This is a genomic window from Microbulbifer hainanensis, assembly GCF_014904735.1.
Lineage (GTDB): Bacteria > Pseudomonadota > Gammaproteobacteria > Pseudomonadales > Cellvibrionaceae > Microbulbifer > Microbulbifer hainanensis.
Genome location: NZ_JACZCR010000003.1, coordinates 172,127 through 229,797, shown reverse-complemented (window position 1 = coordinate 229,797; position 57,671 = coordinate 172,127). Strand labels below are relative to the sequence as shown.

At 60.5% G+C, this 57,671-nt stretch carries 47 protein-coding genes, 3 tRNA genes and 1 other RNA gene (2 of these 51 running past the window's edge); 33 read left to right on the top strand and 18 right to left on the bottom strand.

Annotation, left to right across the window (positions count from 1 at the left end; all coding sequences use genetic code 11):
- From gap to IG168_RS01435, 7 genes are all read left to right on the top strand, one after another.
- A protein-coding gene (gap, locus tag IG168_RS01465) for a type I glyceraldehyde-3-phosphate dehydrogenase (RefSeq protein ID WP_193161358.1) crosses the window boundary here: on the top strand, positions 1 to 227 show its end. 808 nt of this gene lie to the left of the window's left edge; 227 of the gene's 1,035 nt are visible here — the last part of the coding sequence; the start codon falls outside the window, past its left edge; the stop codon is at positions 225 to 227.
- A 93-nt stretch (positions 228 to 320) separates the two neighbouring features.
- Positions 321 to 1,757: a pyruvate kinase gene (pyk, locus tag IG168_RS01460; RefSeq protein ID WP_193161357.1), complete on the top strand. Its 1,437-nt coding sequence runs from the start codon at positions 321 to 323 to the stop codon at positions 1,755 to 1,757.
- A 433-nt stretch (positions 1,758 to 2,190) separates the two neighbouring features.
- Positions 2,191 to 4,917 (top strand): TonB-dependent receptor, encoded by a 2,727-nt coding sequence (locus IG168_RS01455; protein WP_193161356.1) that lies wholly within the window; start codon positions 2,191 to 2,193, stop codon positions 4,915 to 4,917.
- Between the two features lie 118 nt (positions 4,918 to 5,035).
- On the top strand, positions 5,036 to 5,758 hold the full coding sequence (locus tag IG168_RS01450) for a SapC family protein (RefSeq protein WP_193161355.1): 723 nt from the start codon (positions 5,036 to 5,038) through the stop codon (positions 5,756 to 5,758).
- Between the two features lie 20 nt (positions 5,759 to 5,778).
- Positions 5,779 to 7,344, top strand: a complete 1,566-nt coding sequence (locus IG168_RS01445) for a tryptophan halogenase family protein (RefSeq protein ID WP_193161354.1) — start codon at positions 5,779 to 5,781, stop codon at positions 7,342 to 7,344.
- Positions 7,345 to 7,351: 7 nt separating this feature from the next.
- Entirely contained in the window at positions 7,352 to 8,881 is a 1,530-nt protein-coding gene (locus tag IG168_RS01440; protein WP_193161353.1) for a tryptophan halogenase family protein, read from the top strand.
- A 130-nt stretch (positions 8,882 to 9,011) separates the two neighbouring features.
- Positions 9,012 to 9,926, top strand: a complete 915-nt coding sequence (locus IG168_RS01435) for a sulfite exporter TauE/SafE family protein (RefSeq protein ID WP_226876400.1) — start codon at positions 9,012 to 9,014, stop codon at positions 9,924 to 9,926.
- Between the two features lie 134 nt (positions 9,927 to 10,060).
- On the opposite strand, the gene IG168_RS01430 is transcribed toward IG168_RS01435, so the two are convergent.
- The 11 genes from IG168_RS01430 to IG168_RS01380 form a co-directional block, all read right to left on the bottom strand.
- Positions 10,061 to 10,135: transfer RNA gene (locus tag IG168_RS01430), tRNA-Gln, on the bottom strand.
- Between the two features lie 38 nt (positions 10,136 to 10,173).
- Positions 10,174 to 10,250 (bottom strand) — tRNA-Met (locus IG168_RS01425).
- A gap of 204 nt (positions 10,251 to 10,454) precedes the next feature.
- Positions 10,455 to 11,369 carry a DMT family transporter gene (locus IG168_RS01420; RefSeq protein ID WP_193161351.1) on the bottom strand — a complete coding sequence of 305 codons (915 nt, stop codon included), beginning with the start codon at positions 11,367 to 11,369 and terminating at the stop codon, positions 10,455 to 10,457.
- Positions 11,370 to 11,453: 84 nt separating this feature from the next.
- A complete protein-coding gene (ychF, locus tag IG168_RS01415) occupies positions 11,454 to 12,545 on the bottom strand; it encodes a redox-regulated ATPase YchF (protein WP_193161350.1) in 1,092 nt (363 codons plus the stop codon).
- A gap of 72 nt (positions 12,546 to 12,617) precedes the next feature.
- Complete coding sequence (gene pth / locus IG168_RS01410; RefSeq protein WP_193161349.1) at positions 12,618 to 13,217, bottom strand: aminoacyl-tRNA hydrolase; 600 nt, start codon at positions 13,215 to 13,217, stop codon at positions 12,618 to 12,620.
- Between the two features lie 5 nt (positions 13,218 to 13,222).
- A complete protein-coding gene (locus IG168_RS01405) occupies positions 13,223 to 13,861 on the bottom strand; it encodes a 50S ribosomal protein L25/general stress protein Ctc (protein ID WP_193161348.1) in 639 nt (212 codons plus the stop codon).
- 315 nt (positions 13,862 to 14,176) lie between these two features.
- Positions 14,177 to 15,106 (bottom strand): ribose-phosphate pyrophosphokinase, encoded by a 930-nt coding sequence (locus IG168_RS01400; RefSeq protein ID WP_226876431.1) that lies wholly within the window; start codon positions 15,104 to 15,106, stop codon positions 14,177 to 14,179.
- 447 nt (positions 15,107 to 15,553) lie between these two features.
- Positions 15,554 to 15,628, bottom strand: a tRNA-Gln gene (locus tag IG168_RS01395).
- A 21-nt stretch (positions 15,629 to 15,649) separates the two neighbouring features.
- Complete coding sequence (gene ispE / locus IG168_RS01390; protein WP_193161346.1) at positions 15,650 to 16,528, bottom strand: 4-(cytidine 5'-diphospho)-2-C-methyl-D-erythritol kinase; 879 nt, start codon at positions 16,526 to 16,528, stop codon at positions 15,650 to 15,652.
- Positions 16,529 to 16,608: 80 nt separating this feature from the next.
- The gene (gene lolB / locus IG168_RS01385; protein ID WP_193161345.1) at positions 16,609 to 17,232 is read right to left on the bottom strand and encodes a lipoprotein insertase outer membrane protein LolB; all 624 of its coding nucleotides are present in this window, start codon (positions 17,230 to 17,232) and stop codon (positions 16,609 to 16,611) included.
- A complete protein-coding gene (locus IG168_RS01380) occupies positions 17,216 to 19,033 on the bottom strand; it encodes a tetratricopeptide repeat protein (RefSeq protein ID WP_193161344.1) in 1,818 nt (605 codons plus the stop codon). Before IG168_RS01380 ends, lolB begins: the two co-directional genes overlap by 17 nt.
- 362 nt (positions 19,034 to 19,395) lie before the next feature.
- On the opposite strand from IG168_RS01380, the gene hemA reads away from it, so the two are divergent.
- From hemA to IG168_RS01360, 4 genes are read left to right on the top strand one after another with little or no spacing between them, the layout of a single operon-like run.
- Positions 19,396 to 20,673, top strand: coding sequence for a glutamyl-tRNA reductase (gene hemA, locus IG168_RS01375; RefSeq protein ID WP_193161343.1), 1,278 nt, complete (start codon positions 19,396 to 19,398; stop codon positions 20,671 to 20,673).
- Positions 20,670 to 21,752, top strand: coding sequence for a peptide chain release factor 1 (prfA, locus tag IG168_RS01370; RefSeq protein WP_193161342.1), 1,083 nt, complete (start codon positions 20,670 to 20,672; stop codon positions 21,750 to 21,752). Before hemA ends, prfA begins: the two co-directional genes overlap by 4 nt.
- 31 nt (positions 21,753 to 21,783) lie before the next feature.
- Complete coding sequence (gene prmC, locus IG168_RS01365) at positions 21,784 to 22,617, top strand: peptide chain release factor N(5)-glutamine methyltransferase (RefSeq protein WP_193161341.1); 834 nt, start codon at positions 21,784 to 21,786, stop codon at positions 22,615 to 22,617.
- A 48-nt stretch (positions 22,618 to 22,665) separates the two neighbouring features.
- Positions 22,666 to 23,574, top strand: coding sequence for a cation diffusion facilitator family transporter (locus tag IG168_RS01360; RefSeq protein WP_193161340.1), 909 nt, complete (start codon positions 22,666 to 22,668; stop codon positions 23,572 to 23,574).
- A gap of 6 nt (positions 23,575 to 23,580) precedes the next feature.
- On the opposite strand, the gene IG168_RS01355 is transcribed toward IG168_RS01360, so the two are convergent.
- A complete protein-coding gene (locus tag IG168_RS01355; protein ID WP_193161339.1) occupies positions 23,581 to 25,119 on the bottom strand; it encodes a succinylglutamate desuccinylase/aspartoacylase family protein in 1,539 nt (512 codons plus the stop codon).
- A 123-nt stretch (positions 25,120 to 25,242) separates the two neighbouring features.
- Complete coding sequence (locus IG168_RS01350) at positions 25,243 to 26,604, bottom strand: MATE family efflux transporter (protein WP_193161338.1); 1,362 nt, start codon at positions 26,602 to 26,604, stop codon at positions 25,243 to 25,245.
- A 298-nt stretch (positions 26,605 to 26,902) separates the two neighbouring features.
- Here IG168_RS01350 and rhlB point away from each other — a divergent pair, with 298 nt between their 5' ends.
- From rhlB to IG168_RS01335, 3 genes are all read left to right on the top strand, one after another.
- Positions 26,903 to 28,417: an ATP-dependent RNA helicase RhlB gene (rhlB, locus tag IG168_RS01345; protein ID WP_193161337.1), complete on the top strand. Its 1,515-nt coding sequence runs from the start codon at positions 26,903 to 26,905 to the stop codon at positions 28,415 to 28,417.
- Between the two features lie 210 nt (positions 28,418 to 28,627).
- Positions 28,628 to 29,782 (top strand): hypothetical protein, encoded by a 1,155-nt coding sequence (locus IG168_RS01340; protein ID WP_193161336.1) that lies wholly within the window; start codon positions 28,628 to 28,630, stop codon positions 29,780 to 29,782.
- 23 nt (positions 29,783 to 29,805) lie between these two features.
- Positions 29,806 to 31,812 (top strand): acyltransferase family protein, encoded by a 2,007-nt coding sequence (locus IG168_RS01335; protein WP_193161335.1) that lies wholly within the window; start codon positions 29,806 to 29,808, stop codon positions 31,810 to 31,812.
- A 52-nt stretch (positions 31,813 to 31,864) separates the two neighbouring features.
- Here the strand turns inward: IG168_RS01335 and IG168_RS01330 are convergent, their stop codons facing one another.
- The 4 genes from IG168_RS01330 to IG168_RS01315 all read right to left on the bottom strand — a co-directional run bounded on the left by IG168_RS01330 (position 31,865) and on the right by IG168_RS01315 (position 35,402).
- Positions 31,865 to 32,455: a BON domain-containing protein gene (locus tag IG168_RS01330; RefSeq protein WP_193161334.1), complete on the bottom strand. Its 591-nt coding sequence runs from the start codon at positions 32,453 to 32,455 to the stop codon at positions 31,865 to 31,867.
- Positions 32,456 to 32,460: 5 nt separating this feature from the next.
- The gene (locus IG168_RS01325) at positions 32,461 to 33,051 is read right to left on the bottom strand and encodes an SIS domain-containing protein (RefSeq protein WP_193161333.1); all 591 of its coding nucleotides are present in this window, start codon (positions 33,049 to 33,051) and stop codon (positions 32,461 to 32,463) included.
- A gap of 64 nt (positions 33,052 to 33,115) precedes the next feature.
- On the bottom strand, positions 33,116 to 33,484 hold the full coding sequence (locus tag IG168_RS01320) for a YraN family protein (protein ID WP_193161332.1): 369 nt from the start codon (positions 33,482 to 33,484) through the stop codon (positions 33,116 to 33,118).
- On the bottom strand, positions 33,471 to 35,402 hold the full coding sequence (locus IG168_RS01315) for a penicillin-binding protein activator (RefSeq protein WP_193161331.1): 1,932 nt from the start codon (positions 35,400 to 35,402) through the stop codon (positions 33,471 to 33,473). Before IG168_RS01315 ends, IG168_RS01320 begins: the two co-directional genes overlap by 14 nt.
- A 37-nt stretch (positions 35,403 to 35,439) precedes the next feature.
- Between IG168_RS01315 and rsmI the strand changes: the two genes are divergently transcribed.
- A complete protein-coding gene (gene rsmI / locus IG168_RS01310; RefSeq protein WP_193161330.1) occupies positions 35,440 to 36,282 on the top strand; it encodes a 16S rRNA (cytidine(1402)-2'-O)-methyltransferase in 843 nt (280 codons plus the stop codon).
- A gap of 29 nt (positions 36,283 to 36,311) precedes the next feature.
- Here rsmI and IG168_RS01305 read toward each other — a convergent pair whose 3' ends face one another.
- Positions 36,312 to 37,250, bottom strand: coding sequence for a DMT family transporter (locus IG168_RS01305; protein WP_226876399.1), 939 nt, complete (start codon positions 37,248 to 37,250; stop codon positions 36,312 to 36,314).
- Between the two features lie 108 nt (positions 37,251 to 37,358).
- Between IG168_RS01305 and IG168_RS01300 the strand changes: the two genes are divergently transcribed.
- From IG168_RS01300 to IG168_RS01215, 18 genes are all read left to right on the top strand, one after another.
- The gene (locus tag IG168_RS01300; protein WP_193161329.1) at positions 37,359 to 38,249 is read left to right on the top strand and encodes a LysR family transcriptional regulator; all 891 of its coding nucleotides are present in this window, start codon (positions 37,359 to 37,361) and stop codon (positions 38,247 to 38,249) included.
- A 63-nt stretch (positions 38,250 to 38,312) separates the two neighbouring features.
- An RNA gene (gene rnpB / locus IG168_RS01295) (RNase P RNA component class A) lies at positions 38,313 to 38,669 on the top strand.
- 568 nt (positions 38,670 to 39,237) lie between these two features.
- On the top strand, positions 39,238 to 39,681 hold the full coding sequence (gene mraZ / locus IG168_RS01290) for a division/cell wall cluster transcriptional repressor MraZ (RefSeq protein WP_193161328.1): 444 nt from the start codon (positions 39,238 to 39,240) through the stop codon (positions 39,679 to 39,681).
- Positions 39,682 to 39,698: 17 nt separating this feature from the next.
- On the top strand, positions 39,699 to 40,637 hold the full coding sequence (gene rsmH / locus IG168_RS01285) for a 16S rRNA (cytosine(1402)-N(4))-methyltransferase RsmH (protein ID WP_193161327.1): 939 nt from the start codon (positions 39,699 to 39,701) through the stop codon (positions 40,635 to 40,637).
- Between the two features lie 14 nt (positions 40,638 to 40,651).
- A complete protein-coding gene (gene ftsL / locus IG168_RS01280) occupies positions 40,652 to 40,909 on the top strand; it encodes a cell division protein FtsL (protein ID WP_193161326.1) in 258 nt (85 codons plus the stop codon).
- Between the two features lie 172 nt (positions 40,910 to 41,081).
- On the top strand, positions 41,082 to 42,839 hold the full coding sequence (locus IG168_RS01275) for a peptidoglycan D,D-transpeptidase FtsI family protein (RefSeq protein WP_193161325.1): 1,758 nt from the start codon (positions 41,082 to 41,084) through the stop codon (positions 42,837 to 42,839).
- Positions 42,836 to 44,362: a UDP-N-acetylmuramoyl-L-alanyl-D-glutamate--2,6-diaminopimelate ligase gene (locus tag IG168_RS01270; protein ID WP_193161324.1), complete on the top strand. Its 1,527-nt coding sequence runs from the start codon at positions 42,836 to 42,838 to the stop codon at positions 44,360 to 44,362. Before IG168_RS01275 ends, IG168_RS01270 begins: the two co-directional genes overlap by 4 nt.
- Positions 44,359 to 45,762, top strand: coding sequence for a UDP-N-acetylmuramoyl-tripeptide--D-alanyl-D-alanine ligase (locus IG168_RS01265; RefSeq protein WP_193161323.1), 1,404 nt, complete (start codon positions 44,359 to 44,361; stop codon positions 45,760 to 45,762). The genes IG168_RS01270 and IG168_RS01265 overlap by 4 nt, the downstream gene beginning before the upstream one ends.
- 12 nt (positions 45,763 to 45,774) lie before the next feature.
- A complete protein-coding gene (gene mraY / locus IG168_RS01260; RefSeq protein ID WP_193161322.1) occupies positions 45,775 to 46,860 on the top strand; it encodes a phospho-N-acetylmuramoyl-pentapeptide-transferase in 1,086 nt (361 codons plus the stop codon).
- 20 nt (positions 46,861 to 46,880) lie between these two features.
- Positions 46,881 to 48,269 carry a UDP-N-acetylmuramoyl-L-alanine--D-glutamate ligase gene (gene murD / locus IG168_RS01255; protein ID WP_193161321.1) on the top strand — a complete coding sequence of 463 codons (1,389 nt, stop codon included), beginning with the start codon at positions 46,881 to 46,883 and terminating at the stop codon, positions 48,267 to 48,269.
- Entirely contained in the window at positions 48,266 to 49,495 is a 1,230-nt protein-coding gene (ftsW, locus tag IG168_RS01250) for a putative lipid II flippase FtsW (RefSeq protein WP_226876397.1), read from the top strand. The genes murD and ftsW overlap by 4 nt, the downstream gene beginning before the upstream one ends.
- Positions 49,495 to 50,601, top strand: a complete 1,107-nt coding sequence (gene murG, locus IG168_RS01245) for an undecaprenyldiphospho-muramoylpentapeptide beta-N-acetylglucosaminyltransferase (RefSeq protein ID WP_193161320.1) — start codon at positions 49,495 to 49,497, stop codon at positions 50,599 to 50,601. The genes ftsW and murG overlap by 1 nt, the downstream gene beginning before the upstream one ends.
- Positions 50,602 to 50,614: 13 nt before the next feature.
- Positions 50,615 to 52,081: a UDP-N-acetylmuramate--L-alanine ligase gene (gene murC / locus IG168_RS01240; protein ID WP_193161437.1), complete on the top strand. Its 1,467-nt coding sequence runs from the start codon at positions 50,615 to 50,617 to the stop codon at positions 52,079 to 52,081.
- Between the two features lie 49 nt (positions 52,082 to 52,130).
- Positions 52,131 to 52,898, top strand: a complete 768-nt coding sequence (locus IG168_RS01235) for a cell division protein FtsQ/DivIB (protein ID WP_319024636.1) — start codon at positions 52,131 to 52,133, stop codon at positions 52,896 to 52,898.
- Positions 52,899 to 53,015: 117 nt separating this feature from the next.
- Positions 53,016 to 54,254, top strand: coding sequence for a cell division protein FtsA (ftsA, locus tag IG168_RS01230; RefSeq protein ID WP_193161319.1), 1,239 nt, complete (start codon positions 53,016 to 53,018; stop codon positions 54,252 to 54,254).
- A gap of 119 nt (positions 54,255 to 54,373) precedes the next feature.
- Positions 54,374 to 55,579: a cell division protein FtsZ gene (gene ftsZ, locus IG168_RS01225; protein WP_193161318.1), complete on the top strand. Its 1,206-nt coding sequence runs from the start codon at positions 54,374 to 54,376 to the stop codon at positions 55,577 to 55,579.
- 456 nt (positions 55,580 to 56,035) lie between these two features.
- On the top strand, positions 56,036 to 56,947 hold the full coding sequence (gene lpxC, locus IG168_RS01220) for a UDP-3-O-acyl-N-acetylglucosamine deacetylase (RefSeq protein ID WP_193161317.1): 912 nt from the start codon (positions 56,036 to 56,038) through the stop codon (positions 56,945 to 56,947).
- A gap of 299 nt (positions 56,948 to 57,246) precedes the next feature.
- Positions 57,247 to 57,671 carry the 5' portion of a M23 family metallopeptidase gene (locus IG168_RS01215; RefSeq protein ID WP_193161316.1) on the top strand. It continues 511 nt past the right edge of the window, so the window shows 425 of its 936 coding nt (coding positions 1-425); it begins with the start codon at positions 57,247 to 57,249; the stop codon falls past the right edge of the window.

Below are 57,671 nucleotides of genomic sequence, written 5' to 3'. Positions count from 1 at the left end.
GCGAAGGTGTTCTCACTTATTGTGACCAGCCGCTGGTTTCCTCGGACTTCAACCACACTACGGCATCCAGCCATTTTGATTCCAGCCACACGCGCGTAAACGGTAACCTGGTGAAAGTGATGGCCTGGTACGACAACGAGTGGGGCTTCTCGCACCGCATGCTGGATACCAGCCTGGCAATGGCGGAGGCTCTGAACGTAAAAAAGCCGCAAGCTGAATTCGCCTGACCGGTAACACGGATTTATGCCGCTTCTGCAGGAAGTGGTTCACGGGAGAGGTTTCCTCTCCCTTTTCGTTAAAATAAATTTCAACTGGATCCCATGATTCGCCACACCAAAATCGTCGCCACCTTAGGTCCCGGTACAGACAAGCCCCGCGTCATTGAAGAAATGGTGCGTGCGGGCGTCAATATCGTGCGCCTCAACTTCTCTCACGGCAGTGCCGAAGATCACCGTCGCCGCGTCGACGAAGTTCGCCGCGCCGCTACAGCCCAGGGCAAAACCGTCGCTGTGCTCGGCGACCTGCAGGGGCCGAAAATCCGCATTGCCCGCTTCGCCAAGGGCAGTGTGTGGCTCGAGAACAACAGCGAGTTTGCCCTGGATCTGGATTGTCCGGCCGATGGCGGCGACAGCCATCGGGTCAGTGTCGATTACCCGAGCCTGATCAGTGACTGCAAGACCGGCAATATCCTGTTGTTGGACGATGGCAAAATCCGCCTGGAGGTAACGGGCACCACGGCACAGAAACTCTTCTGTCGGGTGTTGCAGGGTGGCAAGCTCTCCAACAACAAGGGCATCAACCTGCTGGGTGGCGGATTGTCTGCGCCGGCGCTGACAGAGAAGGATTACCGCGATATCAAGCTCGCGGCAGAGCTGGAAGTGGATTTCCTCGCGGTGAGCTTTCCGCGCTGTGCCGAGGATCTTGAAACTGCCCGTAAGGCCATGCTGGAAGCGGGTAGTCAGGCGGCCATCGTTGCCAAGGTCGAGCGTGCGGAAGCCGTTGCGGACGATGAGCAGATGGACAACCTTATCCTGGCCGCCGATGCGGTAATGGTGGCGCGCGGCGATCTTGGCGTGGAGATCGGTGATCCGGCGCTGATCGGCGTGCAGAAAAAGCTGATCAATCGTGCGAATGCGTTGAATCGCGGTGTTATTACCGCGACTCAGATGATGGAATCGATGATCACCAGCCCCACGCCCACGCGTGCGGAGGTAATGGATGTGGCGAACGCCGTGCTCGACGGCACCGATGCGGTGATGCTGTCGGCGGAAACTGCGGCGGGCGATTTTCCGGTGGCTGCAGTCGAGTCGATGAGCGAGGTCATCGTCGGCGCCGAACAGTACCTGGGTAGTGTTCAGCGCCCGGCTGCAAACCAGAGTGCCTCCAATCGTATTGATACCGTAATTGCCCAGGCGGCCATCGATGTGGCAGCCCGGGTAGAGAATTTGTGTGCGATCGCGGCGCTGACCGAGTCCGGCCGCACGCCCCGTATCATGTCCCGCGCTACCACCCAGCTGCCGATCTACGCGCTCACCCGCCACCCGCGGGTCGCCCGCCAGCTGGTACTGCTGCGCGGCGTGGAGCCGGTGGACTTCGATCCCGCTTCGGTGCCCCTGGGTCATCTGACCGAGTCGATTATTGAAGTGCTGCGCGCCCACCTGGATCTGCACAAAGGGCAGCGCGTATTGATCACCCAGGGCGAACGCCTGAACGCGGGTGGCCACACCAACTCGATGCGTATTAAGGAAATCGAGTAACCCCTCCCCAACGATTTGTTCTGCTGCCGCATTGGTGGCAGCAGAACAAATGTTCTAATTGCTTATCTTCAATCTCTTAGCACAAAAGTGTTTAATCATTGTTCGCTTTTGCGGGGCGCCTTTTCTCAATCCTGCCATATGTGACTTTTTGATTCGCTTTTTGCGAATGGTGACAAGTTAATTTAAGTTATTGTTTATTAAACGTTTTTTATGTTGCTAATAGTTGCCATATAAACGAAGTGCGTTAAAACGCCCGGTACTCCGGGTAAATGGCCGGCAAAGCAGTAGCTTTTTATTTTTTTTCTGTGTATTGTCAATCGTGAGAATGACAGCGCTATCATAATAAGGAATGACAGCGCTATCATTTGGCGGTACAAGGTGAAAAAAATTTCTAACCAAACCTTTATATCAATAAAAAAGGAAGGGGAAATCGATGCTTAAGCGCAACAAACTCGCACTCTCCATCAGTGCGGCGGTACTCAGTGGCGGCCTCATGGCTCCGCTCGCAGTTGCCCAAACCTCCGGTGAGGCTCTTGAAGAGGTTACCGTTACCGGTATTCGTGGTTCTCTGCAGGATGCCCTCAGCACCAAACGTGATTCCTACTCGATCGTAGATGCAATCTCTTCTGAAGATATCGGCAAGTTCCCGGATAAAAACGTCGCGGAATCCCTGCAGCGCGTTCCCGGTGTAACCATTCAGCGCCAGTTTGGTGAAGGTGCCGCCGTTTCTATCCGTGGCGCAGGTAACGACCTGACACTGACAACGCTGAACGGTCAGAATGTAGCTTCTACCGGCTGGTTTGTTCTGGAGCCGGCCAAGCGCAGCTTCAACTACGAGCTGCTGCCGTCTGAGCTGGTCGGTAATATCAAGGTCTATAAGAGTTCTCAGGCCGACCTGGCTGAGGGCGGTATCGGCGGTACTGTCGAGATCGAAACCCGTAAGCCGCTCGACCTCGATTCCATGACCCTGCAGGGCTCTGTCGAAGCATCGCGCCAGTCTGATTCCGGCGAAACTGATCCGCAGTTTTCCGGTCTTGGCAGCTGGAAAAATGATTCCGAGACCTTCGGTGTACTGGTCTCCGCCGTTTCCCAGGAGCGTCACCTGCAGCGTCAGGGCAACGAGGCTTTCTGGGAGTGGGGCGCAGGTCCTGTTGCCTTTGAGCAGCAGCGCGAGCGCTCAGCAGTTTCCGCTACTTTCCAGTACCAGCCGACTGAAAACCTGGACATCGTGTTCAACGCGATGAACATGGAGATGGCAGCGGACAATACCAACTACGCTCTCTGGCTGACCCAGGGCAACTGCGGCTGGTGTGGTGTCGACGTAGATCCGTCTGACCAGATCAACGGCACGACTGCCCGCGGCCCGCTGAATGTCGCTTACTGGCAGGCTCGCCCGCGTGAAGCCACCATGAATTCCGACGTGTACGATCTGAAGACCGAGTACACCGGTGAAGGCTATGAACTCAGCTTCCAGGTGGGCAAGACCACCTCTACCGGCGGTACCGACTTCGAGATGGTCGTTGAAGACGGCACTGGCGGCACCCCGATCCCGGGTGGCAGCTACGATTTCTTTGGTGGCGGCCAGAACTGGGACCTGAACGGTTTCGATATGGCTGGTTACGTGCCCAGCACCGTTCGCATGGGATCAGGTGCTACATTCAATGAAACGCCGAAGACCGACGACGAAACCTACTTCCAAGCAGACGCAAAGTTTGACGTGGAGTTTGGAGCGATCAATGCCATCAAGACCGGTATTAAGCGCACTGAGCACAATACGACTAGCCGTCAATTCTTCTTCAATAACAAGTACAACGACGCATATGACCCCGCGGCAGCGGCGGCAAATGCCATCGTTTCAGCCGATCTGGCCGATGCTGTTTCGGCTGCAGAGGCTTCTGGGACGCCGATGAGCGCGGATGACCAGGCTGCCTTTGTTACTAGCCATCCGGAAACGATCGCGCTTGCTGCATATGAGCAGGAGTTGGCAAACCAATACTTGATCCTCGATACTGCATCTTATGCGGATGGAACTATCGATGCCGGTGCTGGCGGTTACAAGATCCTCAAGCTGGATGCGGACAAGCTGAAAAATTGGGCAAGAAGCATCACGACGGGTAAAACCGAAGACCTTGGCTCCTACAGCGAGATTGATGAAACCAATACAGCGCTGTATGCCATGGCGACCTTCGATGCCGATCGCGTACGCGGTAACTTCGGTATCCGTTACGTCACTACCGATGCGACTTCCACCTATTATCTCGACGGCCAGAAAACCAAGACCAGCGCGGATTACGCTGAAATCTTGCCAAGCTTTAACCTGGCTTACGATCTCGCTGAAGACCTGATTCTGCGGACTTCCGTTGCCAAAGTGATGGCACGCCCGCAGTACGTCGACATGTATGTAAACCCGAGCCCCATCGGTGCCAACGATGAGCAGGACAATAACCAGTACTGGGTTGCCGGTAACGTTGGCCTGAAGCCTTTTACCGCGAACCAGGCTGATCTGGGTATCGAATGGTACTTCGATGAAGGTTCACTGCTGTCCGCCGGTGTCTTCTATAAAGACGTAGCGAACTTCGTAACCATCAGCGAGTACCAGGCCAGTGCCGGCGAGATCCCGTTTGCTCTGCCTGATCGCGAGGCTGCGTTCGGCTGGACCGTTCAGGAGAAAGACAACGGCGAAAGTGCCAAGATCAAAGGCATTGAGCTGGGTTACCAGCAGGACTTCGGTAACGGCTTTGGTAGCATCGTCAATTACACATGGACTGACACCGGAACTGGCAAAGATACCTTTACCGACGGTAATCCGTTCCTGAGCGACAGTTCCAAAAATGTCTACAACCTGACTGGTTACTACGAGAACGAGATGGTCTCTGTTCGCCTCGCCTACAACTGGCGCAGCGAGTACATGATCCGTGAGTCTGGCTCTTACGGTAACCGCCTGAACGAAGACTTCGGCAGCCTCGATATGAGCGCGGTCTGGCACGCAACTGACAACGTAGATGTCAAGCTGGATGCCAATAACCTGCTGGCTGAAGATGCTGTTCAAATCGGTAACAACTCAGAGAACGCTCCGGGTACCGGCTTTACTCCTGGTTTCCCGCTGTACGAGTACGAAACTGCTCGTCGCGTGAACCTGGGTGTTTCCGCCAAGTTCTGATCCAGAGCTAGTGATATAGAAGTACCGAAAAAAGGGAAGTTTTGCTTCCCTTTTTTCGTATGAAAAATATACTGGGCTGGCTAAGTAAAATAACCAACCTAATTTTTGATGGTGTTGTATGACGAGTAATCAGTCTCCTAAAGTTGTCCCCCTCCGCAGTGATGTGCACGGCAAGCTGAAAGTCCGCGAGCTGGGCAGCTTCGAGCATGTAAAGTCGAGCCACATGGTTCCGGTCACTGCGCACGAGTTCAGCCGTCTGGGTGCCGAATACCCGATTGTTTTTGTCAAGAATTCCGAGACGGGCCAGTTTCAGTCCGTAGCCTTGTTTGGCCTTAAAGTTGGCGAAAACCTGTTCGTCGACGGTGACAAGTGGAAGGGCGTATTCGTACCCGGCAGCATCCGCAATCATCCGTTTATGCTGGCGCCGGCAGGGGAGAATCAGGAACAGCTGATGGTGGCCCTGGTCGAAAATAGCCCGCTGGTTGGCGAGGAAGAGGGCAATGCGCTCTTTACCGACGAGGGTGAAGAAACCGATTACCTGAAGGCCAAGAAGGAAAACCTGGTCAACTTCCTGGAAAGTGACCGCCTGACCAAGGCGTTTGTCGAAGTACTGGTCGAGAAAGAGTTGCTGACTGAGCAGTCCGTTACAGTCAATGCTGGCGAAGAGCGTATCAACCTCAATGGCCTGTACATTGTGGATGAGAAGAAGCTGAACGAACTGAGCGAAGAAGACTTTGCAGACTTCCGCAAGCGTGGCTTCCTCCCGCCGCTGTTCGCACAGCTCGGTTCTCTGCACCAGTTCTCCAAGCTGGCTCAGATGCAGGCCGCAGCAGCGTCCTGATCTCAACCTGAAGCGGATCAATGACCAGAGACGCAACGGGTGCGATCAAACATATATTGATCGTAGGGGGTGGCACGGCCGGCTGGTTGACGGCCTGTCATCTCGCGCGAAAGCTTTCAGCCAATGCGCCAAACGGTATCCGCGTCACCCTCGTTGAATCCGCAGATATTCCCACTATCGGTGTCGGCGAGGGTACGGTGCCGGCAATCCGGCAGAGCCTGCATTCACTGGGAATCAGTGAAGCGGAATTTATCCGCGAGTGCGACGTCAGCTTCAAGCAGAGCATCAAGTTCGTCGACTGGGTGAATACGCCCGAGACCCCCGGTGAAAGTTACTACCACCATGTATTCGATTACCCCGAAAACTCTCTCGGGGATCTGACCCCTTATTGGCTTGAGTCGCAACACGGACGAGTGCCCTATGCCGATGCGGTATCGGTTCAGGCGCATATCTGTGATCGGGGGCTGGGCCCGAAAACGATTTCCCAGTCCGAATACCAGGGGCACACCAGCTACGCTTATCACCTGGACGCGGGCAAGTTTGCCGGGCTGCTTGCCCGACACGCGGTTGACAACCTCGGCGTGCGGCACCTTTTGGCGAATGTTGTGGATGTTCGTCTGGCTGCAAGCGGGGATATAGCTGCGATAGTCACCGACCAGTACGGTGAACTGGAAGCTGATCTCTTTGTCGATTGCACCGGCTTCCGCTCGTTGCTGCTCGGCGAAGCGCTGGGTGTGGAGTTCATCGATCGCAAAGATATTCTCTTTGCCGATTATGCGCTGGCGGCGCAGGTGCCTTATGGTGAACCGGATGCGCCGATTCCGAGCTACACGATTGCGACAGCGCAAGAGAATGGCTGGATCTGGGATATCGGGCTGCCGGGGCGGCGTGGATCCGGCTATGTCTACTCCAGTGCCCATACGGATCATGAGCGCGCCGAATCTGTATTTCGACAATATCTCGGTGCCCAGGGAGAGTCTGCACAGGTGCGCCGAATCCCGATGAAGGTGGGGTATCGGGAGCGCTTCTGGCGCCGCAACTGTGTGGCGATCGGCTTGTCCCAGGGATTTGTCGAGCCACTCGAGGCCACGGGCATCCTGGTTTACGATGCAACCGCGCAGATGCTTGCCGATACCATACCCACGGAAAAAAGCGTGATGGATATAGCGGCGCGCGCCTTCAATCGATCAGTGCGCTACTCTTGGGATCGCGTGATTGAATTTATCAAGTTGCACTACTGCATATCCCGGCGCAGCGACACGGATTTCTGGCTGGATAATCGGAGTGCAGAAAGCATTCCCGAGGCATTGAGGGAAAAGCTCGCCTTGTGGCGATATCAACCGCCGACGCAATACGATTTCCCCAGTCGATTTGAGATTTTCAATCTCCCCAATTACCAGTATGTGCTCTACGGCATGGGTTTCGAGACGGCGCTGGGGGAAACAGCTGCTCGTTATCCGAATCGTCAGATGGCGCACCAGCAGTTCGAACGTATAAAAGCGTATTCACGTAGCCTGTCGCAGGAGTTACCGGGACATCGCGCATTGATCGAAAAGATCAAGCAGTACGGTTTGCAAAAAATATAACGAAAAGATGAGCGGACAAGCACTGAAAACAATCAATATTGTCGGCGGCGGCAGCTCTGGCTGGATGACCGCTATCTACCTGAACCGCTATTTTAATCAGCGCGAGAAGAACTTCGCTATCAATGTTATCGAGAGCCCCGATGTGGGCATCATTGGCGTTGGTGAGGCGACGGTACACAGTATCCGCTTCTTTTTCGCCGCGATGGGGCTCGACGAGCGGGAGCTGATGGCGGAGACAAATGCCACCATCAAAACGGGTATTCTGTTTCGAAACTGGAAGAAGCCCGTTGACGGTAAAACCCACGAATACTTTCATCCATTCGACCAGCAGCAGCCTGGCGGTTCCGTAGACATTTCCAGCGCCTGGTTTGCCCGTAGTCGCGACAAGCATGAGCGCTATGACCAGGCGGTAAGCCTGAATACGCGCCTGATGCGCGAGGGCAAATGCCCCAAGACGTCCATGTCCATGCCATACCAGGCAATCACGCCCTACGGTTACCACCTGGATGCGACCCTGCTGGCCCGCTTTCTGCGTCGCAAGGCGGTCGAGGCCGGTGTGCGGCATATCGAGGCGACGGTGACAGATGTCTCTGTGGTCGATGATCGAATTACCAGCGTTACTACCGAAAACGGTCAGTTCCCGGGCGATTTTTTTATCGATTGCAGCGGTTTTCGTGGGCTGCTGATCTCACGGTTGCAGGAGGGTAACTGGCAGTCGTTTGCCGATGTCCTGCCCTGTAACAAGGCCGTGGCTATCCAGCGGGAACTGCGGGAAGGGGAGGTGCCCAAGCCCTATACGGTGGCGACTGCGCTGAGCAATGGCTGGGCCTGGCAGATTGACTTGGTGAATCGCCAGGGTAGCGGTTACGTGTACGACGCGAATCGAATCGACCCGGAGGTAGCCGAACAGGAGCTGCGCGAATTCCTCGGTGAGGATTCACAGGTCCTGAAGTGTAAACACCTGGATATGCAGGTCGGCTGCCGCAAGGAGTTCTGGCTGGGCAATTGTGTCGCTGTGGGGCTGGCGGGTGGCTTTATCGAGCCGCTGGAATCCACCGGGCTTCATATGATTCATCTGGGTGTCAGCCTGCTCGCCACGCATTTGGCGGGCGGCATGGACAATGAGGCGTTGCGCGATTCTTACAATGAGAAGATGCGTGGTTTCTACGAGGACCTGAAGCAGTTCATCGTGCTGCATTACTGTCTGACAAACCGCGACGATACGGAATTCTGGCGCGCAGCGCCTGCTACAGGGAAAGCCTGCTCCTGGTTGGATGTCCGTCTGCACCAGTGGAGGCACAAGATCTGTGAATACCAGGATTTTGCCGGCAGTTATTCGAGTATCTTTACCGATACCAACTATCGCTACGTGCTCTATGGCATGGGCCACAATCCGGATCTGACGTTTGTGCTGGCAGAAGAGGATGCAGCGCAGATATTTTCGCGTTTCTCCGCGCTGGTGCAGAGGGCGCTGCGCGGCTCTCTTCAGCACGAAGAATTCTTACAGAGTCTGAGTGGGCCGGTCAGGGCAGGGTAACCGGATGCGTGCTGTTTCATTCCTGCATCGCTACTGGCCCTGGCTGGCGAGTCTCGTATTGTTTTACTTGTGCTGGCTCCTCCTGGTTACAGCTTTGGGCTGGTGGGAGGAGGCTAGTGCGCACTGGCCCATGGCAATCGCCATGGCCCTGGGGAGCTATGCCGCCGGATCTACGCCAATGGGCGGGGGAACAGTGGGCTTCCCGGTATTGGTCCTCCTTTTCGATACACCGGCCAGTCTCGGCCGGGATTTCAGTTTTGCGGTCCAGTCTATCGGCATGGTCAGTGCCAGTATTTTCATTTTCGCGCGGCGGCAACGGCTGGCGATGTCGATGCTGCGCGGTGCCATGTGCGGGTCGCTGGTGGGTACGCCGCTGGGTATTCTCTTTGTTGCGCCGCTGATCCCGGAACTCTGGGTCAAGATTTCGTTCGCCGTGATCTGGGGCAGCTTCGGTCTGCTGCACCTTTACCGGTTGAAAGAGATCACCGCACACAGCGAGGGGTGCGGTGGCAACCCCGCCCGGGATTTCCGTATTGGCCTGATTCTGGGGCTGGTGGCGGGAACATTCGCCGTGGCAATCACCGGGGTTGGTATCGATATGGTGCTTTACGCCGCCCTGGTGTTGTTGTGCCGTGTGGACCTGAAGGTGGCGATACCGACCTCCGTCGTGATCATGGCGTTTAACTCGGTAGTGGGAGTCGCGGTCAAGAGCATGGCCGGCGACTGGCATCCGGAGGTTTTCGGCAACTGGCTCGCCGCGGCACCGGTAGTGGCTCTGGGAGCCCCGCTGGGCGTCTTTGTTGTGGGCATGGTAGGTAGGCGTCCAACCCTGCTTGTCGTGGCCGTGTTGTGCGTGGTGCAGTTTGTCTGGACCTGTGTGGCCGAATGGGCTGAGCTGGGTGCAGGCGGCCTGGGGCTCTCGCTCGTGGCCGTTGCCGCCTGTCTGGGGGGCTTTGAGTATCTGCGTGCGCTGGGGCTGCGCCTGGTGCGACACAGGGATCGACGGCGGCAACTGGATATGCCTGTAGAAGCTGTACCGGGCTGAATTCCGGGTTGATCCGCACGGTCATCCGTAAACACGGTTTGCCCGCTTGGCGGCGTATCGAGGAGAGGTTGTTGGGGGTATGCGATTCGCCTGCGTCTCGACTGGCGGAATTGCTATTTGGGAAAAAGAGAAAATGGCTGGGGCGGTAGGATTCGAACCTACGCATGACGGGATCAAAACCCGCTGCCTTACCGCTTGGCTACGCCCCAGTAAGAGAACTCCGAATCGACGATTCGCGAGTTGAAAATGGTAGCAAGGGGGAGACTTGAACTCCCGACCTCAGCATTATGAGTGCTGCGCTCTAACCAGCTGAGCTACCTTGCCACTGAATGTCTCGGCTATCCGAGGGCGCGCATTATCGGGCGCGGGCGGGGGGCAGTCAACCCCTTTTTTCGTTTTCTTTTCAGTGAGTTAGCGTTTTTCTATGAAGCACGCTGGCGCCGCAATCCACCTTCCCCGTGCACCCTGCGTTTTGCCTGGATAGCTGCCTACAGGCGTCGTATTTAATTGGCGGCGGAGTTGGACGGGCTAGCGGCCTTTGCCAATTGCTGCGAACAGTGACCCGCAGACAACTGCGGCCGCCCCCAGCCAGCTGATCCAGTTCAGTGGCTCCACCTCAATATAGTCCGGCCAGAAGATGCCGATCAACGCGCTGATCGCCAGGGTCAGCAGGGGGACCAGTGCCAGTGTCGCGCTGACACGGGAGGCCTCCCAGGCTGCCAGCGCCTTGGTAAAGGCGCCGTAGGCAATCAGGGTGTTGGCCGTCAGGAACAGCAGCAGAGCCCAGCCGAGCCAGTCCAGCCCCGCCACGCTAAGCGGCTCCGCCATGGGCAGGAAGCACAGGGTGCCAACCAGGTAGATCAGCACCAGCAGATCCTGTGGCGTGGCACGGCTCAATATCTTCTTCTGGAAAAAGCCGTAGACGGCCCAACCAATGGCGGCGATGACAATATAGCCGAGCCCGAGCAGGTATTCGCCGTCGGCGCCGCTAATCAGATCCGGCAGTCTCTGATTGAAGAACAGCGGCAGCCCGGTGGCGACCATCACGACCCCGAGCCACTGGCGCGGCGAGAAGTGCTCGCCCAGCCACAGTACGCTGGAGATCAGCAGCATCAGTGGCGCCAGCTGGATCACTATCTGGGCGGCGCCGGCGGTGATGTGGTGCAGGCCGGTGGCATAGGTGAGGTAGTTGGTCAGCAATCCCGCGACCGCGCACAGCGTAAATGGCAGCAGGGCGCGTTCAAACAGCTGGCGCAGGTTGAGGCGTCGGGACCAGCCGTAGTAACCGCCCGCCAGCACCGCAGCACCGACGAAGCGATACCAGGTGGCGGTGGTGGCGGTTATGGTGTCCAGTAGTCCTTTCAGTGCGATCGGCAGCAGGGCCCACATAAAGGCGGTGATCAGGGCCAGGGGCAGGCCGACTTTCCAGTTGGATTGATTCATGGCTCAGTGCAGCAAGGTGGGGGCCTGGAGAGGCGAGGGCCTCTCCAGCTGTGCTTTTCCTCTTGGGGAAAAGGGCGAAGGGGATCAGACGTTGAAGCGGAAATGGATAACGTCGCCGTCCGCAACGACATAGTCCTTGCCTTCCAGGCGCCACTTACCGGCGTCCTTCGCACCGGCCTCGCCGTTGTTTGCGACAAAGTCCGCGTAACTGACCACTTCCGCGCGAATAAAGCCCTTCTCGAAGTCGGTATGAATCTTGCCGGCCGCCTGGGGTGCAGTGGCGCCAAGGGGGATGGTCCAGGCGCGGACTTCCTTGACGCCTGCAGTGAAGTAGGTGTGCAGGCCCAGCAGCTGATAGCCGGCGCGGATCACGCGGTTCAGGCCCGGCTCTTCCATGCCCAGTTCTTCCAGGAACTCCTGCTTTTCCTCGTCGTCCAGCTCGGCGATTTCCGCTTCCAGCTTGTTGCAGATGGGTACCAGCACCGCATTTTCCTCGGCGGCAATGGCGGCTACGGCATCCAGGTGCGGGTTGTTCTCGAAACCATCTTCGTCGACGTTGGCGATATACATGGTCGGCTTGACGGTCAGCAGGCTGAGTTCGCGCAGGGCGGCCAGTTCTTCCTCGGGCAGTCCGAATGAGCGCAGCGGCTTGGCTTCGTCCAGGTGTGGCAGGATCTTCTCCAGCAGCGCCTTCATCTTGATGGCGTGCTTGTCCTGGCCTTTCGCGGCACGGGTATAGCGCTGCAGTGCCTTCTCTACGGTATCCAGGTCGGCCAGCGCCAGTTCGGTATTGATCACTTCGATATCGGCTACCGGGTGCACCTTGTTGGCCACGTGGATAACGTTGTCGTCCTCGAAGCAGCGCACCACGTGGGCGATGGCGTCGGTCTCACGGATATTGGCCAGGAACTTGTTGCCCAGGCCCTCGCCCTTGGAGGCCCCGGCCACCAGGCCGGCGATATCGGTGAATTCCATGGTGGTGGGGATCGCCTTCTGTGGCTTGACGATCTCCGCCAGCTTGTCCATGCGCGGATCCGGCACCGGTACTACGCCGGCGTTCGGCTCGATGGTACAGAAGGGAAAGTTTTCAGCGTCGATACCCGCCTTGGTCAGTGCGTTGAACAGGGTGGATTTGCCCACGTTGGGCAGGCCGACGATACCGCAAGTAAAACCCATGGTCTGGTTCCTGTTAGCTCGTTCAGTGGTGGGCGGGCAGGGTCGCGCCCAGTCAGTGTGTTTATGTCCGGCTTAGCGGCCGTTGGTGTGCAGATCTTTCATTGCTGCACCCCAATTCCCCGACGCGGCGGCGGGCAGTGCGTCGACAGCGCGGTCAATAGCGTCTGCGAGCTGCTCCTGTTCGCTTCGCGGCGCGCGCTGCAGTACGTAATTCACCACCTCGCGGGCGCTGCCGGGATGGCCGATACCCAGGCGCAGGCGCATGAAATCGCGATTGTTACCCAGGGAGGAGATGATATCCCGCAGGCCGTTGTGGCCACCGTGGCCGCCGCCCGCTTTCAGGCGTGCAGTCCCCGGGGGGAGATCCAACTCGTCGTGTGCGACGAGAATCGCTTCGACGGGAATCTTGAAGAAATTCGCCAGCGGGGCGACGGCCTGTCCGCTGCGATTCATAAAGGTGGTAGGGATCAGCAGGCGGATATCCCGCCCGCCGATCTGTACCCGGCCGGTAAGGCCGTGGTACTTGCTGTCTGACGCGAGCTGGGTGCCGCAATGGCGAGCCAGCTCGGTGACAAAGTCGGCACCGGCATTGTGGCGCGTCCGGTCGTACTCGGGGCCGGGATTACCGAGTCCCACGATCAACTGGATGGGCGTGTCCGGTGCCTTCGACAAAGTGCTTACTCTGCGCCTTCGCCGGTTTCGCCTTCCGCTTCGCCTTCGGCAGAAGCTTCAACGGCTGCGCGCGGCTTGTGCACGGAAGCGACAACCAGGTCGTGGTCGGCACCGTGGCTCAGGTCCACAGATTCAACGCCAGCCGGCAGCTTGATGTCGGAGATGTGCAGTACGCCGTCCATGTCCAGGTCTGCCAGGTCTACTTCGATGTACTCGGGCAGCTTGGAGGCCGGGGCGCTGATTTCCAGTTCGGTCAGGGTGTGGGACACGATGCCGCCAGCCTTGACGCCTTTGCAGGTCTCTTCGTTCAGGAAGTGCAGCGGGGCTTTCAGGTGAACCTTGGTGTTTGCGGAAACACGCTGGAAGTCCACGTGCAGCAGGATCGGCTTGGCCGGGTGGCGCTGCAGGTCGCGCAGGATCACGTTCTCAGCTTTGCCGTCGACGTCTACGGTCACTACGGAAGAGAAGAAGGCTTCGTTTTCCAGGGCTTTGAACAGTTCTTTCTGCAGTACAGAAATGGACTGCGGCTCAGCCTTGCCACCGTAGATAATGCCGGGGACACGGCCTTCCAGGCGACGCAGGCGGCGGCTCGCACCTTTCCCTTCGTCGCTACGGACGTTGGCGTTCAGTTTGATATCAGACATGGGTTAAACCTCGGGTTGTCTGCCCAGGGCGACCTGCGACCGGACCGCTCTGGCATTGCTGTAAATCGGGCCGGAAATGCTCCGTGCCCAATAGTAAACGCCCGGTCGGTGCCGGGCGGGCGCGTATTCTAAGGGAATTGTGGCTGTGGCGCTAGATGGGAGGCTGTGCTTTTCAGTTCGACCACGACCGCACAGAAGAGCGCACAGGGACCGTGCACCGCGGCCGAAGGCCGGCGCGAGCTGCTAAATCGCAAGTAAAGCCACGCCTTTGCGCAGCGATTTAGCAGCGACGTTTAGATAAGGCCAGGGATGGCCTTATCTAAACATGGCAGAAAGTGATTCCTCATTGCTGATGCGGCGCACCGACTCAGCCAGCATCGCAGCCAGGGACAGCTGGCGGATTTTCGGTGCCCGCTCCATCTTGTCGCCCAGCGGAATTGAGTCAGTGACCACCAGTTCATCGAGAACCGAGTTGTTGAGGTTCTCGATCGCCTTGCCGGACAGAACCGGGTGGGTGCAGTAGGCGATAACCTTCTTGGCGCCGTGTTCCTTCAGTGCGTTGGCGGCGTTACACAGGGTGCCGGCGGTGTCGACCATATCGTCCACCAGCAGGCAGGTGCGGCCGTCGATTTCACCGATAATATTCATGACTTCAGCCACGTTGGCGGCCGGACGGCGCTTGTCGATGATCGCCAGGTCGCAATCGAGGCTCTTGGCCACTGCACGGGCGCGGACCACGCCGCCGATATCCGGGGAGACCACTACCAGGTTTTCGTAGTTCTGGCGCTCGATATCGTCGAGCAGGGTCGAGGAGCCGTAGACGTTGTCTACCGGCACATCGAAGAAGCCCTGAATCTGCTCCGCGTGCAGGTCCACCGTCAGTACCCGGTCGATACCGACGCTGACCATCATATCCGCGACTACCTTGGCGGAAATCGGTACGCGCTGGGAGCGAACGCGGCGGTCCTGGCGGGCATAGCCGAAATAGGGGACAACGGCAGTGATGCGACCGGCAGAAGCGCGGCGCAGGGCGTCGACCAGCAGAATCAACTCCATCAGGTTGCGGTTGGTGGGCTGGCAGGTGGACTGCACCACAAATACGTCGCGGCCGCGCACGTTATCGGTGATTTCTACTGCAATCTCGCCGTCGGAGAAGCGTTTGACCACCGCTTCGCCCAGGGGGATCGCCATATGGTCGACAATTTTCTGTGCCAGTTCCGGGTTTGCGTTACCGGTAAAGACCATTAAGTCAGCCACTGCGAGTACCTTTAGTTCTGTTGAGTCTGAGGGGAATGAAAAGTGTAGATGCCCGTGTTTGTGAAAGCTGTCTAGCGCGCAGTAGCGTCACCTTTTGCTGTATGCGACACAGGCGGCCGCGAAGGAGTTGCAATAACGCCGGTTCCGGCGTGCCCGCGGCATCGGAATGGAATGTGCCGCTGGCGACTCAACGCGTCGAGTCTCGGAGTTTCGATCCGCTTTCCGCGAATCGGAAAAATATGGCTGGGGCGGTAGGATTAGCTTCGCCTGCGGCTCGCTGGTCTACGGCGGCCCCGCCGGTGGACTCGCACTTCGTGCTCGGGGCTGCGCCCCGCCGTCCGTATCCTCCGGCGCCCAAACTTGGCCCCCAAGTTTGTCGGCTCGAACCTGTCCGAGCTCCGGAGTTTCGATCCGCAATTTGCGGGTCGGAAAATATGGCTGGGGCGGTAGGATTCGAACCTACGCATGACGGGATCAAAACCCGCTGCCTTACCGCTTGGCTACGCCCCAGCAGAATTGCGCCGTTGCCAATCAGGCATCGGCCGCAATATTCGCGAGCTGGACATGGGTGGGGGAGTGATTCACTCCGGTGGCAACAAAGCCATCCCATTGGTCCGGCACTCTGGCAAGCACATCACTGGCTGCCCGTGCCGAGTCGAACGCTGCAAAAACGCAGGCTCCCGTTCCGGTCAGTTGCGCCTGGGCGAACTGCTGCAACCACTCTCGGGCCGCACGGATTTCCGGGTAGAGACGCTCAACCAGCGCCTGGCAGTCGTTGACTGAATGTCGTTCCAGCCAGTCTCTGTCCAGTCGCCCCTCGCGAAGGTGCGCTAATGTAATTGCGGCGGAATCTCTTGTCAAACCGGGATGGCCAAACACCGCGGCAGTGCTTACGGAACAATCGGGTACGAGCACCAGGTAGTGGCGCGGCTCGATCGCTACCGGCGTCAGTTTTTCGCCGACACCCTCCGCCCAGGCGGATCGGCCGCGTACGAATACCGGCACATCCGCGCCCAGCTGGCGCCCCAGTTCGGCCAGTTTGTCCAGGGAAAAATGACACTGCCAGAGCTGGTTCAGTCCCAGCAGCGTTGTCGCGGCATCGGAACTGCCGCCGCCGATACCGCCGCCGTGAGGCAGTTTTTTTTGCAGTGTGATATGCGCGCCTTTTGTGCAGCCGCTTTCCTGTTGCAGCAGTCGGGCTGCGCGGTAGACCAGGTTGTCTTCGAGGGGGATATCCAGACTGCCCGCGTCAACGCTGATACTGCTGTTGTCACACAGCTCGAAATCCAGCAGGTCGCCGAAATCCAGCAGTTGAAACAGGGTCTGCAGCTCGTGATAGCCGTCTTCGCGGCGGCCGAGAATGCGCAGAATCAGATTGAGTTTGGCGGGAGCCGGCAATTGCAGGGACATGGGGGAGTCGCGTGATTAAAAGGTCGCATGATAGCGACCTTCACGGGATTCATCATTACTGCCCGATCATCTGTCCAGGTTCAAATATTCCACTCTTTGATCACCAGGGTGACCTGAACAGGTCCGGTGGCCTGATTGGTGGCCGCCTTTATCTTGGTCGGCAGTACATAGGGGCCGTGGTTTTCATAGCCGCTGAAATTCAGCGTCCAGCCAGCCTGCTGCAGACTCTGCAGGAGGCCCTGCGCGTTGCGCCGTTCACTGGACGGTGCGGAGCTGGGGGCGGAAAGTCCGCGCACCCAGTAAAACATTTCGTTCACGGGCATCGGCCAGCCCATGGTCTGCATGGTCAGGTCTGCGGGATTGCTCGCGCGCAGGGGCGGTTGGCTGCCCTGTTGCAGCGAGACACCGGCGGGTGTGCCTTTGATCACCGTGGCGCCGGCACCCAGTGGGCCACTCAGGTGGATGCGGTAATTTGGCGCGGTGCGCTGTTCCCAGGTCAGGTTGGCGCTGCCGTTATCGCGGGGCGAGCGCACGCCGAGTTTGCCCTTGATGGTCCAGTACTGCAGCTGTGCGACCGACAGTTCCGCCGCTGTTGGGGGCTTGGGTTTCTGCCCGGCGCAGGCGCCGAGCAGCAGGGTCAGAAAACACAGGGATAGCAGTGCGATCCGTTTACCGGTTTGGGGATGTTCAGCTGTCAGAGGCATGTTGTTCCAGTGATTCGTTGCTTTGCAGGCGCTTCATCGCGGCCGGAATGATCTTGCTCTGCGGGTTCAGCTTGAGCCCGCGCTGCCACACCTGCATGGCGCGCTCGCGGTTGCCCTGCATCCACAATACTTCGCCGAGATGCGCGGCAATTTCATGGTCCGGCAATTCTTCCAGGGCTTTTTGCAAATACTTCACTGCTTCGCCGTGGTTGCCGAGACGGTACTGCACCCAGCCCATGCTGTCGATAATCGCCGGATCATCGGGGCGCAGTTGCAGGGCTTTGCCGATAAGTTGCTGGGCCTCTTCGAGGCGGGAGTTGTCCTCGATCAGCTTGTAGCCGAGCGCGTTGAGAATGGTGGCGTTGTCCGGGTCGCGATCGAGGAGCTTGCGCATTCCGCTTTCGAAGGCGGCGGTGTTGCCCATCTGGTCGTTCAGCAATGCCTGGGTGTAGACCAGGCGGCCGCTATCGCCGAGGCTGGCAATCGCCTGGTCGAGCAGCGTCAGTGCCTCTTGGTTCTGGCCGTGTTTGCGCAGCAGGTTGGTTTCCATAAGGTAGAAATTTTCCGCCTGGTCCGGATGCCGCTTGCGCAGATCGGCAAACCAGCTCCGGTTTTCTTCCGTGCTGCCATTTTCAGCGAGCAATTCCGTACCGCGAGTAATGGCCGGGACATAGTCAGACCCCGGCTCCACTTTCCGATAGTGTGCCACGGCGGCGTTAACGTCCTGTTCTATTTCGGCGATTTCGCCAAGGTAGAAATGTGCAGCAGACTCGTGTTCGCCGAGTACCAGCAGGCGCTCGAACAGTGGTTTGGCCTCGTCGATCTGTTTCGTTTCAAAGCGGATCATGGCCAGCGAAAGAATCATGTTGCCGTCGCGGGGGCGTTGCTTGACCAGTTCAGCAAACTGTTGCTGCGCCAGTTTCAGGTCGTCGCGAATCAGCAGGCGGGCGTACTGGAGGCGCAACCGGCTTTCTTGCGGGTAGACGCTGACCAGCTTTTCCAGCAGGGCGATTGCTTCCTTACGCCTGTCCAGGTCTACCAGGATGTGGGATTCCAGCAGGGGAGCATCGAGCATGCCCGGATGCTGTTCCTGTACGCGCCGGGTGATTGCCAGTGCCTCGGGATACTGCTCGTTGGCCCGCAGCATCATGGCGTAGGCGAGGGATACTTCCGGGTTCTCCGGGTATTTTTGCGTCAGGCGCTCGAAGTCCGGCAGGAAGTGTTGGGTCAATTCGGGTTCGGAGACTGCCGTGGCGGCGAGGGACTGCAGTGGGGCATCGCCGCCGAGGTCCAGGGCTTTTTCCGCGTGCACCAGGGCGGATTCCAGGTCGCCGGACAGGGTCAGTTCAGCGGTGGCTGACAGCTGGGCCTCCGGGTTCTCCGGCTCGAGTTCTGCCCATAGTTTGGAGGCGCGCAGGGCCGCGCGGCGGGCATTGAGAAAGCGCGCTATGCGGGTGGCGCGGGCGGCGACGCCCGCATCCCGGGTGCGCTCTGCCTGGTAGAAGTAATTGGCCAGGGCTACGTCATACTGTTCGCGGTTGCCCGCAACTTCCGCCACCAGCAGGGTATAAAAGGCGTCGATGGGGAAGGGGCGGGTCTGGGTTTTCTCCGTCGCGGGCTGTTTTTCCGTCTTGGCCAGTGGTTTTTCCTGGACATCCGGGGTTGGCTCGGGCTCTGCCGAGGGAGCCGGGGGAGTGGGTCCCTGCTGGACGCAGGCTCCCAAAAGCAGGCTCAGGGACGCCGCCAGCAGCAGCGATTGATGGGGCGGACCGGAAAGACGGGGCTGTGTTGCAGACGGCATAGAAACGTATCCATACGTTGGTGCCGCGCGGGATCGGTGCGCGGATGGCGTGTTTTGAGCGATTATCGTCGTATAATTCTAGTCGCGATTCCGCTGCGGGGCCGGCCGCTAACCCCGCATTCGCCAAGTCTGCGCGCAAATAAACGCCGGGCCGCGGCAGCTGCAACTGGTGGGCCGGCGGCTCGCCCGGGGCGGCGCATCCGCCCGAATAATCGGTCACCGCGCGAGTACCAGTGAGCCGGGGGGCTCTCACCTGTTGGGTGCAAACGGGTACTTGCCCTTGCAAGAGGCGCGGCCGCCCGGGAAAATGCGCGCGCCAACTGCGGGAACCGCACCTTCAGAATTTACGCCGACGGGAGTCTATGCCAATCCTCGCTCTGGGAATCAATCACGACAGCGCGCCGATCGAGGTCCGCGAACGGGTGGCGTTCGCCCCGGAAGTGATGCCGGGTGCGCTGGCGGATGCGCGCATGGCGCTGGACTGTCCGGAACTGGCGATCCTGTCCACCTGCAACCGCACGGAAATTTACGCGGAAGTCGAGCCGGAGCGCCTGTTGCAGTGGCTGTCCCGCTATCACCATGTGGCGGAAGAGCAATTGGCCAGCTGCAGTTACAGTTACAGCGGCGAAGAGGCCGTGCGCCATATGATGCGGGTCGCCTGCGGGCTCGACTCCCTGGTGCTCGGCGAACCGCAGATCCTCGGCCAGATCAAATCCGCCTACGCGGTGGCGCGGGAATCCGGCAGTGTCGGCAGTCTGCTCCACAATGTTTTCCAGCAGGTTTTCGCCGTGGCGAAGCGGGTGCGGACCGAGACCGCCATCGGCGAGAATCCCGTTTCCGTTGCCTTTGCCGCAGTGTCGCTGGCATCGCGCATCTTCACGGATCTCCGCGAGCAGACGGCGCTGCTGATTGGCGCCGGCGAGACCATCGAACTGGTGGCGCGCCACCTGCTGGAGCAGGGCGTCAAGCAGCTGATCGTGGCCAACCGCACGCTGAACCGCGCCGAGCAGCTGGCGCAGAACTTCGGTGCCGAGGCGATCCTGCTGGCGGATATTCCCGATTACCTGACGCGCGCTGACATCGTCATCAGCTCCACCGCCAGCCAGCTGCCGATTCTCGGCAAGGGCGCGGTGGAATCCGCACTCAAGCAGCGTCGCCACCGCCCGATGTTTATGGTCGATATCGCCGTGCCCCGCGATATCGAACCCGAGGTGGGCAAACTCGACGACGTTTACCTCTATACGGTCGACGACCTGCGCGGCGTGATCGACGAGGGGCGGCGTTCGCGGGAAAAGGCGGCGGAAGCCGCCCACCAGATTGTTGACACCGCCGCGGCGGAATTCATGCGCGAGCGCCGCTCACTTGGCGCCGTGGACACCATACGCAGCTACCGCCAGCGGGCGCAGCAGATCGGCGATACCGAGCTGGCGCGCGCCGTGCAGCAACTGGAGAAGGGCGGTGATCCGCGCCAGCTGCTGGAACAGCTGACGCGCTCGCTGACCAACAAATTGATTCATGCCCCTACGGTGAACCTCAAGCGGCTCACCGCCGAGGGCGATCTCGAGCGGTTGCGCATCGCGCGCGAAGTCGTCGGGCTGGAACCGCTCCCTGAGATCGATTTAGAGAAAAAAGACGGATGAAAGACTCGGTAAGAAACAAGCTGGAAAACCTGGTGGAGCGCCACGAGGAAGTCTCCGCGCTGCTCGGCGACGCCGAAGTGATCAGCGACCAGGAGCAGTTCCGCGATCTGTCCCGTGAATACGCCGAGCTCGAGGAGGTGGTCAAATGCTACAGCCGCTACCGGCAGCTGCAGGACGATATGGCCACGGCGCGGGAAATGCTCGACGAGAGCGATGCGGAATTGCGCGAAATGGCGCAGGAGGAACTGCGCGAAGCGGAAGAGCAGGTGGAACCGCTGGAGCGCGACCTGCAGACGCTGCTGCTGCCGCGCGATCCCAATGACCGCAAAAACGTCTTCCTGGAAATCCGCGCCGGTACCGGCGGCGATGAGGCGGCGATCTTTTCCGGTGACCTGTTCCGCATGTACTCGCGCTATGCGGAAAAGCAGGGCTGGCGTATCGAAATCATCAGTGAAAACCCTGGCGAACACGGCGGCTACAAGGAAATCATCACCCGTGTCGCCGGTGAAGATGTCTATGCGAAACTGAAATTTGAGTCTGGCGCGCACCGCGTGCAGCGGGTCCCGGAAACTGAATCCCAGGGGCGCATCCACACCTCGGCCTGTACGGTGGCGGTGATGCCGGAGCCGGACGAGCGCGATGCGGTCGAGATCAACAAAGCGGATCTGCGTGTGGACACCTACCGCGCCTCCGGCGCCGGTGGCCAGCACGTCAATAAGACCGACTCCGCAGTGCGCCTCACGCACCTTCCCACCGGTATCGTGGTGGAGTGCCAGGACGAACGCTCCCAGCACAAGAACCGCGCCAAGGCCATGGCGCTGCTGCAGGCCAAGCTCAGCACCGAGCAGGAAGCGGCCGCGGCCAAGGAAATTTCCGATGCTCGCCGCAATCTGGTCGGCAGTGGCGACCGTTCCGAGCGTATCCGCACCTACAACTATCCCCAGGGGCGGGTGACCGATCACCGTATCGGCCTCACCCTGTACAAGCTCGACGAGATCATGCAGGGCGCTTTGGAAGAAGTCATCGATCCCCTGCGCACCGAGCACCAGGCGGACCAGCTGGCCGCGCTGGGGCAGTGATCGGTGCCTCCGAGAAAATGACTGTTATCCCGTGAGCACGGTCAAGGAAAACCTCACTCGCAGTGCCGAACTCACCGGCAGCGACAGCGCGCGCCTCGATATCGAGGTGCTGCTCGGTGCAGTGCTCGGGCGTTCGCGCACCTGGCTCTATACCTGGCCGGAATACGAGTTGAGTGTCGCGGAACAGCAGTCATTCGATAATCTGTTACAGCGCCGTCGCCATGGCGAGCCGGTGGCACACCTGACCGGGGAGCGGGAGTTCTGGTCGCTGGCACTCAAAGTGAACGCATCCACGCTGATTCCGCGCCCTGAGACAGAGCTGCTGGTGGAAACCGCGCTGGCGCTCTGCCCGGGTGACCGGCTGCGCGCCCTCGACCTGGGTACCGGTACCGGTGCCATCGCCCTGGCCCTGGCCAGCGAAAGGCCCGGTTGGGACATTGTGGCCGCGGAGAAATCGGCAGACGCAGTGGCGCTGGCGGAAGAGAATCGCCGCGCGCTGCAGCTCGACAATGTCCGTATTGTGCAGAGCGACTGGTTTGCGCAGCTGCCCGCGCAGAAGTTTGACTTGATTGTCAGCAACCCGCCCTATATCGATGCCGCTGATCCTCACCTGGAGCAGGGCGATGTCCGTTTTGAGCCCCGCTCGGCCCTGGTGGCGGAGGACGCGGGACTGGCGGATATCCAGTCGATTGCGCAGTGCAGTGGCGAATTTCTCGCTGCGGGCGGTTGGTTGATGGTGGAGCACGGCTGGCAGCAGGCCGCGTCCGTGCGGGCCATCTTTGCCGCTGCGGGCCTGAAAGATATAGAAAGCCGCGAGGATTTTTCCGGCTGGGAGCGTATTACGCTGGGGCGGAAGGCGAATTAACCGCGGAATGCGGCGGCATTCGGCCACTGAACATACGGGGAGGAAACCATGCACGAGCACGTTCACCACCGCCACGGCAGTGGCCACCTGCGCCCGCTGGTATGGAGTTTGGTCATCACCTTTGCCTTCGCGATGGTCGAGGCGGTCGGCGGCTGGCTGTCGGGCTCCCTGGCGCTGATGGGCGATGCCGGCCATATGGCCACCGATGCCCTGGCCCTGGCCCTGGGCGCGGTGGCGGCGCTGCTGGCGCAGAAACCGGCGGATCGGCAGCTGTCATTCGGCTGGGGGCGCGCCGAGGTGTTGGCGGCCATCGTCAACGCAGTGTTTATGCTGTTGATTGTGGTGGGTATCAGCATCGCGGCGATCGAGCGCCTGCGCGAGCCGCAACCGGTACAGGGCGGCACGGTGATGTTGATCGCGCTGATCGGATTGCTGGTGAATGTTGCCGTGGCCTGGGTGCTGCACCGCGGCGAGCAGACGCTGAATATTCGCGGCGCACTGTTGCATGTGATGGGCGACTTGCTGGGGTCAGTGGCCGCGCTGATTGCCGGTGCGGTGATTTATTTCACCGGCTGGACCCCCATCGATCCACTTCTGTCGCTGCTCATCTGCGTGCTGATCCTGTTTTCCAGCCTGCGCCTGTTGCGGGATTCGGTCGACGTGCTGATGGAGCGGGTACCGCGCGAGCTCAGCCTGCCGGTTGTCGGGCAGACCCTCGCGGCAGTCGATGGCGTGCGTTCGGTGCACGACCTGCATATCTGGCGCCTCGATTCCAGCACTATTTCCCTGTCGGCGCATATTGTCGTGGACGACCTGCAGGCCTGGCCGGGGGTGCTGGAGCGGCTGCGGGAAACCCTGATCAAGCGCTTCGATATCGATCACATTACCCTGCAGCCCGAACCCCTGGGCGAGCACCACCACCCGGTGGAAATCATCGACCGGATCAGTGACAGCTAGGCGGATTCAGTCGTCGTCGCTCTCGCTGTCGATTTCCTCTGGCTGATCCTTTGACGGTTCGTCGGCAGCGGGCTCCTCTTCCGCTGCCGGTGCACTCTCCTTGTCCGCTTCTTTAGTCGCCGGTGCAGCCGTTTCCGTCACTTTGGCTTCGGTGTCTGCAGTCACCTCTTCAGGTGGGCTGATCTGTTCCTGCGGCGCCTGAATGCCGATGTGGTAGGCGGCGAAGCCGGGCTGAACCACCTGGTTCATCGCCATGCCCAGAATGCGGCCGTTGTATTTCGAGCGGATCTCTTTGCGCACGTTGGTAATCGGGTTGGTGACGGTACCGAGCAGGTCGCCCTTGTGGACGAAAGCACCCAGCTGCACCTTGCTGAAGATGATGCCGCCGGTGGTGGCGCGCTGCCAGGTGGAATTGTAGTAGACCGGCTCCGGGTCGCCCCACAGGCGGAACTTGCTCACCATGTCGAGCTGGTTCAGAAGCGTGCGGATACCTTTCACGCTGTGGCTGACCGAGGCCTCGTCGAGCACCATGGGGGCACCCGCTTCCAGGGTCACCGTGGGGATGCCGGCGTTGACCGCCGCCCGGCGCAGTGTGCCCTTGGCTCCGTCGCTGTGCAGCACGACGGTGGAACCGAAACCCTTGGTCATCTTGACCACTTTCGGGTTGCGCAGGTCACCGCGCAGCTGCGGCAGGTTGGTGCGATAGAAAGAACCGGTGTGCAGGTCAACCACAGCATTGCAGTGACTGATGACCTCGTGGAAGAACGAGTAGGCAATGCGCGCGGCGGACGAGCCGTGCGGATCTCCGGGGAAGTGGCGGTTCAGGTCGCGGCGGTCGGTCAGGTAGCGGGAACCGCGGTGGAAACCCTGCAGGTTGACGATGGGGACGCCGATAACGGCTCCGTGCAATTTGCTCGCGTCGAGGTTGTACATTACCCGGCGCACGGTCTCGATACCGTTCAGTTCGTCGCCGTGAATCGCCGCGGTCAGGCACAGAGTCGGGCCGTTATAGGCGCCGTTGACCACCAGCACCGCGGTGGAGCTGTAGACCCCTTCAAAATGCTGGGTCGGCGACCAGGCCAAGCGCGTGGAGGTGGCCGGGGGGACCTCACTGCCGAGCAGGCGCAGGGGCTTGCCGGATTCCGGTGCGGCCGGCTCCTCCGGTTCGGTTTTTTCCTTTTCCCCGGCGGCGGAGCCCGCCTGTCCGGTTACCGCTTTGCTGTCCGGTTGTGCTGGTTGCGCTGGTTGTGCGGGCGCCGGTTGCCCGGCCGGAGCACCGTCCTCAACCACCGGCTGGTCCAGCTTCAGGTTTTCCGCCTTGGGCATTGGCTTTGTAGGATCTGTTTGCGGTGCCGGTGCCTCCGCTTCCTTCACCGGTGGCTCCTCCGCTACCGGCCGGTCGAGCTGCAGGTTTTCCGCTTTGGGCACACTGGCGTCCTGCGTCTTATCGGCTTCTTCGGTCAGCGCGAAAGTGTGGGCGGAAGTGAGTAGCAACGCAAAACACAGAATGCGGCGGGGCGGGCTCTTGGGGGAGCTCGAAATCATGCAGTGACTCCAGTGGGTGAAGAGGGGTGAATTACAAGCAATGTAGTTAAGAACGCCATTATAGCGAAAGCGTTCCCTAGGAATTGCGCGATAGTGGCTGAAAAAAGGCGGGCCCCCAGTGGCTCAGCGTTGCGGAGGTGCCAGCATGGCCTTTCGACTGGTGCGCCACAGCCGCAGGCCGAGGAGGATGGCGGCGGTGCCGAGCCCGATACAGATGCCTACCCAGTAACCGTAGACCCCCCAGAATTGCTCCCCCAGCCAGCGGGCAGTAGTGAGACCAACCAGCCAGTAGGAGAACAACTGCAGGTACATGGGAACCCGCGTATCTCGGTAGCCGCGCAGCGCTCCCCAGGCCATGGCCTGGGCCACGTCCACCAGCTGGAAGGCGGCGCAGAGCAGCAGCAGGTTGGTGGCCACGGCGATGATGTCGACGTTGCTGGTATAGGCGTGCACGAACAGGTAGCGCAGCGTGATCAGCAGCAGGCCGGTGGCGAGGGCATATAGCAGACCGCTGCCGACGCCCACCAGGCTGGTGAAGTGCGCTCGCTTGGGGCGCCCCTGGCCGAGAATCTGCGCCACGCGGATACTCAGGGCCTGCGCCAGCGCCAGCGCGACCAGATAAAAAATGGATCCGACATTCAGTCCGATCTGGTGAGCTGCGACAATGGTGGCCCCGTAGGGTGCCAGCAGAACCGTCAGGCTGGCAAAAAACGTCACTTCGCTGGCGGCGCCGATGCAAATCGGCAGGCCCACTGCCAGCAGGTGCCGCTGGGTGGGCCAATCGGGGCGCGGCGGCAGCAGTCTGAGCCGCAGTGCACGGTAGGCCGGATCGTTGCCGGCGTGCCAGAAGAGCGCAGCGGCAATCGACCAGCTCACTAGCGCTGTGGCCCAACCGCAACCGGCGCCGCCCATCGCCGGAATCGGACCGGCACCGAAGACCATCAGGATATCCAGCGGAATATTCAGAACCGCCGCCGCCAGATAGGTGCGCATTACCGGGCGTACCTGGCCCATGCCCTCACAGTAGCCGCGCAGGGCGGTACCGAGCGCGAAGGGCAGGGTGCCGGTGGCGAGTGCCAGCAAGTACTGCTCCATGACGTGGCGCACCGGCTCTTCGGTGTCGATCCACTGGCTCCACCAGGGGGTAGCCAGCAGGGCGCCGACGACAGCCAGACCACCGATCAGGGCGATCCACATTGCCTGCTGCAGTTGCTGGGCGCAGCCGGGTTCGTCGCGACTGCCGCGCAGGTGTGCGACGATCGGCGACACCGCAGCGAGCAGTCCCATCAGGGTGACCGCACAGACGGACCAGATACTGGCGCCCAGTGCGAGTCCGGCCAGATTTACCTCACCGGCGCGACCGGCGACGATGGTGTCGGTCACACCCATGCTGACCACAGCCAGATTGCTGATCACCAGTGGGCCGCCGAGCGTGGCCAGTCGCTTGAGTTCGGTGCCGGTCGCCCGTCTGTACAGCTTGATCATTGAATAGGGAGGTTTCCGCGGGGAGTGGACAGGCTTGCGTTGGGGGACCCGGTCGCCAGCAGCGAGCGCGGGAAAACGGGCTGAATTATGGGGGGCGCCGGCGGTGGGTTCAATCCACTTTGCGCGCCAGCTGGCGGCTTATTGAGCCGTATGAAAATTAGAGTTCGGGTCAAGATCCATATAGATGATATACTCGCCGATTATTTAACCCATGCCGTCCACGGTGACCGCCCCGCGGATACCCCGGCATTCAGATTCGCCCCCGGCGAATCTGTGAGCATTTAAGCGAGTATTTCACTTGATAGGAAAGTTGTTTCGCCGTTCTTCCAGCAAAGATGAGCAGCGCTCCGAGTCTGCCGAGCAACAGAGTGCGCCGTCTAAAGCTACCGATGGGGGCAAGCCCGCCGAAAAAGCATCTGGCGAGCGCAAGTCCCAGCGCCGCGATGGTGGCAGCAAAGGCAGCCAGCGTGGCCGCCGCGGCGGAGGCAAGAGCCAGCGCGGTCCTCGTGACAAGAAGCGTGCCCCCTGGTCTTTGGATCAATTCCAGGTGCCGGAAGCGGAAGACAAAGTGCGTTTTCACGACCTGGACCTGCCACTGGACCTGATGCACGCCATCAGTGACCTGGGATTCCAGTACTGCTCGCCGATTCAGGGCCGCTCCCTGCCGCATACGCTGAACGGCCACGACCTGGTGGGCAAGGCCCAGACCGGTACCGGCAAGACCGCGGCTTTCCTGATTACCATTATCGATGACCTGCTTAAGAACCCGTTCGAGGGCGAGCGCTACGCCGGTGAGGCGCGCGCATTGATCATTGCGCCCACACGGGAGCTGGTCATGCAGATCGCCGACGATGCCAAATCCCTGTGCAAATACACCGACCTGGAAATCCACACCCTGGTTGGCGGCATGGATTACCAGAAGCAGCAGCGCAACCTGAACGAGCGCCTGGTGGACATTCTCGTCGCAACACCCGGCCGTTTGCTCGATTTCGCCAGCAACCGGGACTGCTATCTCGACCAGGTGGAAATCCTGGTGATCGACGAGGCCGACCGTATGCTGGATATGGGCTTTATTCCCCAGGTACGCCGCATTGTGCGCCAGACGCCGCGCAAGAGCCATCGCCAGACCATGTTCTTCTCCGCCACATTCACGCCGGAAGTCGATTCTCTGGTGGAGCAGTGGACCGAAGAGCCGGTCATTGTCGAGATCGAGCCGGAGCGCGTGGCAACCGACAGTGTCGAGCAGCACGTCTACCTGGCCGCGAGCGAGGAAAAGTACACGCTGCTGTACAACATCCTGCAGAGTGACGAGGTGGAGAGCCTGATCGTGTTTGCCAATCGCCGCGACCAGTGCCGCCGCCTGCACGAGAACCTGGAGGCCCACGGCTTCAAGGCCGGCCTGCTTTCCGGGGAAGTGGCGCAGAACAAGCGTGTGCGCACCCTTGAAGACTTCAAGGCGGGCGTGACCAAGGTCCTGGTCGCCACCGATGTGGCCGGGCGCGGTATCCACATCGACGGGATCAGCCACGTGGTGAACTTTACGCTGCCGGAAGAGCCCGAAGATTACGTGCACCGTATTGGCCGGACAGGCCGTGCGGGCAAGACGGGTACTTCGATCAGCTTCGCCTGTGAAGATGATGCCATGCGGCTGGAGCCCATCGAAAAGCTGCTCGGTGGCAAGCTCAAGTGTGAGCAACCGCCGGAGGAGCTGCTGGTGGAGCCGCCCAAGGTCAACGTTAAACGCAGCAGCGGGCCACGCGGCGACAGTCGGGGTGGTCGCAGCGGTGGTGGCAGTCGCCGCCCCAGGCGCTGATAAAAAACGCGGGCTATGCCCGCGTTTTTTAATGGGTAAATGTTTAGACTTCGGTATAGCTGTTGCAGGCGAATTGCACGGGCCGCAGTGCCGGGTCAGAGGAAATGAACAGCAAGTAGTCTGGCGAAGGCGTGCCGGTAGCAGTGGCAAGGACGTGTTTTTTCAACAATCTTTGAGTTGGCGGAAGACTTCCGGATCACGATCGGCAACATGCGCACCCTCTACCTCCATATCGGAATTCACAAAACAGGCACCAGTTCCCTGCAATTGGCCCTGAAAAACTACCAGTCGCAACTGTTGGCCCAGGGTCTGGAATTCGCCTGTCTGGGCAAGAAGGGCAACTCCTCCGGTGCCATCGATGTGGAGGACATTGCTGGCGGCCTCGCATTCCGGCTCAACGAGCGCTTCGCCCAACTGCTGGCGGCGAGTCGCGGCGAACGCGTGATCGTCTCCGGCGAGCATTTCTCCTTCCTGCGCGATGCGCAAGAGATCGACAAGGTACAGAAGGTCTGCGCGCGTTACTTCGACGAGACCCGGATTATCGTCTACCTGCGCCGCCAGGACCGGCAGGCAATCTCTTTTCGCCAGCAGGCGGCGCGGGGCTGCGCGCGGGGCAAGAGCACATCGAGCCGCCTGCTGGGTCACAGCGACGGCGCCTTCCCCGAGCTGACTGCCGATGTGCTGGCCTATTACGATTATTATTCGAAGCTGCGCCTGTGGGAGGAGAGTTTTGGGCGCGAGGCGCTGACGGTGCATGTGTTCGAGCCTCACCGGCTCAGCGGCGGAGATATCGTAACCGACTTTGCGGAATTCCTTGGTGAAGGCGTTGTGATACCGCCCTGCCGCGTTAACGAGGGCATCCCGCGCCGGGAGTTCCTGTTGACCCATAAGCTGCTGCAACTTGGAGTGGCGCCGCCGCAGATTGAAAAACTGAAACCCTTCATGCGCGAAGACTGTGAGCGACTGCAACCCAGTCGCGCTGCGGCGCGGGCGTTTTTCGCCCGCTTTGCCGACAGTAACCGCGCCCTCAATGACCACTACCTGCCGCACCCTTCGGGCCTGGCGTTTGTAGACGATTTCGATACCTACCCCGAGCGGGGCAACGATTCCCTCACCCTGAGTGACCTGGCAGATTGGAGCACGGGGATACTTGCCGCGGGTCTGGACAACCCTCTTGGTCTCCGAGACGCATTGCTCGCCGAGCGACTGGATGTCCTGTTGGCGAAAAGCGCAGAGGACGGGACTGCAGACTCGCGAGCCGAGCTGACCGCTCTGCGCGAATGCCTGGCCCAGGGGGCCGCGATAGCGCCGCACAGGGAACCCTGGTGGCGGCGTGTCAAGCCAAAGAAGCAGCGCGGTCGCTAGATAAGATACTAATAAGCCTTTCAATGTCAGTTAATAACAGTTACCGCCCCGATATCGACGGGCTGCGGGCTTTCGCCGTTTTGCCGGTGGTCATGGCGCACGCCAGGGTGCCGGGGTTTTCCGGCGGTTACGTCGGGGTCGATATCTTTTTCGTCATCTCCGGGTACCTGATTACCGGTATTCTTTTGCGCGAGATTCGCGCCGGAGAGTTTTCGCTGGCCAGTTTTTATCGCCGTCGCGCGCGGCGTATCCTGCCGGCGCTCTTTGCCGTAATGCTGGTGTCCACAGCGGCGAGTTGGTTTTTGTTGCCGCCGGATATGTTCAGCAACTTTGCGCACTCGCTGCTTGCTGCGCTGTTTTTTGTGTCGAATTTCTGGTTTTGGCGCAGTACCGAGGACTATTTCGGCCAGGCGGCAGAACTCGAACCGCTGCTGCACACCTGGTCCCTGTCTGTTGAAGAGCAGTTTTATATCGGTTTTCCGTTGCTGTTGTGCCTGCTGGCGAGGTGGCGTTGGAGCAGTGCGATCGCGACAGTGGCGGTGCTGGCCGTGCTGTCTCTCGCCGCTTCGGTATGGGCAACAAAAACCCAGCCGTTTGCCAACTATTTTCTCACCCCGACTCGCGGCTGGGAGCTGGCGATCGGCGCGTTGCTGGCAATGGGCGCACTGCCAGCGGTGCAGCGGCGAGGTGCAGCGGAGCTGGCGGCCGCGGCAGGGTTAGCCGCGATTCTGGTGTGCGTGCTCACATACGATGCCGCTACTCCCTTTCCGGGACTGGCCGCGTTGCCGCCCTGTGCCGGTGCCGCGGCACTGATTTGGGCTGGTAGGCAGCCGGGCACAGTCAGCCGCTTCCTGGCCCTGCCTTTGTTTGTCGGAGTGGGCAGGATTTCCTATTCACTCTATCTCTGGCACTGGCCGGTGCTGGTCTTCCTGCGTTTATACAACGGTGCCACCGAATTGCCCGCAAGCTGGGTTTTATATGCCGTAGTGATGTCGGTGGCGCTGGCCTGGTTGAGCTGGAAACTGGTTGAGCAACCGTTCCGCACGGCGCGTCCCGGGTCGCTGCTGTCGTCCGTGCTGCAGCTCAGGCTGGCCGCTACCGCGGCGGGCGTTCTCGTGATGAGCGCGTGTGCCATTAACGGTGGCGAGGGCTTTCCCGAGCGGCTGCCACGGGACCTCTACGAGACCTACAGCGAGGCCAGTCAGCGGACGCAGAGGCAGGAGGCGTGTATGAACCGGGCGCCGCTGGAACGCCAGCTCTGTGAATTCGGCAGCAGCGCGGCGCCTGAAGCGCACTATCTGTTGTGGGGTGATTCCCACGCGGCTGCATTTCTGCCCGGCTACGAGCGCTGGCTGGCCGTACATGGAGCGCGTGGCCTCGCCGCGGTGAAGTCGGCCTGCGCACCGGTGCTCGGGGTGGTTCGGGTAGACAAGGGCGCAGCGCACCAGTGTGATGTTTTCAACGAGAGTGTAATGAACTTCCTCGAAGGGCGCCGAGATCTGGGTACTGTCATTCTGGTCGCGCGCTGGGCCTTTGCTGTGGAGGGAGAGCGTGCACCTGGTGAGGGGGGGACGGAAGCGGTGTTGGCTCCGTCGACGGACGGCGAATCGGATGGCCGCGATAACGCGGCCCTTGTACGCGACGGATTGGAAGCCACGGTGCGGAAAATCCGGGCTACGGGCCGCGAGGTGGTGATCGTCAAAGACACGCCGGAGATCGGCTTCTCTGTGCCCGTTGCCGTACTGAATGCCGAGTTCATCGGTGCGCAGTTGCGCCCGGCACCCAGCCGGGATGAAGTGGAGCAGCGCCAGCGCCGCGCGAACCGAATCATTGAAGATATTGCTGAAGAATTCGACGCGCAGGATCTCAGTCCATTGCCGCTGCTGTGTGCGCCCGACTGCAGGATTGAGCACCGCGGCACACCGCTGTACCGCGACGATGATCACCTCAGCGCCTATGGGGCGCGCTGGCTGGTGCCGCGGCTTTTAGAGGTGCTCGCCAAGGAAGGGGGAAACAGAAAGTTCGGTTGAGGTGGCCAACTGGGCCGCGCATATCGTGCGGCCCATGCATTCGGTTTATCGTTCAGTCGATATATTCCACCGCTTTCACCACCTTCTGCACTCCGCCGATACTGCGGGTGACATCGGCGGCACGCTCGGCTTCCGCGCGGGTCAGCAGCCCCATCAGGTAGACCACACCATTTTCGGTGATGACCTTGATTCGTCCGCTGTCGATTTCTTTGTTGGCGAGCAGGACGCTTTTCACTTTGGTGGTGAGCCAGGCGTCGCTGCTGCTGGCCAGCAGGGAGACTTTGCCGCGTACCTGGATCTCGTTGTACACCTGGCGCACGTTCTGCACCTGCTGCGCGGTGCGCCCGGCTAGCAGGCGCAGTTCATTGTTTTCCACCTGGCCCGTCAGCAACACCACGCCGTTGAAGACATTGACGTTGATATTGGCATTTTTCAGGTTCGGGTGCGCCTTGTTGATATTGACCGTGGTGATGGTCTCAATTTTCTCGTCATCGAGGTAGGTGCCGAGGGAGCGCTGGCCGGGATCCTGCTGAATGGGGCCGTCGTGGGTGGCTTCCAGTACGGTGCTGCAGCCGGACAGCGCGGCACTCATGGCCAGAGCAATAACAATGCGGTTCATGGTTTTCGTGATTAGGGTTTTCATCGGTTTCAGTCCTCGTAGCCACCGAACAAACTGCTGTCGATGAGATCGCACAGGCAGAAAATGGTTAACAGGTGCACCTGGTGTACCTCTGCTGCGACTTCAGAAGGCACGCGGAGTTCAATATCGTGAGTATCCAGCAGGGCCGCGCAATCACCGCCGTCGCCGCCGGTCAGGGCGAGAATGCCCATATCGCGGTCGCGCGCCGCGCGCATCGCCTGGACCAGATTCGAATCGCGGCCGTCGCTGCTGACGATCACCAGCAGGTCCCCCGGCTGGCCCAGGGCGCGCACCGGCTGCGCAAAGGATTCCGCGCGGCCGTGGTTCTGCGCCACTGTACCGATGGAGATGCCGTCGCTGCACAGCGCGATCGCCGGCAGGCCCGGGCGCTCGCGCTGGAAGCCACCGAGCAACTGTGCGCAGAAGCTCTGGGCGAGGGCGCCGCTGACGCCGTTGCCGCACAGCAGCAGCTTGTTTTCGGCGAGCAATGTGTGCACCACCATGTCGCTGGCCTCTGCGACCAGCGGGGCGAGAATTTCGCCCGCGTTCATTGTGGCTTCGAGGCTGCGGTGAAAAAGGGTTACAACTCGCTGTTCCATTGAATCCTTAACCGGGCGAACTCTGGATCCGCTCCGTTTCATAGTCCTGTCGTGTTACCGGAGTTTACGCACCAAACGCGTTGGTGATCCAGTTTATGTTGTCTGCACTGCCGTCGATGGCGATTACATCAAAGCGGCAGGGGCAGTCCAGGCGGTGCTCCTGCAGGTAGCGATCCGCGCTGGCCAGAAGTTTGCGTTGCTTGCGGGTATCGACCGTTGCACCGGCACCGCCGAAACGCTTGTCTTTGCGGAAGCGCACCTCGACAAATACCAGGGTATCGCCGTCCCGCGCGATCAGGTCGATTTCGCCCTGCCGGCAATGGTAGTTGTGCGCTTCGATGCGGAGGCCGGCGCGCTGCAGATACCGCGCCGCGACCTTTTCCATCTGTGCGCCGACGTCGGCGCTGTTGGTGGTGCGGTTAAAAAGCTTCACTGGTTCCGGTCAGCTCCACCGGCTCGGTCGCCTGCGGCAGGGGCTCGACGACGGTGGTAATTGGCACCGGCGCGCCCTTGTCGATACGCGCCCACATCTCCTCGCGCACGATGCGGCCATCGGCAGTCAGGCTCAGGGCGCCGGTCAGGCCGTGCACCTGCTGATTTGGGAACTGGCGCAACATTGGCAGGCGCGGGTACAGGCGGAATGCATCGGCACCCAGGGCATAGAGCCGTGCAAAGGCGGGCGCCGGTGAGGCCTGCTTTTCGATATTGCGCTTGGTGACATTGTCGTTTTCAAACAGCCACGGCATCGCGGTAAAGCGAATGCCGTTCATGTCGCGGTCGCGGTTGCGGTTGATATTGCCGTCGAATACCTGTGATGTGGCGTAGATGGGCAGGTCGCCGGCGTAGAAGAACGTCAGCATCGGGTTGAGCTGCCGCGCCTGCTGTGGCTGCGCGAGCACAAACAGCATATCCACATCGTTGCGGCGGCGGGGCGTGAACTTTAGCGGAGCAGCCAGTTTCCGGCGCAGCGCACTTTCGCGCGATTTGCTTTCGGGGATCAGCAGGGCGTCGCTGACCAGCTTGGAAAAGTTGCTGTTGCCGTAGAAGGTCCGGTTGACGGTCACGGTGCCGCCCAGGCGATGCCATTCCTCGCGGAATGCCTCGGCGCCGCGCTGTCCCCAGCTGGCGTCGGAGGCCAGGATCATTGCCTGGCGATGTCCCTGGCGGTAGGCGTGCTGTGCGACCTGGCGGGCTTCGTCCTCGATTGCGAGTCCGAACTGCACCAGATCACCGGTCGTGCGGCCGCTGTCGCCGTAGTTCAGGGCCAGGGTCGGCACCGGCAATTTCTCGGTAGCGAGCAGGTTGGCGACCTTGCGCTTGTCGAGCGGGCCGACAATCGCCTGGGCGCCGTCGTTTACCGCGCTCTGATAGATCTCTTCAAAAGGCTGCTCGGTGCCGGTGTCGTATACCTTGACCTTTGGTGCCGGTGCGCCGGCCTGTAAAGAGGTGTAGTAAGCGGCCATAAAGCCGTCGCGAATGGCGCGCCCGGCGCTACCCAGTGGGCCGGACAGCGGCAGCAGCAGGGCGATGCGGTCGGCGCGCTGGCTGGCCAGGTGTTCCAGCAGCTGCAGTGCCTGTGGGGGATGCGCGGTTGCACTGTGGCCCGGCCACTGCTGGCGCCAGCGGCTGAGCGCCGTCAGCTGCGAGCTGATATCGCCCTGGGTATCGCGCCCTACCAGGGCCAGCTGGTACCAGCCGCGCATCTGCATGTCCTGGCTCTGTTCGGCGCGCAGGTGCAGTTCGCTGGAGGGCAATTGCATCAGCAATTGCCAGAATCCGTCATTGTTGGCCGAGATATCGGCGTCTGTCTGCGCGAGGTCGGCGATCAGCCGGCGCTCGGCAATGGCGCTGTCCAGGTCACCTAGCAGGCCCCAGAGATCGGCGCGCAGGCTGCGCAGTGACAGGGCGGTATCGGGGGGCAGCTGCAACCAGGCACGATCCAGGCGCGGCGCAGTGGCCAGATCGAGGGCCTTGAAAAAATCGTCTTCGGCGGCGAGTACTCTGCCGTAGACTTGCGCGTATCGTGCATACTCAACGTCGTTGAGCTGCTCCGGGTCGATGCCAATGGCGGCCTGTTTGGCAGTCGCGTTGTCGCCCAGCTTGTATAGAATGGCCGCCGCCCGCAGGCGCAGTTGATCGCGCACCGGCGAAGACTGGTTCTCGGCGCTGTGCAGAAACTGTATCGCATCGCTGCGACTGGCGGTCGCGCCGGCCTGAACCGGGGCCTGTATATTGGGTTGCGGTGCCTGGGTCTGGCAGGCGGCCAGGGCGAGAGTCAGGGCGCTGGCGGCAAGTCTGCTGACGATCGGGGCCGCGCGCCGGAAAGTGCTGCGCCGGGACAGGGCGGACATATTCTTCTCCCGCAAATCTTATAAATTGGAGTGAATTATGGGGCTGGATCAGGCGCTGCTTTATATTGTTGCCACGCCCATTGGTAACTTGGCCGATATGGTACCGCGAGCCATCGAAGTTCTACAATGCGCCGATCTGGTTGCGGCGGAGGACACGCGTCACAGTCAGAGACTTTTTTCCCACTTTGATATCGATACGCCGCTGATGGCGTACCATGACCACTCGGACGATGTGCGTACCGAGCAGATACTCCAGCGGCTCCAGCAGGGCCAGACGGTGGCGCTGATCTCCGATGCCGGCACACCGCTGATCTCCGACCCGGGCTACCGGCTGGTGCGCGAGGCGCGCGCCCGCGGCGTCCGCGTGATACCGGTGCCCGGGGCCTGCGCTTTCGTCGCCGCCCTCAGCGCGGCAGGCCTGCCCAGCGACCGCTTCAGTTTCGAGGGTTTCCTGCCGGCCAAGGCGGGCGCGCGGGAGAAATCCCTGCAGGCGCTGGAGAGCGATACCCGCACCCTGATCTTTTACGAGGCGCCCCACCGGGTGCTGGACACTTTGGAGGCGATGGCGCAAGTATTTGGTGGGGAGCGCGAGGCGGTGATCGCCCGTGAACTGACCAAGGCGTTCGAGACCATCCACCTGGCGCCCCTGGCAGAGCTCGCCGAGTGGGTGCGCGCCGATGGCAACCAGCAGCGCGGCGAAATCGTGCTATTGGTACGCGGCGCTGAACGCAGGCAGGACGCGACGCTGGATGCGGAGGCACAGCGGGTGATGAAACTGCTGCTGGCTGAGTTGCCGCCTAAACGCGCCGCAGCCCTGGCCGCGGATATTACCGGGGTCAACAAGAAGACACTGTATAACTGGAGCCTCGAGCAAAAGTGAGGCCCGTACAGGGCCGGCGCCTGTGGAATCTAATTTGACGGGCTCAGGCCGGCGGTTTCGGACCGCCGCGATTTGACCAGTTTCAGGGCGCCGATACTGGCCAGGATCAGTGCCGCGCCCAGCCACTGCAGCGGTCCGAGTCGCTCGTCCGGAAATACCAGCATTGCGGCGCTGATAGTCACCACCGGCCCGAACATCGCCACCACGCCGGCCTCCGCCGCATCCGCGCGCCTCAGTCCCTCAAACAGTAAAAAGAAAGGCAGAACGGTGGAGAAAACCACCAGTACCAATATCCAGGCGAAAGCGGGAGCACTGACGGCCAATTCCGTCGCCGGTGTATTCGGCAACAGGAAAGCGGCCATAAACAGCAGCGTGAAGCTGTTTGAGAACTGGTTAAAGCGCACCGAACCCAGCGGTACGGTGAGCGATTGACTGATGCGCCAGAAAACGGCGTAACAGGTGGCGGCGCCGAATCCATAGAGCAGCCCGGCGAGCGACAGGGTGCCGCCGTGCCACCCCGGCAACAGCAACAGTGCGATACCCGTCCAGGCGACGGCGAAAACCGCCAGTTGGGCGGCGCCCGGCAAGCGGCGCTGTTCGGCGGCCTGGATCACCATCAGTAGGGCGGGGAACAGATAAAGCACCATCCGCGAGACGCTGGCACCCAGTGCGGCGATGGCGTGAAAGTCGCACCAGGCGCTGACGAAGAAAAGCGCTCCGGTAAGCGCGCACAGAAACCACTGCCGCGGGGAGAGTCGCACAGGCGGCTGCCCGCGTGTCAGCCAGCGGGCGACGATCCAAAACAGTGGCACCGCCAGGAAGAAGCGCCAGATCAGTACCGTGTCCACCGGAACCCCATACTGGTAGATCAGCCGCGCAAATATTCCCTTGAAGGCAATGGCGAAGGTGGCCGCCGCCACCAGCACCAGCCCCGATTGCCACCACTTCCCGTGCGTTTCTCGCATCATTAATCCCTGCCCACGGTACCTTTTCAGGGGCGCTATGGTGTCATTTCACTTGATATTCGCCAACAGCATTGAAAAACTATCAGATATTCAATTTGTGGATATCATTGCGTGGACCTCAAACAGCTCAATGCCTTCCTCGCTGTCGCCGATTCCGGCAGCCTTGTCGCCGCTGCGCGCCGGCTCGACCTTTCGCAACCCTCCCTCAGCCGGCTGATCGGACAGCTCGAAGCCGATCTGGGTAGCCGGCTCTTCCGGCGCACCGGGCGCGGCGTGGTGCTCACCGAAGCCGGCGAGCTGGTACTGGACCAGGCGCGATCGCTGTTGGACCAGGCGACGGCACTGCGCCAGTTGGTGGCTGAGCGCCGCGGCCAGGTAAACGGACCGCTGAGTTTTGGTCTGCCGCCAAGCATTGGTGTCTACCTCAGTGGTCCGTTGATCAGTGATTACCACCGGCGCTACCCGCAGGTGCGTCTGCAAATCAGCGAGGCGCTCAGCGGCGACCTGCAGGAAAGGCTGCTGCGCCACCAGCTGGAACTCGCCATTCTCTACGACGGCGCCATCAGTGCGAGCTTGAGTCTGCGGGAATTGGCGACAGAATCGCTGTTGCTGATCGGTGGCCGCGGTGCCGCCACATTGGCAGAAGGGGAGATCCCCTTTGCTGAGGCGTCACAGCTTCCGCTGGTATTGCCCGGTCTGCGCCACGGTCTGCGGTCCCTGCTGGAGCAATATGCGTTGCGCGAGTCACACCGACTGAACCTGGAAGTGGAGGTGGACTCCCTGCGGGTTCAGATTGATCTGGTGCGGCGCGGGATTGGTTACACCATTCTGCCCGGCCGCACTCTGGCGGCACTGAACCGGGACGATGCCCTGCAGGGAATCCCCATCGTATCCCCGATGCTGGAGCGCCGCTGTGTACTCGCATGGCGCCGGGGGCATGTGTTGAGCCCGGCGGCGCTTGCCATGCGCGAAGCGGTCGACGCGGGTTTTGTGGCCTTATAGAGCGGTGCGGCCCCGCCGTCGGTATCGCTTGCAATCCCCGGTCCCGCTCATTACTCTTCGCGCCGAGCTGGCCGGGCAATCGCTGTTTCTCTTCGGAGGGATGGAGGAAAGTCCGGGCTCCATAGGGTGGGACGCCAGGTAACGCCTGGGGGGCGCGAGCCTACGGAAAGTGCAGCAGAGAGTAGACCGCCGATGGCCTGTCCGCAGGCACAGGTAAGGGTGAAAGGGTGCGGTAAGAGCGCACCGCGCGGCTGGTAACAGTCCGCGGCATGGTAAACCCCGTCCGGAGCAAGACCAAATAGGCCCTCTATAGGTGTGACCCGCACCGAGGGCGGGTAGGTCGCTTGAGGTGTATGGCGACATACATCCCAGATGAATGATTGTCCTCGACAGAACCCGGCTTACAGGCCAGCTCACAGATTTCCCATTTGCTCGCGATTATCGCGGGTTCCTGTCTTCGCGGTTGCAGAGTGTCTTGCAGCCGCGCGTGCCATTGTGGGAAAAGTTGGGCGCCCATTATTATTGGCGCCATCTTCTCTTCGGCATCCTCTTGTCCGCAGTGGCAGATGACTTTTCTGCCATTTGATTCAAACCTCGTAAGCGTTCGCTAACACTTTCAAATTCAGTTCAGTCCGCGGCAAACTTAAAGTAGTCTCTGAGCTTAAATAAGTAAGTGCTTGCTTCATTTTGTAATTCCGTCCCGACCTTTTTCCTGCCAATTGCATGGCCTGCGCTGCAGCCCGCGAATTTACTGGGATTTCGCCGCAGTTTGCCGTTGATTTCCTTGACTTTGCCCACTCCAGATTTATAGTGTCTGAAGTGGAGAAAAGTGGAATTTTGTGGGTTTTGGTGGTTCATCTGTGGTTGTGAGTGGGTAGTTACACCGCAAAGATGAGAAATGCGCAAAAAGTATCCAGTGAATAACACGCGCCGCGACGGTAGTTGATCGTTACCCCGGCGGTACTTGAGTAACGCACTTGGACAAAAAGTGTATCTAGGCAGCCACGCAATCAATATGGACGCCAAAGGGCGTCTGGCCATTCCAGCGCGGGTCCGCGACACGCTGCTGGAAGATTGTGCTGGGCGTCTGGTGGTCACTGCGCATACCGAAGAGCGCTGCCTGCTCGTTTACCCGGAACCCCAGTGGCAGGAGATCCTGCCGAAAATCGAAGCGCTGTCGAGCTTCAATAAAGTGGCGCGTCGCGCCCAGCGGCTGTTGATCGGTTACGCCTGTGAGTTGCAGGTGGACGGCAATGGCCGCGTACTGATTCCGCCGACCCTGCGGGAATACGCCGGCCTCGAAAAGAAGCTGATGCTGGTGGGGCAGGGCAAGAAACTGGAGCTGTGGAGCGAAGACCGCTGGATGGACTGGCTCGATAGCAGTGAGGGCGAGGGCGAAATGCCGGAAGAGATGGCTTCGCTCTCTCTATAAAGAGGAGAGGACACAGGGTGTCACAAGATCTGCATCGCAGTGTGTTGTTGCGCGAAGCCGTCGATGCCCTGGTGACCGACCCGGGCGGCTTTTATATCGATGGGACCTTCGGTCGTGGCGGACACAGCGCCGCCATTCTGGAGCGTCTGGATGAGAGCGGTCGCCTGGTCGGAGTGGACAAGGATCCGGAGGCGGTTGCCTTTGCCCGTGAACGCTTTGCCGGCGATGCCCGTTTCTCGATCTGGCACGGCTCTTTCGCCGATATGGATCAGGCCGCGGCGGATCGGGTCGGCCAGGTGACAGGCATCCTGCTGGACCTGGGGGTGTCTTCACCGCAACTGGATCAGGCCGAGCGCGGATTCAGTTTTATGCAGGATGGTCCGCTGGACATGCGGATGGATACCAGCCGCGGCATGAGCGCGGCGGACTGGGTCAACAGCGAAGATGAAGCGGAATTGGCGCGGGTGTTCAAGGAGTACGGCGAGGAGCGATTTGCCCGCCGTATGGCTGGCGCCATCGTGCGTCGCCGCGTGGAAAAGCCCTTTGCGCGGACGCTGGACCTGGCGGAAGTGGTCAAGGCGGCGAATCCGGCCTGGGAGAAGGGCAAGCATCCGGCCACCAGGGTGTTCCAGGCCATCCGAATCCATATCAATGGTGAGCTGGAAGACCTGCGGCAGGCGCTGGAAAAGTCCCTGCAGTTGCTGGCACCGGGCGGCCGGCTGGTGGTCATCAGCTTCCACTCTCTGGAAGACCGGATGGTGAAACGGTTTATTCGTGAAAAAGAACGCGGGCCGCAATTGCCGCGGGGTTTGCCGGTGATGGACAGCGAGATCGCCAAGAGCCTGCGCTCTGTCGGCAAAGCGGTCAAGGCCGACGCCGGTGAGGTAGATGAGAACCTGCGCTCCCGCAGTGCGGTGATGCGCATTGCCGAAAAACTCGGAGAGGCGCAGTCGTGAGTGGCAGGCGGCGCATGTTGATCGCCGTGCTGTGGCTGGCGTCTCTGGTGTCGGCTCTGGCGGTGGTTTACACCACCCAGCACAGCCGGGTTCTGACCGCGCAGCTTGTTGACGCGCAGAAGACTCGCGACGAATTGCGCTACGAACAGGAGCGCCTGTTGCTGGAAAAAGGCGCCTGGTCCGCCTACAGCCGGATCGAAAAAGTGGCGCGGGAAAAATTGAAAATGCATGTGCCAGCACCGGATGAGCGGGTGCTGGTGCCAAATAATTAACTCTTTATAAAAAGGAGCCTTTGAAAACGTAGCGAGCGGGTGGCTGGTGATGGCCGCCGGAGCGGAGCAACCGGAGCGTACTTTAAGTACGTGAGGATTGTGAGCACCGCCGGCCGTTACCAGGCGCACGCGCAGTAGTTTTCATTGGCTCTGTAACGCGAACAGGGATTTCATGGGCGCAGTCAAGAAACAGCAGGTCACTCCGGGTATTGCCCGCTGGCGCTTTGCGCTGGTGGCAGTACTGCTGTGTCTGCTTGCCCTGGCCTTGGTGCTGCACCTCGCCCGCCTGCAGGTGCTGCCGGAAGCGGAGCGCGGCTATAGGTTCCTGCAGGACCAGGGTAACGCGCGCACAATCCGCTCGGAAGAGATTGCCGCCTATCGCGGTTCCATTGTCGATCGCAATGGAGAGCTGCTTGCCGTCAGCACCCCGGTGCTGACCCTGTGGGCCAATCCGCAACTGTTGCGCGAAGCCAGCGCCGACGAATTGCGCAAGCTGGCCACCGCGCTGAACTTGAAGCCCGCGGCCCTGGCCGAGCGGCTGCGCAAATACCGCAACAAGGAATTTATGTACCTGCGCCGCCACATGGCGCCGGACGGGGCCAAGAGGGTGCTGGCGCTGAACACTGCCGGGGTATACGGCAAGAAGGAATATCGCCGCTTTTACCCCGCGGGCGAAGTGACCGCGCAGCTGCTCGGTTTCACCAATATCGACGACCGTGGCCAGGAGGGTCTCGAGCTGGCCTATAACCAGTGGCTGACCGGTGAGCCGGGTGCGCAGCAGGTAGTGAAAGACCTCAAGGGTCGCACCGTGCAGGATCTGGCAGTGCAGCGCGAGGCGCGCCCCGGCCAGGATCTGCGCCTGTCCATCGACCTGCGCTTGCAGTACCTGGCTTACCGGGAACTGAAGCGCGCCGTGACCGAAAACGAAGCGGCGTCAGGCTTTATGGTGATTCTGGATGCGCACAGTGGCGATGTGTTGGCGATGGCCAACCAGCCGTCGTTCAATCCGAACAACCGCAAAGGTGTACGCGCCGCGCAGATGCGCAACCGCGCGCTGATCGATCAGTTCGAACCCGGCTCCACCGTGAAGCCGATCACTGTGCTGGCGGCACTGGAGACCGGCCGCTACAAGCCGCATACCCCGATCGATACCAGCCCGGGCTATATCCGTCTGCCGGGCAAGACCCTGATGGATCACCGCAATTACGGCAAGATCGATGTCACCAAAGTCATCACCAAGTCGAGCCAGGTGGGGATCAGCAAAATCGCCCTGGATCTGGAACCAAATTCTGTGCGCGCACTCTTTTACCGACTGGGGTTGGGCGAGGCAGTGGGCACCGGCTTCCCCGGAGAGGCCGCGGGCATACTGCCCAGTCGCAGTCGTTGGCAGCCAATCGAGCGAGCCAACTTCGCCTTCGGCTACGGTTTAACAGTCAATGCAGTACAGCTGGCAGAGGCCTACAGTGTAATTGCCAATGCCGGGCTCAAGCGCCCGGTTTCGCTGGTTTTGAGCGGCAACAAACGCGTCGAGCCGGAGCAGGTGGTCGAGGGTCCGCTGACCCGCGAAGTGACCGCGATGCTGGAGACGGTGATCGGGCCGGAAGGGACCGGTAAGCGCGCCGCGGTTGAAGGTTACCGCGTGGCGGGCAAGACCGGCACGGTACACAAGGTCGGCAGCGACGGCTACGTGAGCAATCGCTATCGCTCCGTATTCGCCGGGTTTATCCCCGCGGACCGGCCGCGTCTGATTGCGGTCGTGGTCGTCGATGATCCGAGCCGCGCCAAATACTACGGTGGTGAGGTAGCCGCACCAGTGTTCGGCAAAGTGATGGCGGGCGCCATGCGCCTGTTGCAGGTGCCGCCCGCCGAGATGGCACCGGCAGAAGAACAGCTGGCTGTGCAGCTTAACGAAAGAGGTAGCAAATCGTGAGTGAGCACGTGAATCCCGCCAAGCGGAACGTTTCCCTACAGCAGCTGGTACCGGGTTACGCCGGTATCCCGGATGTGTCCGTCACCGGTGTCGCGCTGGACAGCCGCCTGGTAGAAGCCGGGGACCTGTTTATGGCGCTGCGCGGCAGCGTGGTGGATGGTCGTGAATTTATCGGTGCAGCCGTGGCCGCCGGTGCCGGCGCCGTGCTTGCCGACGGTGACCGCCTGGAAACTTCGACCCGCGAGGGTGTGCAGGTGGTCACTGTGCCGGGCCTGGCCAAGCGCGTGGGGGAGATCGCCGCGCGCTTCTACGGCAACCCGACCGAAGACATGTACCTGGTGGGGGTAACCGGCACTAATGGCAAGTCCACCTGTGCCTACCTGACAGCGCAACTGCTGGCACACTATTTCGGTAGTGCCGGCGTGATGGGCACCATCGGTAATGGCGTATGGCAGGATGGCGATATTCAGCTGGAAGAGACCGGCCTCACCACGCCGGACCCGGTGCGCCTGCAAGCGGATTACGCCGCCTTCCGCGACCGCGGTGTGCGTGCAGCGGCAATGGAAGTGTCGTCTCACTCCCTGGCTCAGGGGCGCGTTCACGGCCTGATTTTTGATACCGCGATCTTTACCAACCTGTCGCGGGATCACCTGGACTATCACGGCAACATGGCCGCCTACGGTGCCGCTAAGGAAAAGCTGTTTGGCTTGCCGAAACTGAAGCGTGGCGTGATTAACCTGGACGATCCGTTCGGCGCGCAGCTGGCCGAACGCTGCCGGTTGCGCGGCCTGCGGGTGATTACCTACGGCCTGCAGTCCGGAGACCTGCACGCTACCGACCTGCGCCGTCACGACGGCGGTTTTTCCGTGCAGCTTACCTCGCCGTGGGGCAGTGGTGAGTTACGGGCGCCGCTGATCGGGGACTTCAATATTCACAACGCTCTCGCCGTGGTAGCTGCTGTCGCGGCCGGTGGTATGCCTTTCGAAGACATCCTTGCGGTATTCCCGACCATTCGCGCGGTGCCCGGTCGCATGGAACGTGTAAAAGTGGACGGCGCCGACGATATCAGTGTGCTGGTGGATTACGCCCACACGCCGGATGCGTTGCGCGCCGCCCTCGCGGCGGCGCGGCCCTATTGCCGCGGAAACCTCTGGTGTGTCTTCGGCTGTGGCGGTGACCGGGATACCGGTAAGCGCGCGCCCATGGGGCGTATCGCCTCGGAGATGGCTGACCGCGCCATTGTCACCAGTGACAACCCGCGCGGTGAAGAACCACAGAAAATCATCGACGATATTCTCGAGGGTGCCGCCAGCAACATCGAAGTGGAAATCGATCGTGCCGCCGCAATTGCGCGCGCCGTTGCCGCTGCCGAGCCGGGCGATATCGTGCTGATTGCCGGTAAGGGCCACGAGGATTACCAGATTATCGGTACCGAGAAAATTCATTTTTGCGATCGCGAGCAGGCGACGCTGGCGCTGCAACAGCGCGCCGGCAGTGCCCGGATCGGGGAGGATGCCGAGTGATCCATCCGCTCTCCCTGCAACAGTTACAGGAACGCTTCGGCGGCGAACTGCTGAACGGCTCGGTGACGTTCGAGCGGATCTGTACCGATACTCGCCAGTTGGATGAAGGGGCGCTGTTTGTCGCGTTAAAAGGGGAGACTTTTGACGCGCACGATTTTCTGTCCGAGCTGGCGGCGGCTGGCGAACTGGCCGACAAAGTGCTGGGGCTGGTGGTCGAACGGGAAATTGCGGGCTGCGACCTGCCGCAGTGGCGAGTTGCGGACACCACCGTGGCTCTCGGCCAGATCGGGTTGTTGTGTCGGGAGGAGTTCAATGGTCGCGTGATCGCGATTACGGGTTCGTGCGGAAAGACCACTGTAAAAGAAATGCTCGCGGCGATTTTTTCCCAACATCATCACCCCTGTGTGACCCGTGGCAACTTGAACAACCAGTTCGGTTTGCCGATGACACTGTTCGGTCTCACTGAACAACACGATGTGTTGATTCTGGAAATGGGTGCCAGCGGCCCGGATGACATCGGCTACCTGTGTGGTATCGGCAAGCCGCAGATCAGCGCGGTCAATAATGTGATGCCCGCTCACGTGGAAGGTTTTGGCTCCGTGGACGCCATCGCCGCAGCCAAGGGTCAGATCTATACCAGTCTGGACGTGGGCGGTATCGCGGTGATCAATGCGGATGATGGCTACGCCAATTACTGGCGCGATGAAATGCCCGAAGGCGTTTCCACGCTGGAAGTGGGGCTGGGTCACGACTGCGCGATTTACGCCGACAACATCGAGCTGGGTGACAACGGGTGCCCGGCTTTCGATCTGATGATCGATGGTCTGGCGCACCCGGTACAGCTGCAGCTGTTGGGTGAGCACAATGTGCACAACGCGCTGGTCGCTGCTGGCTGCGCATTCGCCGCCGGCGTGCCAGCGGCAGATATCGCCAGCGGGCTCGGCAAAATGATCGCAGTGCAGGGGCGCATGCAGACGCACAGCGGCCGCCGCGGTGCGACGGTGATCGACGACAGCTACAACGCCAACCCCGGATCCGTGGCAGCGGCGATCGAGTTGCTGGCTCAGCGCCCGGGCCGGAAGATCCTGGTCCTGGGCGACATGGCGGAGCTGGGGCCAGATGCTGAAATCATGCATCGACAGATCGGTGAGCTGGCGCGCGAGCGCGGCCTGGACGCGCTATTTACTCTCGGGCCGCTCTGCACCGCCGCCAGCGTGGCCTTCGGAGCGGGTCACCACAATCCGCTGAACAATTATCGGGACAGGGCACCGCTAATCGCGGCGCTCACCAACGAACTGAATGGCAACACCACGGTGCTGGTGAAGGGTTCCCGCAGTGCACGAATGGAACTGGTTGTGCAGGCACTGACCCAAGACACAAGCGCAGACGGGAACGACTGAAGAGGCTAAACGATGCTGCTCTGGCTGGCAGAATATTTCCAACAATATGTGAGCACCTTTGCGGTGTTCAATTACCTGACCGTGCGTGCGATTCTGGGCGCGCTGACTGCTCTGGGAATTTCCCTGGTGGTTGGGCCGCGCATGATTACCTGGCTGAATCAGCTACAGGTAGGGCAGGCCGTGCGCGACGACGGCCCGCAGACCCATCTGAGTAAATCCGGCACGCCTACTATGGGTGGCACCCTGATTCTTGCGGCCATCTTTTCTGCCGCACTGCTGTGGTCCGATCTTTCCAATCGCTACGTGTGGGTAACCCTGCTGGTGACCTTTGTCTTCGGCGCAGTGGGCTTTGTCGATGACTACAAGAAAGTCGTGGAGAAAAACCCGCGCGGCCTGATCGCGCGCTGGAAATATTTCTGGCAGTCCATCGCCGGCCTGGGTGCGGCCATCTACCTCTATATGAGCGCTACCAGCCCGGCGGAGACGCAGTTTTTCGTCCCGTTTTTCAAGGACGTGGCCGTCAACCTCGGCCCGGTCTCCTTCATCTTGCTGACCTATTTCGTGGTTGTCGGCTCGAGCAATGCAGTGAATCTGACCGACGGACTCGACGGGCTGGCGATCATGCCCACGGTGATGGTGGGTGGAGCACTCGGCATCATTGCCTACTTGGCTGGTCATGCGGAATTTGCCAGCTACCTGCATATTCCTTCGATTCCCGGCGCCGGCGAACTGGCGGTCTTCTGCGCCGCGCTCGGCGGGGCGGGGCTCGGTTTCCTGTGGTTCAACACCTATCCCGCCCAGGTTTTCATGGGCGACGTGGGCGCACTGGCGCTGGGGGCTGCGCTCGGCATCATTGCGGTGATCACCCGGCATGAAATTGTGCTGTTCATCATGGGCGGTGTGTTCGTGATGGAAACTGTTTCCGTCATCCTGCAGGTGGCCTCGTTCAAACTGACTGGAAAGCGGATTTTCCGCATGGCGCCACTGCACCACCATTTTGAACTGAAAGGCTGGCCGGAGCCGCGCGTGATCGTGCGCTTCTGGATCATCACCGTGATACTGGTATTAATGGGGCTGGCAACCCTTAAATTGCGTTAACAAACGCTGTACTAAGAAAAATGACACTGATCGCAACTTCGGAAAAAAAAGTGGTAATCGGCATGGGCGCTACCGGGCAATCGGTAGTGCGCTTTTTGCTGCGTGCCGGTTTTACTCCCGTGGTTGCCGATAGTCGTACCCAGCCGCCGGGGTTGGACGCGTTTCGCGCTGCTTTTCCGGATGTGCCGGTGGAAACCGGACCGCTCAATGCGCAGACCCTCCTCGCTGCCAGCGAGATTATCGCCAGCCCCGGTGTTGCCCTGGCCGAACCCGCACTGCAGCAGGCGGTATCGGCGGGCATACCGGTGGTTGGTGATATCGAATTGTTCGCGCGGGAGCTGAACAAGCTTGCGCTGCCGCCGAAAGTGGTGGCCATTACCGGTTCCAACGGCAAGAGCACCGTGACCACTCTGGTGGGCCTGATGGCGGAAAATGCCGGTATTTCCGTTGCCGTCGGTGGCAACATCGGTGTGCCGGTACTGGATCTGCTGGAGCGGGAATTGCCGCAGCTGTTTGTGCTGGAACTGTCGAGTTTTCAGTTGGAAACCACTTCATCTCTGGCGCCGGCGGCGGCCACTATCCTCAATGTGAGCGCGGACCATATGGACCGCTACGAGAGCCTGTCGGATTACCACCGGGCCAAACAGCGCATCTATCGTAATGCGCAGCAGCTGGTGGTAAACCGCGCTGATCCGCTGACTTGCGGCCCTGTTTCACGCGATGTGCGCGAGTGGAGCTTCGGGCTCGACCAGCCGGATCTGCAGCAGTTTGGGTTGCGCGTTGTCGATGGCCGCCAGTGGCTGGTTCAGGGCACCGATAATCTGATGCCGGTGGCGGAGCTGGGCACGGTAGGCAGCCACAATGCGGCCAACGCGCTGGCGGCACTGGCGCTCGGCAATGCCGTGGGCCTGCCGAAGTCAGTGATGCTGAGCGTATTGCACAGCTTCAAGGGACTGCCGCATCGCTGCGAGCGCGTGCTCGACCTGGACGACGTGACCTACGTCAATGACTCCAAGGGCACCAATGTGGGCGCGACCCGCGCGGCACTTGACGGGCTGGCCACTGAAACCAGAAAGATTGTGTTGATCGCAGGCGGCGATGGCAAGGGCGCGGATTTCGCGCCGCTGGCGCAATCCGCCGATGCCCTGCGCGCACTGGTAACTATCGGTGTCGATGGTCCGCGGATTGCCGACGCGCTGAACGGGCTGACAGAAATCCAACCGGCAACCAGCATGGAAGACGCGGTTGCACATGCGCGCAACCTGGCCCAGAGCGGCGACTATGTCCTGCTGTCGCCGGCCTGCGCCAGTTTCGATATGTACCGCAACTTTGAAGCGCGCGGTGAAGACTTCCGTCGCGCGGTGTCCGCGCTGACGTCTGCTGCCCCCGTCAATGGAGGTGCGCAATGAGCCGGAAGCGCGAGCCGATGCCGACTGCAGATGTCGAAAAATTTGATTGGGTGCTGCCGTTCTGCGTACTGGCGCTGGTCAGTATCGGTATTGTCATGGTGGCCTCCGCTTCAATTGCGTTCTCGGCGGACGCTTACGGCGATCCCTGGTTTTTCCTGAAGCGCCATTTGATGTTCCTCGGCGTTGGTGCCGTGGTGGCGCTGGTTGTCAGTCAGGTGCCGCTGTCGGTCTGGTCGCGTCTGTCGTGGCCGCTGTTGCTGTTTTCGTGCCTGCTGTTGCTGGTGGTGTTGATTCCGGGTATTGGCCGGGAAGTCAATGGTAGTCGCCGCTGGCTGGCCTTTGGCTCGATCACCGTGCAACCGGCGGAAGTGGCAAAGTTCTGCCTGCTGATTTTTTTCGCCAGCTTCCTGACGCGCCGCAACCAGCAGCTGCGCCACTGGAGCAGCTTTATGATCCCGGTGTTCATTCTGGGCATCGTGGCGCTGATGCTGCTGGCGCAACCGGATTTTGGTTCGGTCGTAGTGATTTCCGGCACGGTACTGGCGATGGTGTTTCTCGCCGGCGCGCGCCTGCCGCACACATTCCTACTGGTGGGGCTGGCCGCCTGTGCGCTGGCGTTGATGGCAATGCTCAGCCCCTACCGCCTGCAGCGCCTGACAACATTCCTCGATCCGTGGGGCGACCAGTTTGCCAGTGGTTACCAGCTGACCCAGTCACTGATCGCCTTCGGGCGCGGAGAGTGGTTCGGTGTAGGACTCGGCAACAGCGTGCAGAAACTGTTTTACCTGCCCGAGGCGCATACTGATTTTATCTTCGCCATCCTGTCCGAGGAGTGGGGCATGGCCGGCGGACTGGTGGTCATCGGCCTGTTTGCGATGCTGAGCTGGGGACTGCTGCGACTGGTGCGCGAGGCGCTGGCACAACAGAAGTTCTTTATGGCCTTACTGGCCTTCGGTATCGCCGTGCTGCTGGCGGGTCAGGCGTTTGTGAATATGGGCGTAGCCTCGGGCCTGTTGCCGACCAAAGGCCTGACATTGCCTTTCGTCAGTTCCGGGGGCAGCAGTCTGGTGGTCTGTTGCGGATTGTTCGCGTTGGCGCTGCGTATCCAGTCCGAATTGCGTAGCGGTGATGCAGAGGAAACTGCGGGTAACGGAATGATTTCCCAGCTGCCGATTTTCAATCCGCTGCAGCTTGGTGATCGCTCGGTAAAAGAGGAGGCGGCCTGATGAGTCAGCATTCAGTAGCGCTATCCGATCAATTTACCGGTAAAAAATTTCTGGTGATGGCCGGCGGTACCGGCGGTCACGTTTTCCCGGCACTGGCAGTAGCGCGGGCGCTGATAGCGCAGGGCGCTACCGTGGAGTGGCTGGGCACCCGGCGCGGGATCGAAACACAGTTGATTCCGGAAGCGGATATTCCGCTGCACTTTATTGCAGTCGAAGGGGTGCGCGGAAAAGGCAAGCTGGCACTGCTGAAAGCACCGCTGCAAATTGCCCGCGCGGTTGCCCAGGCGCGTGCAGTGGTAAAACAGGTTAAGCCGGACGCGGTACTGGGGTTCGGCGGTTTTGCCAGTGGACCCGGCGGTGTCGCGGCGCGGATCAGTGGTATTCCCCTGATCATTCACGAACAGAATGCCGTGGCCGGAACTACCAACCGGATGCTGGCCAAAATCGCCAGCCGCGTGCTCGAGGCATTTCCGAGCGGTCTGCCCGGCGGCCAGCAAGTCGGCAATCCGGTGCGCGAGGAAATTGCACAGCTACCGGAACCGAAAGCGCGCATCGGCAAAGAAATACCGCTGCGGTTGCTGGTACTGGGTGGCAGCCTCGGTGCAGTGGCCATCAATGAGTTGGTCCCGCAGGCGCTGGCACTGTTGCCTGAGGCACTGCGGCCGCGCGTGATTCACCAGGCCGGCAAGCGCCATCTGGATATCGCGCGGGCGTCGTATCGGCAGGCGGGTGTCGACGCCGAGGTGGTGCCGTTTATCGCCGATATGGCCGAGGCGTACAGCAACGCAGACCTGATTATCTGTCGTTCCGGGGCGCTGACCGTATCGGAAATTGCCGCGGCAGGCGTGGGCGCGATTATGGTGCCGTTCCCGTTTGCGATCGATGACCACCAGACGAAAAACGGTGAATGGCTGCAGCAAGCCGGCGGTGCAATCGTTGTGCAGCAGGACCAACTGACGGCCGAACAGCTGGCCGGACTGCTCAGTGACCTGTTTGCGCAGCCGGAGAAATTACTGTCGATGGCTGAGGCCGCACGCAGCGTGGCCAAGGTCGACGCGACGCAGCGAGTTGTAACTGCCTGCGGTGAAGAAATCGCAGGGCGATGAGGTAAAGGTGAATATGACTGTAGAGCACACCACAGAAAACACTCGCTACGGCGTGCCGACCATGCGCCGCATTCGCCGCATTCACTTTATCGGTATCGGCGGTGCGGGGATGAGCGGTATCGCCGAGGTGTTGCAGAACCAGGGCTATGAAGTGTCCGGTTCCGATCTGCGAGAGTCCTCGGTCACCCAGCGCCTGCGCAAACTGGGTGTCAAGGTACAGATTGGCCACAGCGCGGACAACATCCGCGGTGTGGATGTGGTGGTGAATTCCTCTGCGATTCACGGCGACAATCCGGAGCTGGAAGCGGCACATGAAAACCGCATTCCGGTGGTGCGCCGTGCGGAAATGCTGGGTGAACTGATGCGCTACCGCTACGGCATTGCCGTGGCGGGTACCCACGGCAAGACCACGACGACGAGTTTGATTGCTTCGATCCTCGCTGCGGATAAAAAGGATCCCACATTCGTGATCGGTGGCCTGGTAAATGCTGCCGGTGCCAATGCCGCCCTGGGTGAAAGCCGCTACCTGGTGGCGGAGGCGGATGAGAGCGATGCGTCGTTCATCCACTTGCAGCCGATGGTTACCGTGATCACGAACATTGACGCCGACCATATGGAGACCTACGGCGGCGACTTTGAAAAGGTAAAGCAGATCTTCGTCGACTTTGTCCATAACCTGCCGTTTTATGGCCTGGCAGTGGTTTGTGGTGATGATCCGCATATTCAGGAAGTGATTCCGCAGTTCTCGCGCCCGATAGCCACCTACGGTTTCGACGAGGGCAACGATTTTCGTATCGTCGAGGTCAAGCAAGAGCCGCTACGCAGCCATTTCAGTGTGCAGCGCCCCGACGGAAAGGTGCTTGACGTCTGCGTGAATACACCGGGTATTCACAATGTGTTGAATGCGACTGCCGCGATTGCTGTGGCCACCGAGGAAGGCGTCAGTGACGATGCAATACGCGAGGGGCTGAACGGCTTTCAGGGCGTTGGTCGGCGTTTCCAGATCTATGGACACTACGCCGTCAGCAACGATGCGGCCGCAGAAAAAGTCATGCTGGTCGACGACTATGGCCATCATCCGCGCGAAGTGGCCGCCACTATCCAGACGGTGCGCGATGGCTGGCCGGAGCGTCGCCTGGTGATGATTTACCAGCCGCATCGCTACTCGCGGACGCGCGACCTGTTTGAAGATTTCGTGCAGGTGCTGTCGCAGGTGGACAAGTTGATTCTGCTGGATGTATATAGCGCCGGCGAATCGCCGATTCCCGGTGCCGATGGCCGCACGCTGGCGCGCAGTCTGCGCAATCGCGGCCAGGTTGATCCGATTTTTGTCGAAACTATCGACCAGGTGCCGCCGGTGCTGGCAGACCTGATTGAGCCGGGCGATATAGTGCTGACCCAGGGCGCCGGCAACGTCGGAGCACTGGCGCAGCAGCTGGCGCAGTGGCGCCTCGGCGAGAACGACGCGGCCGAGGGTTGATTGCGACGTGCGTAAGGCCAGGAAAGAGCCATCGGGAAAAAAGAAAGCGGTGCGCGGAGCGAGCCCGTTACCGGATCGCGACGACAACGACAGCGGAGGGCGCGGGCGCCTGCTGTTAGTGGCGCTGCTGACTATTGGCCTGATGACCGGATTGAGTTACGGCGCCCTGTGGCTGTGGCAACGCGCTCCGGTGCAAGAATTGAGTCGTGTCGATGCGCTGGAGCAGGTGCGGGTGAAAGGGCCCTTCCGCGCTGTGAGTCAGCAGCAGATCGAGGACATCATGCTGCCGTATCTGCGCAACGGGTTTTTCTCTGCGGATATCCGCGGAATACGCAAGGCGCTACTGGCGAATCCGTGGATTACCGACGCGTCGGTGAGCCGCCGCTGGCCGCGCGGTGTCGAGGTCGAAGTGCAGGAAGCGCAGCCGCTCGCGGTGTGGGGAAAGGAAAAATTGCTGGTGGCAAGCGGCCAATTGCTGCCGCGGCCGGCAAAGATGCAAACGGGTCGCCTGCCGGAGCTGGCGGGTGACGAGGAACTGGTTGAGCGAATCATGTCGCAATACCAGGCGCTCGCGGGGTTATTGACCACGCGGGATATGGAAGTGAAAAGGTTGTCCTTTGACGACCTCGCCGGGTGGGAACTGGAACTGGTTTCCGGGGTGGAGCTGCGGTTGGGACACGATGAACTGCTGGAGCGCGTACATCGTTTCCTGACCTTGAGCCACGGCGTGTTGGCGCCATACCTGGCAAAAATCGCGCGTATCGATACGCGATACAGCAACGCGGTAGCGGTGCAGTGGAAGGAAGACAAAAAGTAAATTGAAATGCGGCCGCGGGGGCCGTGGTTATAAAACAAAATCTAAAAGCGAGCACTGCGCTCTGAACCGTTATTGGGAATGCGGTCCGGAGTTCAGTTCAGCGAGGTTGGTACAAAAATGACACAAGCATCCGATCACCGCATGATCGTGGGTCTGGATATCGGCACTTCAAAAGTCGTTGCGATTGTCGGCGAGGTTTCCGGCAACGGCGAACTGAATATCGTCGGTATTGGCTCGCACCGGTCCACCGGTATGAAAAAGGGTGTGGTGGTGAATATCGAATCCACGGTGCAGTCCATTCAACGCGCTGTGGAGGAGGCCGAGCTGATGGCCGGCTGCGAGATTCACTCGGTATATGCGGGCATTGCCGGCAGTCATATACGCAGTCTGAATTCCCACGGGATCGTCGCGATCAAGGATCGCGAAGTAACACAGCAGGATCTTGACCGGGTCATCGACGCGGCGCGTGCGGTGGCCATTCCCGCGGATCAGAAAATCCTCCACACGCTGCCGCAGGAGTTCCTGATCGACAACCAGGAGGGCGTCAAGGAACCGCTGGGCATGTCCGGTGTTCGCCTCGAAGCGAAAGTGCACCTGGTCAGCGGTGCGGTGAATGCGGCCCAGAATATCGAAAAGTGTATTCGCCGTTGCGGCCTGGAAGTGGAGGACATCATCCTGGAGCAGCTCGCTTCCAGCTACGCGGTCCTGACCGATGACGAGAAGGAGCTGGGCGTGTGCATGGTGGATATCGGCGGAGGCACTACCGATATTGCAGTGTTCACCGGCGGTGCCATCCGCCACACGGGCGTTATCCCGATTGCAGGCGACCAGGTGACCAATGATATCGCCATGGCCCTGCGCACGCCGACGCCACACGCGGAAGAACTGAAAATCAAATACGCCTGCGCCCTGGCCAAACTGGCGCGGGAAGGTGAAACCATCAAGGTGCCGAGTGTCGGCGACCGCGCGCCGCGGGACCTCTCTCGCCAGGCGCTGGCGGAAGTGGTGGAGCCGCGCTACGACGAGCTGTTCACGCTGGTACAGGCGGAGCTGCGCCGCAGCGGTTTCGAAGACCTGTGCGCGGCGGGTGTGGTGCTGACCGGAGGCTCTTCAAAAATGGAGGGTGCGGTGGAACTCGCCGAGGAAATTTTCCATATGCCAGTGCGACTTGCCATTCCACAAGGCGTGGCGGGCCTGACGGATATCGTCAGCAACCCGATTTATTCCACCGGTGTGGGGCTGCTGATGTACGCCATGCGCCAGGAAGACAGCAGTGAAGGAAACCGGCCGCGGCCGGTGCGCAATGAAAACCAGTGGTGGGACAAGGTTAAGCACTGGTTCCGGGGCAACCTGTAACCGTGTATCGCGCGGCGTTGTGCAGCCGCGCCGGGTGCAATTGATCGACTCGTTGTATCCGGAAAGATTTTTAGGGACCGAACTATAAATTTTGACATGAGCAAAAAAGGGGAACAGCAATGTTCGAATTAGTCGATAGCGTACAGGATAAACCTGTCATCAAAGTGATCGGTGTCGGCGGCGGCGGTGGTAATGCCGTTAAGCATATGATTGTGAGCGAAGTGGAAGGCGTGGATTTTATCTGTGCCAACACCGATGCCCAGGCGCTGAAAGACATCGAGGCGCGCACCATTCTGCAGCTGGGTAACAACATTACCCGCGGTCTCGGAGCGGGTGCGAATCCGGATGTGGGTCGCCAGTCTGCGCTGGAAGATCGCGATCGCATCGCCGAAGTCCTGCAGGGTGCCGATATGGTGTTCATCACTGCGGGTATGGGTGGTGGTACCGGAACCGGTGGTGCGCCGATCGTAGCGGAGATCGCCAAGGATCTGGGGATTCTGACTGTTGCCGTGGTCACCCGCCCGTTCAAGATCGAAGGCAAGAAGCGCGCACAAGTGGCCGAGGAGGGCATCCTCGAACTGCGTGACAAGGTCGACTCGCTGATCAGCATTCCCAACGATCGCCTGCTGGAAGTACTGGGCAACAAGGTCACCATGAAAGGTGCCTACAAAGAGGCCGACAACGTGCTGCTGGGCGCAGTGCAGGGTATCGCCGATCTGATGATCCGCCCGGGCATCATGAACGTGGATTTCGCCGATGTGCGCACTGTCATGTCCGAGATGGGCATGGCGATGATGGGCTCCGGCTCCGCCGTGGGCGAGAACCGCGCACGCGAGGCCGCGGAAAAGGCGGTGCGCAGCCCGCTGCTGGACAACGTCAATCTGCAGGGCGCGCGCGGCATCCTGGTGAACATCATCACCGGCAGCGAAGAGGGCGGCTGTCAGGAGCTGACCCTGGGTGAATACTCCGAGGTGGGTGAAATCGTCCAGGAGATCGCCTCCGATGACGCTACAGTCGTGATCGGTACCGCCGTTGATGACAAGCTGGGCGACGAAATGCGCGTCACCGTGGTGGCCGCCGGACTGGGCGAGGGCGCACAGCAGGTTGCGCGCCCGACCAAGGTGGTCGACAACACCCGTCGCCCGGAAACGCGCGAAGCCCGCGAACCACAGGGCAGTTCCGCACTGAGCGGACGCGACAGTGTCGAGCCCCGCGCTCGTGCAGAAAGTGAACGGCCGAAGCGCCCCGCACCGAGCCTGAACCCGGCGGATGCGGATATGGAATATCTGGATATCCCGGCATTCCTGCGCCGTCAGGCGGACTGACGGCTGCGCTGAGCTGCTGCGTCGCAGAGGCAAACACACCGCTCATGTCTGCCCGGCCGCAGGGTCGGGCAACGCTTCGGCGGCGTGTGGTTCAGTAGTGCGGGACCGCCGGGTCACTTCCGGCGGTCCCGTGTTTTTGAAGATAGATTCTGGCAGCCTGTTTGCAGGCGGATCCTCCGGGAGCGAAGAGGGTTTGGCTGCAAGCGGGTTTTTTACATTTCAGACTGTTCAGTCAGGGGTTTGTTAACAAATTTTTACAAAGATAAATCGCGATCCCACCTTAAAATGCTGTCATAGGATTGGCGCCGCAGTCTTTGCGCTGAGCTATTCTGAGAATATGGAGCGGCGAGTAGAAGTGACCAACGTACCAATGATGGTTTTGGCGTTAATTTTCTGCTATGATCGCCGGCTTGCTGCGGTCCTCGTACCGCTCACTGACTGGGAAAAGACAGTTACATGATCAAACAGCGCACTCTCAAAAATGCTATCCGCGCCACTGGCGTAGGGCTCCACACCGGCAAAAAGGTCGTACTGACCTTGAAGCCTGCCCCTGTGGATACTGGCATTGTGTTTCGTCGGGTCGATCTGGATCCCGTGGTTGAGATTGAAGCCCGCGCAGAAAATGTGGGCGACACCCTGCTGTCCACGACACTGGTGAAGGACGACGTCCGCATTGCGACGGTCGAGCACCTGCTGTCGGCAATGGCGGGTCTGGGTATCGACAATGCGATTGTCGAACTGAGCGCCCAGGAAGTGCCCATCATGGACGGCAGTGCCGGTCCTTTTGTATTCCTGATCCAGTCTGCTGGTATTCAGGAGCAGTCTGCGGCGAAAAAATTCCTGCGGATCAAGAAGCCGATTACCGTGGAAGAAGGCGACAAAGTGGCCAGCTTCCTGCCGTTCAACGGCTTCAAGGTGACTTTTACGATCGATTTCGATCACCCGGTATTCCAGGGGCGCAACCTGACGTCCTCCGTGGATTTTTCCAGCACGTCTTTCGTGAAAGAAGTCAGCCGGGCGCGCACCTTTGGTTTCATGCATGAAATCGAATATCTCCGCTCCAAGGGGCTAGTGCAGGGTGGTAGCGTGGACAATGCCATCGTGATCGACCAGTACCGCATCCTCAACGAGGGCGGACTGCGCTATGAAGACGAGTTCGTGAAGCACAAGATTCTCGACGCCATCGGAGACCTCTATCTGCTGGGCACCAGCCTGATCGGTGAGTTCCGCGCGCACAAGTCTGGCCACGCGCTCAACAACAAATCGCTGCGCACCCTGATGGCGCAGGAAGATGCCTGGGAAATGGTGACTTTCGAGGACGAACAGGAAGCGCCTATCTCCTACATTAAACCGATTCTGGCGGTCTGAGTCAGAATATAAAAACCGGCACGAAAATTGCCGGTTTTTTATTGCTTGTTAATTCGTGGCAGATGCCTCGGATTGTTGCCCCGGCAAGGACTGGGGTAAAAGTGGGCGCGGCAGGGGAGCTGCGCCCGGGCGGAATTGTGCGGTTGTATCCGTTTTTATCGGCTGGCCAGTGTTACATTGGAACGATTGGTCAGCCCAATGCCATTGGATAGGCGTGAAAACCGAAGCAGGGAAGAAGTGGTCCGGCTTCGCGACGAAGCAAACGAAAACAACAAACAGTCGATTTTCAACACGCCTTTATGAAAGTAATCCTGGTCAATGAGCGCGGCGGAACGCGCAGCTTCAGCTTTGGCGGCCTGAGCAAGGCGCTGCTGGGCCTGTGTCTGCTGGGTTTGCCCGTCGGCGCATTTCTGGCTGGCGCCAATCTTCCGGTGGCCGGTACCGACGTGTTCGACGCGCGTACTGCCAAAGCCTGGAACAAGGCGCTGCGCAAGCAACAGCAGCAGATCGACGAGGCCGATCAGAAAGCGCGCGAGCAGCTGAGCGCCCTGACTGTCAAATTGGCCGAGCTACAGGCTCGACTCACCCGTATCGATGCCCTCGGCGAGCGCCTCACTACCGTGGCGCACCTGGACGAGGGCGAGTTCCAGTTCGACACTCCGCCGGCAGTGGGTGGCCCTGAAGAGACGAATATTCCCGGCAGCGGTGATCTGCCCTATAAGCC

Excerpts from the sequence above, each read along its gene's own strand:
- pyk (WP_193161357.1), top strand. The coding sequence starts at position 321 with ATGATTCGCCACACCAAAATCGTCGCCACCTTAGGTCCCGGTACAGAC.
- IG168_RS01455 (WP_193161356.1), top strand. The coding sequence starts at position 2,191 with ATGCTTAAGCGCAACAAACTCGCACTCTCCATCAGTGCGGCGGTACTC.
- IG168_RS01450 (WP_193161355.1), top strand. The coding sequence starts at position 5,036 with ATGACGAGTAATCAGTCTCCTAAAGTTGTCCCCCTCCGCAGTGATGTG.
- IG168_RS01445 (WP_193161354.1), top strand. The coding sequence starts at position 5,779 with ATGACCAGAGACGCAACGGGTGCGATCAAACATATATTGATCGTAGGG.
- IG168_RS01440 (WP_193161353.1), top strand. The coding sequence starts at position 7,352 with ATGAGCGGACAAGCACTGAAAACAATCAATATTGTCGGCGGCGGCAGC.
- IG168_RS01435 (WP_226876400.1), top strand. The coding sequence starts at position 9,012 with ATGGCAATCGCCATGGCCCTGGGGAGCTATGCCGCCGGATCTACGCCA.
- IG168_RS01420 (WP_193161351.1), bottom strand. The coding sequence starts at position 11,369 with ATGAATCAATCCAACTGGAAAGTCGGCCTGCCCCTGGCCCTGATCACC.
- ychF (WP_193161350.1), bottom strand. The coding sequence starts at position 12,545 with ATGGGTTTTACTTGCGGTATCGTCGGCCTGCCCAACGTGGGCAAATCC.
- IG168_RS01405 (WP_193161348.1), bottom strand. The coding sequence starts at position 13,861 with ATGTCTGATATCAAACTGAACGCCAACGTCCGTAGCGACGAAGGGAAA.
- IG168_RS01400 (WP_226876431.1), bottom strand. The coding sequence starts at position 15,106 with ATGGTCTTTACCGGTAACGCAAACCCGGAACTGGCACAGAAAATTGTC.
- ispE (WP_193161346.1), bottom strand. The coding sequence starts at position 16,528 with ATGTCCCTGCAATTGCCGGCTCCCGCCAAACTCAATCTGATTCTGCGC.
- lolB (WP_193161345.1), bottom strand. The coding sequence starts at position 17,232 with ATGCCTCTGACAGCTGAACATCCCCAAACCGGTAAACGGATCGCACTG.
- IG168_RS01380 (WP_193161344.1), bottom strand. The coding sequence starts at position 19,033 with ATGCCGTCTGCAACACAGCCCCGTCTTTCCGGTCCGCCCCATCAATCG.
- hemA (WP_193161343.1), top strand. The coding sequence starts at position 19,396 with ATGCCAATCCTCGCTCTGGGAATCAATCACGACAGCGCGCCGATCGAG.
- prfA (WP_193161342.1), top strand. The coding sequence starts at position 20,670 with ATGAAAGACTCGGTAAGAAACAAGCTGGAAAACCTGGTGGAGCGCCAC.
- IG168_RS01360 (WP_193161340.1), top strand. The coding sequence starts at position 22,666 with ATGCACGAGCACGTTCACCACCGCCACGGCAGTGGCCACCTGCGCCCG.
- IG168_RS01355 (WP_193161339.1), bottom strand. The coding sequence starts at position 25,119 with ATGATTTCGAGCTCCCCCAAGAGCCCGCCCCGCCGCATTCTGTGTTTT.
- IG168_RS01350 (WP_193161338.1), bottom strand. The coding sequence starts at position 26,604 with ATGATCAAGCTGTACAGACGGGCGACCGGCACCGAACTCAAGCGACTG.
- IG168_RS01340 (WP_193161336.1), top strand. The coding sequence starts at position 28,628 with ATGCGCACCCTCTACCTCCATATCGGAATTCACAAAACAGGCACCAGT.
- IG168_RS01335 (WP_193161335.1), top strand. The coding sequence starts at position 29,806 with ATGTCAGTTAATAACAGTTACCGCCCCGATATCGACGGGCTGCGGGCT.
- IG168_RS01330 (WP_193161334.1), bottom strand. The coding sequence starts at position 32,455 with ATGAAAACCCTAATCACGAAAACCATGAACCGCATTGTTATTGCTCTG.
- IG168_RS01325 (WP_193161333.1), bottom strand. The coding sequence starts at position 33,051 with ATGGAACAGCGAGTTGTAACCCTTTTTCACCGCAGCCTCGAAGCCACA.
- IG168_RS01315 (WP_193161331.1), bottom strand. The coding sequence starts at position 35,402 with ATGTCCGCCCTGTCCCGGCGCAGCACTTTCCGGCGCGCGGCCCCGATC.
- rsmI (WP_193161330.1), top strand. The coding sequence starts at position 35,440 with ATGGGGCTGGATCAGGCGCTGCTTTATATTGTTGCCACGCCCATTGGT.
- IG168_RS01305 (WP_226876399.1), bottom strand. The coding sequence starts at position 37,250 with ATGATGCGAGAAACGCACGGGAAGTGGTGGCAATCGGGGCTGGTGCTG.
- ftsL (WP_193161326.1), top strand. The coding sequence starts at position 40,652 with ATGTTGATCGCCGTGCTGTGGCTGGCGTCTCTGGTGTCGGCTCTGGCG.
- IG168_RS01275 (WP_193161325.1), top strand. The coding sequence starts at position 41,082 with ATGGGCGCAGTCAAGAAACAGCAGGTCACTCCGGGTATTGCCCGCTGG.
- mraY (WP_193161322.1), top strand. The coding sequence starts at position 45,775 with ATGCTGCTCTGGCTGGCAGAATATTTCCAACAATATGTGAGCACCTTT.
- murD (WP_193161321.1), top strand. The coding sequence starts at position 46,881 with ATGACACTGATCGCAACTTCGGAAAAAAAAGTGGTAATCGGCATGGGC.
- ftsW (WP_226876397.1), top strand. The coding sequence starts at position 48,266 with ATGAGCCGGAAGCGCGAGCCGATGCCGACTGCAGATGTCGAAAAATTT.
- murG (WP_193161320.1), top strand. The coding sequence starts at position 49,495 with ATGAGTCAGCATTCAGTAGCGCTATCCGATCAATTTACCGGTAAAAAA.
- murC (WP_193161437.1), top strand. The coding sequence starts at position 50,615 with ATGACTGTAGAGCACACCACAGAAAACACTCGCTACGGCGTGCCGACC.
- ftsA (WP_193161319.1), top strand. The coding sequence starts at position 53,016 with ATGACACAAGCATCCGATCACCGCATGATCGTGGGTCTGGATATCGGC.
- ftsZ (WP_193161318.1), top strand. The coding sequence starts at position 54,374 with ATGTTCGAATTAGTCGATAGCGTACAGGATAAACCTGTCATCAAAGTG.
- lpxC (WP_193161317.1), top strand. The coding sequence starts at position 56,036 with ATGATCAAACAGCGCACTCTCAAAAATGCTATCCGCGCCACTGGCGTA.